This window comes from Meridianimarinicoccus roseus (genome assembly GCF_003172915.1).
Lineage (GTDB): Bacteria > Pseudomonadota > Alphaproteobacteria > Rhodobacterales > Rhodobacteraceae > Meridianimarinicoccus > Meridianimarinicoccus roseus.
Genome location: NZ_QGKU01000032.1, coordinates 112,023 through 168,284, shown reverse-complemented (window position 1 = coordinate 168,284; position 56,262 = coordinate 112,023). Strand labels below are relative to the sequence as shown.

The 56,262-nt window shown below is 66.6% G+C and carries 52 protein-coding genes (2 of these 52 running past the window's edge); 23 read left to right on the top strand and 29 right to left on the bottom strand.

Features of this window, described 5'->3' with window-relative positions; all coding sequences use genetic code 11:
* The 3 genes in view from hemW to rph are tightly spaced (each overlapping or abutting the next) and all read right to left on the bottom strand, a layout consistent with a single transcriptional unit that may run on beyond the window.
* Nucleotides 1-363, bottom strand: partial view of a radical SAM family heme chaperone HemW gene (gene hemW / locus DKT77_RS09925; protein ID WP_109811541.1) — the start only. Its footprint begins 801 nt before the window's first position; only the first 363 of its 1,164 coding nucleotides appear in the window; its start codon is at nt 361-363; the stop codon falls past the left edge of the window.
* A complete protein-coding gene (rdgB, locus tag DKT77_RS09920) occupies nt 350-961 on the bottom strand; it encodes an RdgB/HAM1 family non-canonical purine NTP pyrophosphatase (protein WP_109811540.1) in 612 nt (203 codons plus the stop codon). The genes hemW and rdgB overlap by 14 nt, the downstream gene beginning before the upstream one ends.
* The gene (gene rph, locus DKT77_RS09915) at nt 958-1,671 is read right to left on the bottom strand and encodes a ribonuclease PH (RefSeq protein WP_109811539.1); all 714 of its coding nucleotides are present in this window, start codon (nt 1,669-1,671) and stop codon (nt 958-960) included. Before rph ends, rdgB begins: the two co-directional genes overlap by 4 nt.
* A 90-nt stretch (nt 1,672-1,761) precedes the next feature.
* Between rph and hrcA the strand changes: the two genes are divergently transcribed.
* Both hrcA and DKT77_RS09905 read left to right on the top strand, forming a co-directional pair.
* Complete coding sequence (gene hrcA / locus DKT77_RS09910) at nt 1,762-2,832, top strand: heat-inducible transcriptional repressor HrcA (protein WP_109811538.1); 1,071 nt, start codon at nt 1,762-1,764, stop codon at nt 2,830-2,832.
* Nucleotides 2,833-2,843: 11 nt separating this feature from the next.
* Nucleotides 2,844-3,446: a nucleotide exchange factor GrpE gene (locus tag DKT77_RS09905; RefSeq protein ID WP_109811537.1), complete on the top strand. Its 603-nt coding sequence runs from the start codon at nt 2,844-2,846 to the stop codon at nt 3,444-3,446.
* 1 nt (nt 3,447) lies between these two features.
* Here the strand turns inward: DKT77_RS09905 and mutS are convergent, their stop codons facing one another.
* Nucleotides 3,448-6,063: a DNA mismatch repair protein MutS gene (gene mutS / locus DKT77_RS09900; protein WP_109811596.1), complete on the bottom strand. Its 2,616-nt coding sequence runs from the start codon at nt 6,061-6,063 to the stop codon at nt 3,448-3,450.
* 188 nt (nt 6,064-6,251) lie between these two features.
* On the opposite strand from mutS, the gene DKT77_RS09895 reads away from it, so the two are divergent.
* Nucleotides 6,252-8,507 (top strand): NADP-dependent malic enzyme, encoded by a 2,256-nt coding sequence (locus tag DKT77_RS09895; RefSeq protein ID WP_109811536.1) that lies wholly within the window; start codon nt 6,252-6,254, stop codon nt 8,505-8,507.
* 40 nt (nt 8,508-8,547) lie between these two features.
* Here DKT77_RS09895 and DKT77_RS09890 read toward each other — a convergent pair whose 3' ends face one another.
* Both DKT77_RS09890 and msrA read right to left on the bottom strand, forming a co-directional pair.
* Nucleotides 8,548-9,651: a serine/threonine-protein kinase gene (locus DKT77_RS09890; protein WP_109811535.1), complete on the bottom strand. Its 1,104-nt coding sequence runs from the start codon at nt 9,649-9,651 to the stop codon at nt 8,548-8,550.
* A 131-nt stretch (nt 9,652-9,782) separates the two neighbouring features.
* Entirely contained in the window at nt 9,783-10,451 is a 669-nt protein-coding gene (gene msrA, locus DKT77_RS09885) for a peptide-methionine (S)-S-oxide reductase MsrA (protein WP_238547781.1), read from the bottom strand.
* Between the two features lie 175 nt (nt 10,452-10,626).
* Between msrA and DKT77_RS09880 the strand changes: the two genes are divergently transcribed.
* The gene (locus DKT77_RS09880; RefSeq protein ID WP_109811534.1) at nt 10,627-10,968 is read left to right on the top strand and encodes a DUF2853 family protein; all 342 of its coding nucleotides are present in this window, start codon (nt 10,627-10,629) and stop codon (nt 10,966-10,968) included.
* Nucleotides 10,969-10,993: 25 nt separating this feature from the next.
* On the opposite strand, the gene DKT77_RS09875 is transcribed toward DKT77_RS09880, so the two are convergent.
* Nucleotides 10,994-11,821 (bottom strand): LOG family protein, encoded by an 828-nt coding sequence (locus tag DKT77_RS09875; protein ID WP_109811533.1) that lies wholly within the window; start codon nt 11,819-11,821, stop codon nt 10,994-10,996.
* Nucleotides 11,822-11,909: 88 nt separating this feature from the next.
* On the opposite strand from DKT77_RS09875, the gene dapD reads away from it, so the two are divergent.
* The 5 genes from dapD to DKT77_RS09850 all read left to right on the top strand — a co-directional run bounded on the left by dapD (nt 11,910) and on the right by DKT77_RS09850 (nt 18,260).
* Nucleotides 11,910-12,737: a 2,3,4,5-tetrahydropyridine-2,6-dicarboxylate N-succinyltransferase gene (gene dapD, locus DKT77_RS09870; protein ID WP_109811532.1), complete on the top strand. Its 828-nt coding sequence runs from the start codon at nt 11,910-11,912 to the stop codon at nt 12,735-12,737.
* 85 nt (nt 12,738-12,822) lie between these two features.
* Nucleotides 12,823-13,164 carry a hypothetical protein gene (locus tag DKT77_RS09865; protein WP_109811531.1) on the top strand — a complete coding sequence of 114 codons (342 nt, stop codon included), beginning with the start codon at nt 12,823-12,825 and terminating at the stop codon, nt 13,162-13,164.
* Nucleotides 13,165-13,241: 77 nt separating this feature from the next.
* On the top strand, nt 13,242-14,402 hold the full coding sequence (gene dapE, locus DKT77_RS09860) for a succinyl-diaminopimelate desuccinylase (RefSeq protein ID WP_109811530.1): 1,161 nt from the start codon (nt 13,242-13,244) through the stop codon (nt 14,400-14,402).
* A 187-nt stretch (nt 14,403-14,589) separates the two neighbouring features.
* Entirely contained in the window at nt 14,590-16,869 is a 2,280-nt protein-coding gene (gene rnr / locus DKT77_RS09855; protein WP_109811529.1) for a ribonuclease R, read from the top strand.
* Nucleotides 16,870-16,955: 86 nt separating this feature from the next.
* Nucleotides 16,956-18,260, top strand: a complete 1,305-nt coding sequence (locus tag DKT77_RS09850) for a lytic murein transglycosylase (protein WP_109811528.1) — start codon at nt 16,956-16,958, stop codon at nt 18,258-18,260.
* Between the two features lie 8 nt (nt 18,261-18,268).
* Here DKT77_RS09850 and radC read toward each other — a convergent pair whose 3' ends face one another.
* The 3 genes from radC to dnaK all read right to left on the bottom strand — a co-directional run bounded on the left by radC (nt 18,269) and on the right by dnaK (nt 22,233).
* Nucleotides 18,269-19,039 carry a RadC family protein gene (gene radC / locus DKT77_RS09845; protein ID WP_238547780.1) on the bottom strand — a complete coding sequence of 257 codons (771 nt, stop codon included), beginning with the start codon at nt 19,037-19,039 and terminating at the stop codon, nt 18,269-18,271.
* A 48-nt stretch (nt 19,040-19,087) separates the two neighbouring features.
* Nucleotides 19,088-20,239 carry a molecular chaperone DnaJ gene (gene dnaJ, locus DKT77_RS09840; RefSeq protein ID WP_109811526.1) on the bottom strand — a complete coding sequence of 384 codons (1,152 nt, stop codon included), beginning with the start codon at nt 20,237-20,239 and terminating at the stop codon, nt 19,088-19,090.
* A 74-nt stretch (nt 20,240-20,313) separates the two neighbouring features.
* Nucleotides 20,314-22,233 (bottom strand): molecular chaperone DnaK, encoded by a 1,920-nt coding sequence (gene dnaK / locus DKT77_RS09835; protein ID WP_109811525.1) that lies wholly within the window; start codon nt 22,231-22,233, stop codon nt 20,314-20,316.
* Between the two features lie 561 nt (nt 22,234-22,794).
* On the opposite strand from dnaK, the gene DKT77_RS09830 reads away from it, so the two are divergent.
* The 4 genes from DKT77_RS09830 to galU all read left to right on the top strand — a co-directional run bounded on the left by DKT77_RS09830 (nt 22,795) and on the right by galU (nt 26,130).
* Nucleotides 22,795-23,409 (top strand): alpha-ketoglutarate-dependent dioxygenase AlkB, encoded by a 615-nt coding sequence (locus tag DKT77_RS09830; RefSeq protein WP_109811594.1) that lies wholly within the window; start codon nt 22,795-22,797, stop codon nt 23,407-23,409.
* A 97-nt stretch (nt 23,410-23,506) separates the two neighbouring features.
* Complete coding sequence (gene cysQ / locus DKT77_RS09825) at nt 23,507-24,304, top strand: 3'(2'),5'-bisphosphate nucleotidase CysQ (protein ID WP_109811524.1); 798 nt, start codon at nt 23,507-23,509, stop codon at nt 24,302-24,304.
* A gap of 2 nt (nt 24,305-24,306) precedes the next feature.
* A complete protein-coding gene (locus tag DKT77_RS09820) occupies nt 24,307-25,113 on the top strand; it encodes a 3-deoxy-manno-octulosonate cytidylyltransferase (protein WP_109811523.1) in 807 nt (268 codons plus the stop codon).
* Between the two features lie 120 nt (nt 25,114-25,233).
* A complete protein-coding gene (gene galU / locus DKT77_RS09815) occupies nt 25,234-26,130 on the top strand; it encodes a UTP--glucose-1-phosphate uridylyltransferase GalU (protein ID WP_109811522.1) in 897 nt (298 codons plus the stop codon).
* 99 nt (nt 26,131-26,229) lie between these two features.
* Here the strand turns inward: galU and DKT77_RS09810 are convergent, their stop codons facing one another.
* From DKT77_RS09810 to DKT77_RS09780, 7 genes are all read right to left on the bottom strand, one after another.
* Nucleotides 26,230-26,694, bottom strand: a complete 465-nt coding sequence (locus tag DKT77_RS09810) for a PTS sugar transporter subunit IIA (protein ID WP_109811521.1) — start codon at nt 26,692-26,694, stop codon at nt 26,230-26,232.
* A 36-nt stretch (nt 26,695-26,730) separates the two neighbouring features.
* Complete coding sequence (hpf, locus tag DKT77_RS09805) at nt 26,731-27,306, bottom strand: ribosome hibernation-promoting factor, HPF/YfiA family (RefSeq protein ID WP_109811520.1); 576 nt, start codon at nt 27,304-27,306, stop codon at nt 26,731-26,733.
* A 240-nt stretch (nt 27,307-27,546) separates the two neighbouring features.
* Nucleotides 27,547-28,299: an LPS export ABC transporter ATP-binding protein gene (lptB, locus tag DKT77_RS09800; RefSeq protein ID WP_109811519.1), complete on the bottom strand. Its 753-nt coding sequence runs from the start codon at nt 28,297-28,299 to the stop codon at nt 27,547-27,549.
* Nucleotides 28,296-28,805: an LptA/OstA family protein gene (locus DKT77_RS09795; protein ID WP_109811518.1), complete on the bottom strand. Its 510-nt coding sequence runs from the start codon at nt 28,803-28,805 to the stop codon at nt 28,296-28,298. Before DKT77_RS09795 ends, lptB begins: the two co-directional genes overlap by 4 nt.
* Before the next feature lie 17 nt (nt 28,806-28,822).
* The gene (gene lptC, locus DKT77_RS09790; protein WP_109811517.1) at nt 28,823-29,422 is read right to left on the bottom strand and encodes an LPS export ABC transporter periplasmic protein LptC; all 600 of its coding nucleotides are present in this window, start codon (nt 29,420-29,422) and stop codon (nt 28,823-28,825) included.
* Between the two features lie 3 nt (nt 29,423-29,425).
* On the bottom strand, nt 29,426-30,391 hold the full coding sequence (locus tag DKT77_RS09785; RefSeq protein WP_109811516.1) for a KpsF/GutQ family sugar-phosphate isomerase: 966 nt from the start codon (nt 30,389-30,391) through the stop codon (nt 29,426-29,428).
* Between the two features lie 19 nt (nt 30,392-30,410).
* A complete protein-coding gene (locus DKT77_RS09780) occupies nt 30,411-31,022 on the bottom strand; it encodes a ribonuclease D (RefSeq protein ID WP_109811515.1) in 612 nt (203 codons plus the stop codon).
* Nucleotides 31,023-31,182: 160 nt separating this feature from the next.
* Here DKT77_RS09780 and DKT77_RS09775 point away from each other — a divergent pair, with 160 nt between their 5' ends.
* From DKT77_RS09775 to DKT77_RS09755, 4 genes are all read left to right on the top strand, one after another.
* Entirely contained in the window at nt 31,183-32,520 is a 1,338-nt protein-coding gene (locus DKT77_RS09775) for an esterase-like activity of phytase family protein (protein WP_109811514.1), read from the top strand.
* 1,026 nt (nt 32,521-33,546) lie between these two features.
* Entirely contained in the window at nt 33,547-34,482 is a 936-nt protein-coding gene (locus DKT77_RS09765; RefSeq protein ID WP_109811512.1) for a VOC family protein, read from the top strand.
* Nucleotides 34,475-35,077 carry an alpha/beta hydrolase gene (locus tag DKT77_RS09760; protein WP_109811511.1) on the top strand — a complete coding sequence of 201 codons (603 nt, stop codon included), beginning with the start codon at nt 34,475-34,477 and terminating at the stop codon, nt 35,075-35,077. The genes DKT77_RS09765 and DKT77_RS09760 overlap by 8 nt, the downstream gene beginning before the upstream one ends.
* Nucleotides 35,078-35,132: 55 nt before the next feature.
* Nucleotides 35,133-36,506 carry an ABC1 kinase family protein gene (locus DKT77_RS09755; RefSeq protein ID WP_109811510.1) on the top strand — a complete coding sequence of 458 codons (1,374 nt, stop codon included), beginning with the start codon at nt 35,133-35,135 and terminating at the stop codon, nt 36,504-36,506.
* Here DKT77_RS09755 and DKT77_RS09750 read toward each other — a convergent pair.
* The 3 genes from DKT77_RS09750 to rlmN all read right to left on the bottom strand — a co-directional run bounded on the left by DKT77_RS09750 (nt 36,452) and on the right by rlmN (nt 41,258).
* A complete protein-coding gene (locus DKT77_RS09750; RefSeq protein WP_109811509.1) occupies nt 36,452-36,982 on the bottom strand; it encodes a hypothetical protein in 531 nt (176 codons plus the stop codon). The genes DKT77_RS09755 and DKT77_RS09750 overlap by 55 nt on opposite strands.
* Nucleotides 36,972-39,944 (bottom strand): hypothetical protein, encoded by a 2,973-nt coding sequence (locus DKT77_RS09745; protein WP_109811508.1) that lies wholly within the window; start codon nt 39,942-39,944, stop codon nt 36,972-36,974. Before DKT77_RS09745 ends, DKT77_RS09750 begins: the two co-directional genes overlap by 11 nt.
* A 129-nt stretch (nt 39,945-40,073) precedes the next feature.
* A complete protein-coding gene (gene rlmN, locus DKT77_RS09740; RefSeq protein WP_109811507.1) occupies nt 40,074-41,258 on the bottom strand; it encodes a dual-specificity RNA methyltransferase RlmN in 1,185 nt (394 codons plus the stop codon).
* 193 nt (nt 41,259-41,451) lie between these two features.
* On the opposite strand from rlmN, the gene DKT77_RS09735 reads away from it, so the two are divergent.
* Nucleotides 41,452-42,123 (top strand): hypothetical protein, encoded by a 672-nt coding sequence (locus DKT77_RS09735; protein WP_109811506.1) that lies wholly within the window; start codon nt 41,452-41,454, stop codon nt 42,121-42,123.
* Nucleotides 42,124-42,184: 61 nt separating this feature from the next.
* On the opposite strand, the gene DKT77_RS09730 is transcribed toward DKT77_RS09735, so the two are convergent.
* Nucleotides 42,185-42,715: an invasion associated locus B family protein gene (locus DKT77_RS09730; RefSeq protein WP_109811505.1), complete on the bottom strand. Its 531-nt coding sequence runs from the start codon at nt 42,713-42,715 to the stop codon at nt 42,185-42,187.
* A 151-nt stretch (nt 42,716-42,866) separates the two neighbouring features.
* Nucleotides 42,867-43,742, bottom strand: coding sequence for a phosphoserine phosphatase SerB (gene serB, locus DKT77_RS09725; protein ID WP_109811504.1), 876 nt, complete (start codon nt 43,740-43,742; stop codon nt 42,867-42,869).
* 148 nt (nt 43,743-43,890) lie between these two features.
* Here serB and DKT77_RS09720 point away from each other — a divergent pair, with 148 nt between their 5' ends.
* The 3 genes from DKT77_RS09720 (at nt 43,891) to DKT77_RS09710 (ending at nt 46,697) form a co-directional block, all read left to right on the top strand.
* Nucleotides 43,891-45,327 (top strand): aldehyde dehydrogenase family protein, encoded by a 1,437-nt coding sequence (locus tag DKT77_RS09720; RefSeq protein WP_238547779.1) that lies wholly within the window; start codon nt 43,891-43,893, stop codon nt 45,325-45,327.
* Between the two features lie 95 nt (nt 45,328-45,422).
* The gene (locus tag DKT77_RS09715) at nt 45,423-45,725 is read left to right on the top strand and encodes a GNAT family N-acetyltransferase (protein WP_109811502.1); all 303 of its coding nucleotides are present in this window, start codon (nt 45,423-45,425) and stop codon (nt 45,723-45,725) included.
* Nucleotides 45,726-45,761: 36 nt separating this feature from the next.
* On the top strand, nt 45,762-46,697 hold the full coding sequence (locus DKT77_RS09710) for a pirin family protein (protein WP_109811501.1): 936 nt from the start codon (nt 45,762-45,764) through the stop codon (nt 46,695-46,697).
* Nucleotides 46,698-46,718: 21 nt separating this feature from the next.
* On the opposite strand, the gene mutY is transcribed toward DKT77_RS09710, so the two are convergent.
* A complete protein-coding gene (gene mutY, locus DKT77_RS09705; RefSeq protein WP_109811500.1) occupies nt 46,719-47,777 on the bottom strand; it encodes an A/G-specific adenine glycosylase in 1,059 nt (352 codons plus the stop codon).
* An 80-nt stretch (nt 47,778-47,857) separates the two neighbouring features.
* Here mutY and DKT77_RS09700 point away from each other — a divergent pair, with 80 nt between their 5' ends.
* Both DKT77_RS09700 and DKT77_RS09695 read left to right on the top strand, forming a co-directional pair.
* On the top strand, nt 47,858-48,382 hold the full coding sequence (locus DKT77_RS09700; RefSeq protein ID WP_109811499.1) for a DUF721 domain-containing protein: 525 nt from the start codon (nt 47,858-47,860) through the stop codon (nt 48,380-48,382).
* 13 nt (nt 48,383-48,395) lie between these two features.
* Complete coding sequence (locus DKT77_RS09695; protein WP_109811498.1) at nt 48,396-49,022, top strand: DsbA family protein; 627 nt, start codon at nt 48,396-48,398, stop codon at nt 49,020-49,022.
* A gap of 11 nt (nt 49,023-49,033) precedes the next feature.
* Here the strand turns inward: DKT77_RS09695 and lpxK are convergent, their stop codons facing one another.
* The 6 genes from lpxK to DKT77_RS09665 form a co-directional block, all read right to left on the bottom strand.
* Nucleotides 49,034-50,053, bottom strand: coding sequence for a tetraacyldisaccharide 4'-kinase (lpxK, locus tag DKT77_RS09690; protein ID WP_109811497.1), 1,020 nt, complete (start codon nt 50,051-50,053; stop codon nt 49,034-49,036).
* On the bottom strand, nt 50,053-51,351 hold the full coding sequence (locus DKT77_RS09685; protein WP_109811496.1) for a 3-deoxy-D-manno-octulosonic acid transferase: 1,299 nt from the start codon (nt 51,349-51,351) through the stop codon (nt 50,053-50,055). The genes lpxK and DKT77_RS09685 overlap by 1 nt, the downstream gene beginning before the upstream one ends.
* Nucleotides 51,352-51,359: 8 nt before the next feature.
* Nucleotides 51,360-51,596, bottom strand: coding sequence for a DUF4170 domain-containing protein (locus DKT77_RS09680; protein WP_109811495.1), 237 nt, complete (start codon nt 51,594-51,596; stop codon nt 51,360-51,362).
* Nucleotides 51,597-51,800: 204 nt separating this feature from the next.
* Nucleotides 51,801-54,143 carry a tetratricopeptide repeat protein gene (locus DKT77_RS09675; RefSeq protein ID WP_238547778.1) on the bottom strand — a complete coding sequence of 781 codons (2,343 nt, stop codon included), beginning with the start codon at nt 54,141-54,143 and terminating at the stop codon, nt 51,801-51,803.
* 147 nt (nt 54,144-54,290) lie between these two features.
* Entirely contained in the window at nt 54,291-55,085 is a 795-nt protein-coding gene (locus tag DKT77_RS09670; protein WP_109811494.1) for an inositol monophosphatase family protein, read from the bottom strand.
* A protein-coding gene (locus tag DKT77_RS09665; RefSeq protein WP_109811493.1) for a TldD/PmbA family protein crosses the window boundary here: on the bottom strand, nt 55,072-56,262 show its 3' portion. The gene runs 156 nt beyond the window's last position; the window shows 1,191 of its 1,347 coding nt (coding positions 157-1,347); its start codon lies off the right edge, out of view — the gene reads right to left on this strand; its stop codon occupies nt 55,072-55,074. The genes DKT77_RS09670 and DKT77_RS09665 overlap by 14 nt, the downstream gene beginning before the upstream one ends.

Below are 56,262 nucleotides of genomic sequence, written 5' to 3'. Positions count from 1 at the left end.
GATCCCGGCATCGCGGAAGGCGCGGAATTTCGCGGCTTCGACCGACGTTGGGTTGGCTTCGAGAGTGACCTCCAGATCGTTCGCGACGGGCCAGCGACTGCGCACACGGGCCATGATTTCGGCCACGACCGCAGGGTCCATCAGGCTGGGCGTGCCGCCACCGAAGAACACGGTGCGCAGGACGCGCCCGCCGGTCAGGTCGGCGCTACGGTCGATCTCCGACAGGTATGCATCGCGCCATCGGGCGTGGTCCACCCGCGCGGTGACGTGGCTGTTGAAGTCGCAATAGGGGCATTTCGCGGCGCAGAAAGGCCAGTGGATATAAAGGCCGAAGCCCCCCGCTTCCCAGTCAGCCGCGGTCAAGAAGCCCGGCCTTCAGCTTGGCGAAAGCGTCGGCGCGGTGGCTCATCTCGTGTTTGCGGGACGGGTCCATTTCGCCGAACGTTTCGGTCTCGCCGTCGGGGAGGAAGATCGGATCGAAGCCGAAGCCCTGCGCGCCGCGCATCGGCCAGACCAGCCGCCCGCCGACGATGCCTTCGAACAGCATGTCGCGCCCGTCGGGCCAAGCCACGCAAAGCGTGCAGCGGAACTGTGCAAGCCGCGGTTCGGGGGCACAACTGTCTTCCAGAAGGTCCCAGACCTTTTTCATCGCCATCGGGAAATCGCGGCCGTTCGGGGTTTCCGCCCAATCCGCCGTATAGACGCCGGGCGCGCCATCCAGCGCGTCAACGGTGATGCCGCTGTCGTCGCTCAGTGCGGGCAGGCCAGAAGCTTGGGCGGCGGCGTGCGCCTTGATCCGGGCATTGCCCGCAAATGTGTCTTCCGTCTCTTCGGGTTCCTCGAACCCAAGTTCCGCCGCAGACTGCACCTCGATCCCGTAGGGCTCCATCAGCGCCCGGATCTCGCGGATCTTTCCCGCGTTGTGGGACGCGATGACCATGCGTGGGCCAAGCGCAGTCATGCGCCCACGGCCTCATGCTGGGCGGCTACCAGCCCGGCAACGCCCCTTTCGGCAAGATCCAGAAGCTGGACCATCTGGTCCCGGCTGAAGGTCGCGCCTTCGGCCGACATCTGCACCTCGATCAGTTTGCCCGACCCGGTCATCACGAAATTGCCGTCGGTGCCGGCCTCGCTGTCCTCGGGATAGTCGAGGTCCAGAACCGGCTGCCCGGCATAGATCCCGCAGCTGACCGCAGCGACCGGGTCCACCAGCGGGTCAGTCAGCACCTCGCGCGCTTTCATCAGCTTGTTCACCGCCAACCGCAGCGCGACCCAGCCGCCGGTGATAGACGCGCAGCGCGTGCCGCCATCAGCCTGGATTACGTCACAGTCGATGGTGATCTGCCGCTCACCAAGGGCCACGCGATCAAGGCCGGCGCGCAGGCTGCGGCCGATCAGGCGCTGGATTTCCTGCGTGCGGCCCGATTGTCCGCGCTTCGCCTCGCGCTGCATCCGGCTGTGCGTGGCGCGGGGCAGCATCCCGTATTCCGCCGTCACCCAGCCAAGGCCCGTGTTTTTCAGGAAGGGCGGAACACGGTCCTCAAGCGATGCGGTGCACAGCACATGCGTGTCCCCCATGCGGATCAGGCAGGACCCTTCGGCGTGCCGTGTCACACCTGTCTCGATGGTCACGGGGCGAAGTTCATTGAGCTTTCGTCCGGAAGGGCGCATGACAAATCCTTGCGTTGGGGTCGCGGTCCCTTATCTTTCACTGGTGGTGTAGTTCAACCCTTGAGAAACGCGCCACCAAGGACGGTGACAATGAGTGAGGATGCTTCCCTGCTGCAGGACCTGAATGATCGGTCGCGCGAAGTGTTCCGGCGGGTCGTCGAAAGCTATCTGAACAACGGCGATCCGGTGGGTTCGCGCACGCTGACCCGCTCCATGAGCGAGAAGGTTAGCGCTGCGACGATTCGAAATGTGATGCAAGACCTTGAATACATGGGGCTGCTTGGTTCGCCCCACGTTTCTGCGGGCCGTATTCCGACCGAGAAGGGCCTGCGCATGTTCGTGGACGGGTTCCTGGAAATCGACGACCTGACGCTTCAGGACCGTGAGAGCATCGACGCGACAATGGGCAAGAACGGGTCCGATGTTGGCGCGATGCTGGACAATATCGGTGCCGCGCTGTCGGGTGTGACGCATGGCGCGAGCCTGGTTCTGACCCCAAAGCACGAAGCGCCGATCAAGCATATCGAGTTCGTCAGCCTCGCTGCGGACCGTGCGCTGGTGGTGCTGGTGTTCGCCGATGGTCATGTCGAGAATCGGGTGTTCACGCCACCACCAGGGCAGACGCCATCTTCCATGCGGGAGGCGGCGAACTTCCTCAACGCACTGGCCGAGGGCCGTACGCTGAGCGAGTTGCGCGGCGTGATCGAACTCGAAATCACCCGCCGCCGCCGCGAGATCGACGGGCTTGCCAAGGAACTGGTCGAATCAGGGCTCGCCGTATGGGAAAGCGGCAGCGAACTGGCCGAGGGCAGCGAACGGCTGATCGTGCGCGGCCGGTCCAACCTGCTTGATTCCCAATCGCAGGAAGACTTGGAGCGCATTCGCAGCCTGTTTGACGACCTGGAGCGCAAGCGCGACATCGCCGAGTTTCTCGAACTGACCGAGGCGGGCGAAGGTGTGCGCATTTTTATCGGCTCCGAGAACAAGCTTTTTTCACTTTCGGGTTCCTCTCTGGTGGTCAGCCCATATATGAACGCAGATCGAAAGATCATCGGCGCGGTGGGTGTCATCGGTCCGACCCGGCTGAACTATGGCCGGATCGTCCCGATCGTGGACTACACCGCCCAGCTTGTCGGAAAGCTTATTTCCGACCGCAGTTAGAAGGAGTGGACATGGCGGACCCGAAAAAGAAGGACATCACCGACCTCGAGGACATCCTGTCCGCGGCAGGTGACGAACCGCCCGTCGATATCGACGCCCTTGCCGAAGGCGCGGCCGACTTCGATGCCGCGCAGGATGACGCCATTCGCGGTGAAATCGACGCGCTTAAAGCCGAGCGCGACGAATTGCGCGACCGGTTCATGCGGGCGCTGGCCGATGCGGAGAACGCGCGCAAGCGCAGCGACAAGGACCGCCGCGAGGCCGAGAACTATGGCGGCTCCAAGCTGGCGCGCGATCTGCTGCCGGTGTTCGACAACCTGTCGCGTGCGCTGGCCGCGGCGACGCCCGAACAGCGCGAACAGGACAAGGCCTTGCTGGAAGGGGTGGAGCTGACCCTGCGGGAGCTGACCAACATCTTCGGCAAGCATGGCATCACGCAGGTCGCGCCGCAGAAGGGCGACAAGTTCGACCCGCAATTGCACCAGGCGATGTTCGAAGCGCCGCTGCCCGGCACAAAGCAGGGCGAGATCATCGAGGTGATGGCGTTTGGCTTCCTGCTCCATGACCGGCTGCTGCGACCCGCGCAGGTCGGCGTGTCATCGAACCCCGGCTGATCTAGCCGGGCTTCGCCAACCCCTTCAATTCGTACAGGATCGACAGCGCTTCAAGCGGTGTCATCTGGTCCGGCTGGATATCGTCCACCCGGCGACGCAGCGGGTCCTCCCTTGGAAGGGTCGTTGGCGCGGGGGGCGGTGCCGGGGCAGCGAACAGCGGCAGATCGTCGATGACAGGCCTTCGCCCGCCGGTTTCCTGGTCGTTGCGCTCCAACGTGTCGAGAACTGCGCGCGCCCGTTGGACCACAGCGGGCGGAAGGCCCGCAAGCCGCGCCACTTGCACGCCGTAACTGCGGTCCGCCGCGCCGGGTCGCACTTCGTGCAGGAAGATCACGTCGCCCTCCCATTCCTTGACCGACACCGTGGCATTGGCCGCGCCTGGCAGTTTGTCGGCCAGTGCGGTCAGTTCGTGGTAGTGGGTGGCGAAAAGCGCGCGGCAGCGGTTCGTGTCGTGCAGGTGTTCCAGCGTGGCCCAGGCGATCGAAAGCCCGTCATAGGTCGCGGTGCCGCGCCCGATTTCGTCAAGGATCACGAGTGCCCGCGCGTCTGCCTGGTTCAGGATCGCGGCGGTTTCAACCATCTCGACCATGAAGGTGGACCGACCGCGCGCAAGATCGTCGGCTGCACCGACCCGACTGAACAACTGCGAGACAAGACCCAGCCGCGCCGAGCGAGCCGGCACGAACGCGCCGGCCTGAGCCAGAAGGGCAATCAGTGCATTCTGCCGCAGCCACGTGGATTTGCCGGCCATGTTCGGTCCGGTCAGCAGGCAGATCGCCGCGTCCTCGTCGGCCGTCAAAGTGCAATCATTGGCCACGAAGCCTTGACCGCCTTCCCGTCGCAGCGCCGCCTCCACCACGGGGTGGCGGCCGGCGACGACCTCGAAGCTGCGGCTGTCGTCCATCTGGGGGCGGCACCAGTCGCCGCCTGCGGCCAGATCCGCCAGTCCAGCGGTCAGGTCGATCTCGGCCAGCGCGCGTGCCGCAATTCCGATGCTGGCGCCCGCGGCGACAGCTGCCTCACGCAGCGCCGCGAAGTGACGCTTTTCGATCTCCAGCGCCTGGCTGCCTGCGTTCAGGATGCGCCGCTCGAGATCCGACAGTTCCACGGTTGTGAAGCGCACTGCGCTGGCCGTGGTCTGCCGGTGAATGAACGTCTCGGATAGCGGCGGCGCCATCATCTTGCCCGCATGGGTGGCGGTGGTTTCGATGAAGTAGCCCAGCACGTTGTTGTGCTTGATCTTCAGCGTGCCGATCCCGGCGGTTTCAGCATACTCGGCCTGCAGGCCGGCGATCACGCCGCGGCCTTCGTCGCGCAGGGTGCGCGCCTCGTCCAGCGCCGCATCATGGCCTGGCGCGATGAAACCGCCGTCGCGGGCAAGATGCGGCGGCTCGGCGACGAGGGCGGCGTCGAGAAGGCCGCGCAGCCGGTCATGTCCTGTCAGCCCGCGGGTGGCTTCGGTCAGCCGGTCGGGCATCCCGTCCCGGTCCAGCAGGCGCGCCACCTGTTCCGCCTCGGCCAGCCCGTCGCGCAGCGCCGCCAGGTCGCGTGGACCGCCCCGATCCAGCGACAGCCGCCCCAGCGCGCGGTCCATGTCCGGTACCCGGCGCAGCGCGGCGCGCAGGTCATCGCGCAGCCGCCCGTCGCCCAGAAGCACCTCGATCGCATCGTGGCGGCTGCGGATTTCGGCCAGGTCGCAGGACGGTGCGGCAAGCCGCCTGTCCAGAAGCCGCGCGCCTGGCGCTGTCACGGTCCGGTCGATCACGGCTAGCAGCGACCCGTCGCGCCCGCCCGAAAGGCGCTGGCTGATTTCCAGATTTCGCCGTGTCGCGGCATCAATCTGCATCGCGCCGCCCACCGCTTCACGGGCAGGCGGGCGCAGCAGCGGCAGGTTTCCCTTCTGTGTCAGGTCGAGGTAGTCCACCAGCGCGCCAAGCGCCGACACCTCGGCGCGGGTGAAACCGCCGAACGCATCCAGCGTTTTCACGCCATAAAGTGCGCAAAGCCGTGCATCGGCGTTGGTGCTGTCGAAGCTCGCTGCGCCCAGAACCGACACCGCCGCATCGGTCATTTCACGCAGCATGCCTTCTTGCGCCGCGACGCACAGGAGTTCCGAAGGCGACAGGCGGGCAAGCAGCGGACCCAGCGCCACGGGAGCGCAGGGCGCGACCACGACCTCGCCGGTGGACATGTCGGCCCAGGCCAGGGCGCCTTCGTCCCGGATCAGCGACCACGCGGCAAGGTAATTGTGCCGTCGCGCGTCCAGCAGGCTGTCCTCGGTCAGGGTGCCTGGCGTGACCAGCCGCACAACGCCGCGCTTGACCACGGATTTCGAGCCGCGCTTCTTCGCTTCGGCCGGGTCTTCGAGCTGCTCGCAGATCGCGACGACGAAACCCTTGCGCGTCAATGTCTGCAAATAGCTTTCGGCCGAATGCACCGGCACGCCGCACATGGGGATGTCCGCGCCTTCGTGCTGGCCGCGCTTTGTCAGCGCAATGTCCAGCGCTGCCGCTGCCGCGACCGCGTCGTCGAAGAACATCTCGTAGAAGTCGCCCATCCGGTAGAACAGAAGCGCGTGCGGATGCGCGGCCTTGATTTCCAGATACTGCGCCATCATCGGCGTCATGGCGGCCCCTGACCCTGTTTGCGGACACTCCCGGCGGTGTAATCCACCGGGGGCGGGGGAAAAACCTGAAAATGTCGCCCGCGCGCGGACGGTTGCGGCACTGGTATCGCTAACCTGCCGTTGAGGCGGCGAAGCCGGTCGCGTAAGACGGCCAAACCGCGAGGGAGGAGCCAGCACCGATGTCCAGCACCAAGATCACCCCGGAAGAGGCCCTTGCCTTTCACCTGAACCCGATGCCGGGCAAGCTGGAGATCCAGGCCACCGTGCCGATGAGCACCCAGCGCGACCTGAGCCTTGCCTACAGCCCCGGTGTGGCGGTTCCCTGCGAGAGCATCGCCGCCGACCCGCAGGCCGCCTATGACTACACGGCAAAGGGCAACATGGTCGCGGTGATTTCGAATGGCACTGCTGTGCTGGGGCTTGGCAACCTTGGCGCGCTGGCTTCCAAGCCTGTGATGGAAGGCAAGGCGGTTCTGTTCAAACGCTTCGCCGACATCAACTCCATCGACATCGAACTCGATACAGAGGATCCGGACGAATTTTGCCGCGCAGTGAAGTTGATGGGTCCGACCTTCGGCGGCATCAACCTTGAAGACATCAAGGCGCCGGAATGCTTCATCATCGAACAGCGCCTGAAGGAAGAAATGAACATCCCCGTCTTCCATGACGACCAGCACGGCACCGCGGTGATCTGTGCCGCGGGATTGATCAACGCGTTGCACCTGTCGGGCAAGAAGATCGAGGATGTCAGGATCGTCCTGAATGGGGCAGGCGCGGCGGGCATCGCCTGTCTTGAACTGCTGAAATCGATGGGCGCGCGGCAGGACAACTGCATCATGTGCGACACCAAGGGCGTGATTTATCAGGGCCGCACCGAAGGCATGAACCAGTGGAAGTCGGCCCATGCGGCACGCACCGACCTGCGCACGCTCGAAGAGGCCATGAAAGGCGCGGACGTGTTCCTTGGCGTGTCGGTGAAGGGTGCCGTCACGCGCGACATGGTCGCCAGCATGGCCGACAACCCGGTGATCTTCGCAATGGCCAATCCCGACCCGGAAATCACTCCCGAAGAGGCGCACGAGGTCCGGCTGGATGCCATCGTTGCAACGGGGCGGTCGGATTACCCCAATCAGGTCAATAACGTGTTGGGCTTTCCCTATCTCTTCCGCGGGGCGCTGGACGTGAACGCGCGTGCCATCAACGACGAGATGAAGATCGCCTGTGCCGAGGCGCTGGCGGCACTGGCCCGCGAGGACGTGCCAGACGAGGTGGCGGTGGCCTATGGCCGGAAACTTAGCTTCGGGCGCGACTACATAATCCCGACGCCGTTCGATCCGCGGCTGATCTGGCGTATTCCGCCTGCCGTAGCGAAGGCCGGGATGAATACGGGCGCGGCCCGCCGCCCGATCATCGACATGGAAGGCTACGAGTTGAGCCTGAAGTCCCGGATGGACCCGACGGCGTCGATCCTTGAAGGACTGCACGCCCGGGCACGCCAGGCACAGGCGCAGATGATCTTCGCCGAAGGCGACGATATCCGTGTGTTGCGCGCCGCCGTGTCCTATCAGCGGTCGGGGCTTGGCAAGGCCATCGTCGTCGGACGCGAGGCCGATGTGAAGGCCAAGCTGGACGCGGCCGGCCTTGCCGACGCAGTGCGCGAATTGCGGGTGATCAACGCCGCCAACACCCAGCATCTCGAAAGCTACAAGTCATTCCTTTACAATCGTCTGCAACGGCGCGGTTTCGACGGGACCGATGTACATCGGCTAGCCGCGCGCGATCGGCACGTGTTCTCGGCGCTGATGCTGGCACATGGCCATGGCGATGCGATGGTGACGGGCGCCACGCGCAAGTCGGCGCATGTGATGGAGCAGATCAACCACGTGTTCGACGCCGACAGCGATCACGGCGCAGTTGGTGTGACCGCGCTGCTGCACAAGGGACGCGTTGTGATGATCGCGGACACTCTGGTGCATGAATGGCCGAACGAACACGACCTTGCCAACATCGCCGAGGGGTCGGCCAAGGTGGCGCGCTCGCTGGGGCTTGAGCCGCGTGTGGCCTTCGTCAGCTTCTCAACCTTCGGCTATCCGGTGTCCGAGCGCGCCGAAAAGATGCACCGTGCGCCGAAAATCCTGGAACAACGCGGGGTCGATTTCGAATTCGAGGGCGAGATGACCGTGGACGTGGCACTGAACCCGGATGCGGCGAAGGCCTATCCGTTCTCGCGGCTGACCGGTCCTGCCAACATCCTCGTGGTGCCCGCGCGGCACTCGGCCTCCATTTCGGTCAAGCTGATGCAGGAAATGGCCGGCGCGACGGTGATCGGGCCGATCCTGTCGGGCATCGACAAGCCGATCCAGCTGTGCAGCACGGGTGCGACCGAGAACGACATCCTGAATATGGCGGTTCTTGCGGCGGCCAACGTGGGCTGAGCCGCCTGCAAGCGATCCGGGCCGAGCGCGCGCCCCGCGCTCAGCGTTCATTGCCGCGCGGGAACGATTCCACCAGGTCCGAGAAGGCAGCGCCCATCGTGCGCAACTCACCGGACAGCGAAAAGCCCGGCTTGCTCCGCGTGACCTGTGCCCCTGTGGACCGCCCGGCCATCCAAAGTTCGACCGTTCCGGGGCGGGGTTTGGGCGCGTAGCTGGTGAAGTCGCGCAGTTCCACATCCGCCTGGCGGGCCACCAGTTCGGCGATCTGCGCGTCCTCGGCGTGGTAGAACCTAACTTGCCCCGTCCGGATCGTATAGGGCGTGTCCGCGCGCGGCAGATCGCTGAACCCGGCCTGACGCAGAGCGTCGATCTTGTCGGCTACAAGGTTCTGGCTGGCGAAGCGTGGCACGTTCACATGGATCTTCGCGCGGGCCAGTGTTGGCGGGTCAATCGGGGGTGCTTCGCCTGCGCCCGGATCGTTCGTATCTGCAGTTTGCATTTGCGGGCCAGGCGGCGGCGCATCGGGCGCGGGTGATGCCGCAAGCTTCGGCGTGCCGTCCGGCCCAGCCTGGCCGCGCGCGGGCGCAGTATCCGTCGCAGGTACGGCATCCGGCAGGGTGGCGGGTGCCGACTGTGCGGGACTGGCTGGTGCGTTCAGGGAAACCTCGCGAGGCATGGCAGGTGCCGCCAGCGTGACCGGCGCGGATACAGCGGCGCGGTCCGACTGGAAGGCCGGAGCCAGCACCAGCGCGAACGGCAACGCGAATCCAAGCCCGACGCAAAACGCACCCATCATGGCCAACCCGCCCGCTGCGCCTTTGCGTCGGGGCCCGTCAAACCAATGCGCCCCGGGCTGAGGCGATGTTCTGCGCGCGCCAAAGGTCTGGCGCACACCTGCGTGCGGCGCGGTGGCTTCTGCGGGCGTGGAATTCAGCGCAGCCTCGGGCCCGGGTTCGGCCGCGGGATCGGGAGTGGGCCCGCGCTGTTCGGCGATGCGCCGGGCCAGAACCTCTGCCCGGCGTGCGCGGGCATCGGCCAGACGCGCATCCCAGTCATCCTGGTCGATGACCGGATGTGTATCAGCGGCGCCGCCGCCGGTCCGTGTGGTGGTGTCGGGCCGTGCGTCCCGGCGGTCTTGCGGCATAAAGAACCTTTCAGATCGGTACGCGCCTGTTTCGAAATGCTTCTGCAAGCCTTCGGCCAAAACGCGACCGCAAGGGTTAACCACGAAGCAATGTGGCCCATTTCGGCGAAAGATTGCCGCTTTTTCTGCAGTCAGCCACCGATGAACGGCGCGGCCTGCGCTCCCCAGATCCGGCGGATCCGGTCGTCGCGGCCGCAGGCGGCGCGATACTTCTCGTAGGCGGCGGCCTTGGTCTGCGGGCCGAAGCGGGTCAGGATCAGGTCCTGCGACTTGTAGTAATCCTGGTGGTAGGCGTCGGCGGCATAGAACACGGCAGTGTCGCGCAGTGAAACGCGCGTGTTGCGGCCCAGATCCTCCGCCGCCTCCGCCAGCGCGGCCTCGGCCTGCACCTTTTGGCGGTCCGACAGCGCGAAGATTGCGGGTGTGTAGGTATGACCCCGATCGCAGAACTGCCCGCCGTCGTCGAACGGGTCGATGCTGCGCAGGAAGGTATGCAGGATGTCGTCATAGCCGATCCTGTCGGGGTCGAAGGTGATGCGCACTGTTTCGATATGCCCGGTGCCGCCGCGCACGACCTGCCTGTAGGTCGGGTTCTCGACGCTGCCGCCGGCGAAACCCGACACAGCCTCGATCACACCGGGCAGCTTCTCGAAGTCGGCCTCGACGCACCAGAAGCACCCCCCCGCCAGAAGCGCCTGTTCCGACTCGGCGGCGTGCAAAGGTCCGGCGCGCAGCGCAAAGCCCGCGACGATGGCGATCCCCAGCATCAGGGGTTTCAGGGCGGACAAACGTTCCATCATGGCAGTACCTCCAGTGCGAGCATGCGCCTGTGGCGTGGTTCCCGCAATCGCCGGGCCGCCGGTGTCACAAAGCATTGAGCGGGCGTGAGCGTCGCCTTTGCGGTTGCCTTGGGCGCGGCGCCGTGCTGACCTTGGGGAAGGCGCGCGGGGCGCCATGACGTGAGGGAGCCGAAACATGAGCAAGCGCGACGACCTGATCGCTCAATATGCCGCTGACCTTAAGGACAAGTGTGGGGTGGAACCGGACATGGACCTTTTGACCAAGGTCACGATCGGACTGGGGCCGACGATCTACAACGCAGACAGCAGCACCGTCGCGGGTACTGACCCGTCCGAACTTGAAACGGTGCGCAAGAACTTCCTGATCGGCAAACTGGGGCTGGCGGATGGCCCGCACCTGGACGAGGGGATCGCAGCGGCGCTGGACACCTACGGGCGCAGCGAACGGAACAAGTTTCGCGCCGTGTTATACTACCTGCTGGTCGTTCATTTCGGCCGCGCTGACGTCTACGCCTGATCCGGTCGGCGCCGCAGGCCCGGTGTCAGAACGGGAAGCCGTCCGCATCGAGCGCGGCCATCGCTTCGTCGGCTGTTTCGACGAAGCGGAAAAGGCCAAGATCCTCTGCGTGGATCGTGCCGCTGTCCGCCAGCGCTTCCCAATTGATGATGCCGCGCCAGAAGCTTTCGCCGAACAAAAGGATCGGTACGCGTGACATTCGGCCGGTCTGGATCAGGGTCAGCGCCTCGAACAACTCGTCCAGCGTGCCGAACCCGCCGGGAAATACGGTGATTGCGCTCGCGCGCATCAGGAAGTGCATCTTGCGGACGGCGAAGTAATGGAAGTTGAAGGATAATTCCGGCGTGACGAACGGGTTGGGGGCTTGTTCGTGCGGCAGAACGATGTTCAGCCCGATGGATCGTCCGCCGGCGTCCTCGGCGCCGCGGTTGCCCGCCTCCATTACGCCGGGCCCGCCGCCGGTGACGATGACATTCTCGCCGCCACCGCCAGCGATACTGCGCAGGGTGATTTGCCGCGCGAAGGCGCGCGCCTCGTCGTAGTAGCCGGTCAGCGCGGCCAGACCCGGATGCGCGCCCGCTGCCGCGCCCGGTGCCGGGATGCGCGCGCCGCCGAACATGACAACAGTGGACCGGATGCCGGCCTCGTCCAGCGTCAGATGCGCCTTCAGCAGTTCCAGTTGCAGCCGCACCGGGCGCATGTCCTGGCGCGACAGGAAGTCGGTGTCCGTGAACGCCAGGCGGTGGGTCGGCGACCGGGTCTGCGGCGTGTCGGGGATGTGTCGCGCGCGTTCCATGTCGGCGCGCGCCTCGGGCAGCGGGTGGGCGCCGGCGGGTCTGCGCGGGTCGGTCATGCGGGGGGCCTCCGGGTGTTGGCGGCATTGCGTGGCGTGTCCCTTGGGACTATAGCCTCCGGCAGCCGCAAACCAGAGGAAACCTCCCATGTCCAACGCCGCGCTTGAAACCGCCATCGAAACCGCCTGGGAGTCGCGCGACACGATCACGCCCGAAACTCGCGGCGAGACGCGCGACGCGATCGAAGCGACGCTCGAGGCGCTGGACGGTGGCGAGCTTCGTGTCGCCGAGCCCGGCGCGGATGGCGTGTGGACGGTGAACCAGTGGGCCAAGAAAGCGGTGCTGCTGGGCTTCCGGATCAAGGACATGGAAAAGCATGCCGGCGGGCCGCAGGGCGGCGGCTGGTGGGACAAGGTGGACAGCAAGTTCGCCGACTGGAAAAAGAAGGACTGGAAGGAAGCCGGCTTTCGCGCCGTGCCCAACTGCGTCGTGCGCAAGTCGGCCTATATCGCACCCGGCGTGGTGCTTATGCCGTCATTCGTGAACCTCGGCGCCTATGTCGACAGCGGCACGATGGTGGACACCTGGGCGACGGTCGGCTCCTGCGCGCAGATCGGCAAGAACGTCCACCTGTCGGGCGGCGTCGGGATCGGCGGCGTACTGGAGCCGATGCAGGCCGGCCCCACCATCATCGAGGATAACTGCTTCATCGGTGCGCGGTCCGAGGTGGTCGAAGGCTGTATCGTGCGCGAGGGGTCGGTGCTGGGCATGGGCGTGTTCATCGGCCAGTCCACAAAGATCGTCGACCGCGAAACCGGCGCGGTGATGTATGGTGAAGTGCCCAGCGGGTCGGTCGTGGTGGCAGGGTCGATGCCCAGCAAGAACGGCGTGAACCTTTATTGCGCGGTGATCGTGAAGCGCGTGGACGCGCAGACCCGGTCCAAGACCTCGATCAACGAGTTGCTGCGCGACTGACGCCCGCCGCCGCCGTGCCGGGAATGGCTGCCGGGGTGCTCGCCCCGCAAATCGGACGTGACCGCCTGCAAACAAGGGACAGACCATGACGGACCGCCCCGGAAAACCCGCCTCGCGTCAGCAGGTCTATACACTGCTGGTTCAGGTCGGCCGCAAGCAGGGCGACGGGCTGCCCGAGGGGGCGACCGGCGCAGCGCTGATGGTCTACGCCTCGGGCGTGGATGAGGCGGAGGCCGTGCGTGAGACTGTGGCCGTGCTGAAGCAGGCCGATCTCGCACCGCTGGACGTAACCGGTTACGGCACGCTGGAAGAGCGGATCGCGCAGGGCCATGACATCGACGAGGACGAGCGCGGCATGATGGCCCGCGCGCTGGACGAGAACGCAGTCGTTGTCGCGCAGCTGACGCCATTCTTTTCGGAGGCATGAGTCTGGCGCGCCAGACCCGCGTTGCGCCGCTCCGCGCCGCGGGCTAGGCCTTCGCAATGACAAAGGACCAGACCGCCATGCCCGCCCTTTCCCCAGCCATCGACCCCGCCGAGCTGACCGCGCGGCTGGTGCGCTGCCCCTCCGTCACGCCCGAGGAGGGCGGCGCACTGACGCTTCTGGAAGAGTTGTTGTCGGCGGCCGGGTTCGAGTGCACGCGCACTGATCGTGGGGGGGTCGCCAACCTGTACGCGCGCTGGGGTGCGAAAGACCACCCGCGCAGCTTCGGCTTCAACGGGCACACCGATGTGGTGCCGGTCGGCGACGTGTCTGCGTGGTCCTGCGACCCGTTCGGTGCCGAGATCCGCGATGGCTGGCTGATGGGGCGCGGAGCCTGCGACATGAAATCCGGGGTTGCGGCTTTTGTCGCCGCGGCGGTGGATTTCGTGCGCGACACGCCACCCGACGGAGCGGTGGTCATCACCGTGACCGGGGACGAGGAGGGCGACGGGATCGACGGCACCGCCGCGATCCTCGACTGGATGGTGCGCGCGGACGAACGCATGTCGGTCTGCCTTGTGGGAGAGCCGACCTGTCCGGAGCGGTTCGGCGAGATGATCAAGATAGGCCGCCGCGGATCGCTGACAGCCTATTTCGCCGCGACCGGGGTGCAGGGCCATTCGGCCTATCCCCACCGGGCGAAGAACCCGGTTCCGGCGCTGGCCCGCCTTGTGGACCGCCTGTCGGCCGCCGAACTGGACAGCGGCACCGACCATTTCGACCCCTCGACGCTGGCGGTGACCACTTTCGACGTGGGCAATCCGGCAAACAACGTGATCCCGGCGCGCGCGACCGCGACGGTGAATATCCGCTTCAACGACACGCACCGGTCGGACACTCTGATCGCTTGGCTGGAGGCACAGGCGGCGCAGGTCGCGCAGGACACCGGCATAGGGATCGAGGTCAGCGTCAAGGTTTCGGGCGAAAGCTTCATCACTCCACCGGGGGCACTGAGCGACCTTGTGGCCAAGGCAGTCCAGGCCGAGACCGGGGTGGTGCCAGTGCTGTCTACCTCGGGCGGCACGTCAGACGCGCGGTTCATGCGCACCCACTGCCCCGTGGTGGAATTCGGGCTTGTGGGGCAATCCATGCACCAGGTGGACGAAAGGGTCGAACTGGCGCAGATCCACGCGCTGAAGGCGGTCTATGCCCGTGTGCTTGCCGCCTATTTCGCAGCGTAGGACTCGTCGCTAAGGCGCTCCGGTCCGTCTTCGACATCTGCCGAGGTCTCTTTCCGCCCGGCGCGGCAGGCGGGCTGACCCGCCTGCACCCGGCGCGAAGAGGCTGGGGGGTGGCGTCAACCGTTCGCGCCGCGCCGCTGCCGCTTTCGCGCATGACGCTCCTCCTGCGCCGTGCTAGGTGAAGGGCATGGCACGTATCCCCACCAAGGAGGAAATCCTCGCCTGGATTTCCGACAACCCGACCCAAACCTCCAAGCGCGACATCGCCCGGGCCTTCGGCATCAAGGGCGCCGACAGGATCCCGCTGAAATCCGTGCTGCGCGGGCTGGAGGCGGACGGCGTGCTGGAGAAACGGCGCAAGACCTACCGCGACCCGGACCGCCTGCCGCCGGTATCGGTGCTGGAGGTGCTCGCGCCCGATGGCGACGGCGATCTTTACGCAAGGCCGCTCGAATGGCACGGCGATGCGGACGCCGTGCCACGCGTACTCTACATTCCCCGCCCGGCGGAGCCCGCGCTTGGGGCGGGCGATCGCATCCTTGCGCGGCTGACCCATGTCGGGCTGGACGACTACACCTACGAGGCGCGGCTGATCCGCCGTATCGGCACAAATCCGCGCCGTCTGCTGGGGATATTCCGCAAGAGCGCCGAGGGCGGACGCATCGTGCCGATCGACAAGAAGGCCGACCGGGAGTGGATCGTGCAGCCCGGTGCCACGCAGGGCGCGCAGGACGGCGAGCTGGTGGAGGCCGAGCAGGCCGGACCCCGCGCACGCATGGGTTTGCCGCAGGCGCGCATCCTGGCCCGGCTGGGCGATCCGTCCGCACCGCGTGCCGTATCGTTGATTGCGATCCACGAACATGGCATCCCCGACAGTTTTCCCGACGCCGTGCTGCAGGAAGCCGACAGCGCCAGACCCGCGGGCCTTGCCGGGCGCGAGGATCTGCGAGATCTGCCGCTTGTCACCATCGACCCCGCCGATGCGCGCGACCATGACGACGCCGTTTTGGCCCATGCCGACGAAGACCCCGCAAACCCCGGCGGCCACGTTATCTGGGTCGCCATCGCCGACGTGGCCCATTACGTCACGCCGGGATCGGCGCTGGACCGCGAGGCGCGCAAGCGGGGCAACTCCACTTATTTCCCCGACCGCGTCGTGCCCATGCTGCCGGACCGGCTGTCGGGCGACCTGTGTTCGTTGCACGAAGGTGTGCCGCGCCCCTGCATCGCCGTGCGCATCCGCATCGACGCCGAGGGCGAGAAGATCGACCATCGCTTCGTGCGTGGGATCATGCGGTCCGCCGCTTCGCTGACATATGAAGAAGCGCAAGGGGCAATGGACGGGTCGCCGTCGGACCGGGCGGGTCCGCTTCTGGATCCGGTGATCCGCCCGCTTTATGCCGCTTATGGCGCCCTCAAGGCTGCCCGCGCTCGTCGTCAGCCGCTGGAACTCGACCTGCCAGAACGGAGGATCGAACTTGGTGAGGACGGGCGCGTCGCCTCGGTCGCGTTCCGGTCGCGGTTCGACGCACACCGCCTGATCGAGGAATGCATGGTGCTGGCCAATGTCTGCGCCGCCGAAACGCTGGCCTCAAAGCGCAGCCCGCTGCTCTACCGCGTGCACGAGGAACCCAGCGTCGAAAAGCTGGATGCGCTGCGCGAGACGGCTCAGGCGGCGGGACTGACGCTGGCCAAGGGGCAGGTGCTGCAAACCCGGCACTTGAACCGGCTTCTGGAACAGGCGGCCGGTACCGCCGAGGCCGAGTTGATCAACCTCAGCACGCTGCGGTCGATGACGCAGGCCTATTACAGCCCCGAGAATTTCAGTCATTTCGGGCTGGCGTTGCGGCAGTACGCGCATTTCACCTCGCCGATCCGGCGCTATGCCGACCTCGTGGTGCACCGCGCATTGATCTCGGTGCACGGCTGGGGCGACGGCCGCGACGGGCTGAGCGCGGAAGAGGAAGAGCGGATCGAGGCGACGGCCAAGCACATCTCGGATACCGAACGCCGGTCGATGCTGGCCGAGCGCGATACAAATGACCGGTATCTCGCCGCCTACCTGTCCGAACGGATCGGGGACGAGATGGCCGGGCGGATCTCGGGCGTGACCCGCTTCGGTCTGTTCGTGAAGCTGGACGAAAATGGCGCCGACGGGTTGGTGCCGATCCGCAGCCTCGGGTCCGAGTTCTTTCACCACGACGCGCAGGCGCAGACCCTGATGGGGTCGGACACCGGGCTGACGCTTGGCCTTGGGCAGGTGGTGACCGTCAAGCTGGCCGAGGCCGCGCCGGTGACCGGCGGTGTCATCCTGGAACTGCTTGAGGTCGAGGGCGCGACCATGCCGCGCGGTCCGTCGCGGGGTGCGCGCGCGTCGCGAACCGGGAAACCGCCGCGGCGCAAGGCCGACAAGGCCAAGGCGAAGGCGGCCAAGATCAAGCGAAAGGTCGCACGCACCCGGCGCTGACCCCTTTGCCGAGGCGCGGGCATCGGGTAGTCTGTCGGAAACGAGGGCCGCAAAGGTCCCGGCCAACCCGAGCAGGAGTTCGCCCTATGCGCCCCATCGCCACTGCCCTGACCATCGCCCTTGCGGCGCAGGCCGCCCCGGCCCTTGCACAGGCCCCGACACCACGGCCGGACGCGCGGGTGACGGTCACACAGGCCGCCGCGACCTCGCCGCGCCCGCTGCTGCGGCCCGCCGTAGCCGCTCGGACCGAAACCGTCACCACGGCATCGCTTGGCCCGGCGGGGTTCAACGGCTGGGTCCAGGATTTCGCCCGCCGCGCGCAGCGGCAGGGCATTTCCTTCGAGGTGGTGAAGGCCGCGCTGACCGGCATCCGCTACGATGCCGATATCGTAGCGCTGGACCGCAACCAGGCGGAGTTCAGCAAACAGCTTTGGGAATATCTCGACAGCGCGGTGTCGTCGAACCGGATCGGCACCGGCCGCGCAATGCTGTCGCGCCATGCGGCCACGCTGGACCGGATCGAGCGGCGCTATGGCGTGGATCGGGAGATTGTCGTCGCGATCTGGGGACTGGAAAGCTCCTATGGTGGATTCCGCGGCAACACAGACACGGTCGCGGCGCTGGCTACGCTTGCCTACGACGGCCGCCGCGGAGCCTTTTTCGAGGAACAGCTGATCGCCGCGCTGAAGATCATCGAGGACGGCGATATCGGTCCGCGCGCCATGCGCGGAAGCTGGGCCGGCGCGATGGGCCACACCCAGTTCATGCCGACCTCGTATCTGGAACACGCGGTGGACTTCACCGGCGACGGGCGGCGCGATATCTGGTCGGACGATCCGTCTGATGCACTGGCCTCAACCGCCGCCTATCTGAAGGATTTCGGTTGGACCGCCGGCCAGCCTTGGGGCGTCGAAGTGCGCCTGCCGCAGGGGTTCGACTACGCGCTTGCGGGGGACGGCGAAAAGACCGTCGCGGCCTGGACGCGGCTTGGCGTGCGGGACATGGCCGGGCGGCAGGTGCCCGATCACGGCCGCGCGCAACTGCTGCTACCCGCCGGGGCGCGTGGGCCTGCCTTTCTGACCTTTCGCAACTTCGACGTGATCAAAAGCTACAATGCCTCCACCAGCTACGCGATGGCTGTCGGGCATCTTGGCGCGCGGATGGGCGGCGCGCCCGACTTCACTGCTCCCTGGCCACGCGGTGACCGGGCGCTGAGCATGGCGGAAAAGACGGAACTTCAGCAACGGCTGACGGCGAAGGGCTTTTCGACCAACGGGATCGACGGGCGCGTCGGGCCGGACACGATCGCGGCGATCCGGCGCTACCAGCAGGCCGTCGGCCTTGTGGCGGACGGCTATGCCTCGGCGGAGCTGCTGGCCCGTTTGCGCTGAACTGGCGCTCACAGATCGGCAAGGTAACCCATCGACCGGAAGCTGAGTTCCTGCGACTTGCCGATGATCAAATGATCATGCAGCGTCAGGCCAAGCACCTGCGCCGCGTTTTGAATACGCTCTGTCATGGTGATGTCGGCCTCTGACGGGGTCGGGTCGCCCGACGGGTGGTTGTGTACGAGGATCAGCGCCGAAGCATTCAGTTCCAGCGCGCGCTTGACCACCTCGCGCGGATAGACCGGCACGTGATCCACCGTGCCCTTGGCCTGCTCCTCGTCCGCGATCAGCACGTTCTTGCGGTCGAGGAACAGCACACGGAACTGTTCGTGTTCGAGATGCGCCATCGTGGTGTGGCAATAGTCCAGCACCGCGTCCCAGCTTGAGATCACGGGCTTCTGCATCACCTTGGACCGCGCAAGGCGGTGGCTCGCGGCTTCGATGATCTTCAATTCCAGCACAACGGCATCGCCGACGCCGCGCACCTTCATCAACCGGTCGCGCGGCGCGGCGCAGACGCGGGCGAAGTCGCCGAAGGTTTCCAGCAGGCGACGCGCCACCGGCTTGACGTCGCAGCGGGGCAGGGCGCGGAACAGCACCAGCTCCAGCAATTCGTAGTCGGGCATGGCCGCCGCGCCGCCAGTCAGAAACCGGTCGCGCAGGCGTTTGCGATGATCCCGGATATAGGAAGGAAGCTTTCGCCCCTTCGGGTCCGTCGCAATGAACTCCTGCCCCTCGAACAGGGGCAGGAGGGGTTCGCGAAAGGAACTGGGACCGGACATGCCCAGACCTTCCTACAGGTCTCTAAATTTAGAGTTAAATCCGGCGGATCAGCTTTTCATACTGTCCCAGAAACCCTTCACCTTGGAGAAGAAGTTGGCGCCCTCCGGGTGGTTGTCTTCCGAGTCGGCCTCGAACTCGCGCAGAAGCTGCTTCTGCTTGCTGGTCAGATTGACCGGCGTCTCTACGGCCATCTCGATGAACATGTCGCCATGTGCACCGCCGCGCAGTGCGGGCATGCCCTTGCCGCGCAGGCGCATCTGCCGTCCCGACTGGCTGCCCGCGGGCACCTTGACCCGGGACCGTCCCCCATCGATGGTCGGCACCTCGATATCCCCGCCAAGCGCCGCCGTCGTCATCGACACCGGAACGCGGCAGAAAAGGTTTGTGGCCTCGCGCTGGAACAGGGCGTGGTCGGCAACCTCGAGGAAGATGTAGAGATCGCCGGTCGGCCCGCCCCGCATCCCGGCCTCGCCCTCGCCGGCAAGACGGATCCGCGTGCCTGTCTCCACCCCCGCGGGGATGTTGACTGAAAGCGTGCGTTCCTTTTCGACCCGGCCCGCGCCACGGCAGGTGGTGCAGGGGTTCTTGATGATCTGGCCTAGCCCCGAACACGTCGGGCAGGTCCGTTCCACCGTGAAGAAGCCCTGCTGCGCGCGCACCTTTCCCATGCCCGAGCAGGTCGGGCAGGTCACGGGTTCGGACCCGCCTTCGGCGCCGGTGCCGTTGCAGGCTCCGCAGGACACTGCGGAGGGCACCTTGATGGTCTTCTGCAAGCCGCGATAGGCGTCTTCCAGCGAAATGCGCAGGTTGTAGCGCAGGTCAGACCCACGCGCGGCCCGTTGCCGTCCGCCGCCACCGCGCTGGCCGCCCATGAAATCGCCGAACAGGTCGTCGAAAACATCAGAGAAGGCCGACGCGAAATCCGCCTGCCCTGCGCCGCCTGCGCCGGGTCTTCCCCCGCCGCCCATGCCGCCTTCGAACGCGGCATGGCCGAACCGGTCATAGGCCGCCTTCTTGTCGGCGTTGCTCAGAATTTCGTAGGCCTCGCCGGCTTCCTTGAATTTCGATTCCGCATCCGGGTTGTCCGCGTTGCGGTCCGGGTGAAATTCCTTGGCTTTCTGGCGATAGGCCTTCTTTATCTCGTCGGGGGAGGCGCCGCGCGCCAACCCTAGAACATCGTAATAGTCACGTTTCGCCATTCGCGCGTCACCTCCTGGAAACGCAGAACCGGCCCCGAAGCTGCGTCAGGGCCGGTTCGTGCATGTCACCGCGCTCAGGACGCGCGCTTGTTGTCGCCCAGATCTTCGAAATCGGCATCCACGATGTCGTCGTCGCCGGATGCGCGGTCCTCGTCATCATCGGCGGCCCCGTCATCCTCGCCGGCATCGGCCTGCGCCTTGTAGATGGCCTCACCCAGCTTCATGGACGCTTCCATGACGTTCTGGATGCCCGACTTGATCTTCGCGGCATCGTCTTTCTCAAGCGCTTCTTCCAGTGCCGTGATGGCGAACTCGATCGCTTCAACAGTGGTCGGGTCCACTTTGTCGCCATGCTCTTCCAGCGACTTCTTGGTCGAATGGATCAGGCTTTCGGCCTGGTTCTTCGCTTCGACCAGTTCCTTGCGACCCTTGTCCGCTTCAGCGTTCGCCTCGGCGTCCTTGACCATCTGCTCGATCTCGTCCTCGGTCAGACCGCCAGACGCCTGGATGGTGATCTTCTGCTCCTTGCCGGTGCCCTTGTCCTTCGCGCTCACGGCGACGATGCCGTCGGCGTTGATGTCGAAGGTCACCTCGATCTGCGGCATGCCGCGGGGGGCAGGCGGGATCTGTTCAAGGTTGAACTGCGCCAGCATCTTGTTGTCGGACGCCATTTCACGCTCGCCCTGGAACACGCGGATCGTCACGGCCGACTGGTTGTCCTCGGCGGTGGAGAAGATCTGAGACTTCTTTGTCGGGATCGTCGTGTTGCGGTCGATAAGACGGGTGAACACGCCGCCCAGCGTTTCGATGCCAAGGCTCAGAGGGGTCACATCAAGCAGCACGACGTCCTTGACGTCGCCCTGAAGCACGCCGGCCTGAATGGCTGCACCCAGCGCGACCACCTCGTCGGGGTTGACGCCCTTGTGCGGTTCCTTGCCGAAGAACTTGGTGACTTCCTCGTGCACCTTCGGCATTCGGGTCATGCCGCCGACCAGAACCACCTCGTCGATGTCGCCCACCGACAGGCCTGCATCCTTCAGCGCGGCTTGGCACGGCTTGATCGACGCCTTGATCAGGTCGCTGACAAGACTTTCCAGCTTGGCGCGGGTCAGCTTCATCACCATGTGCAGCGGCTGACCGTTGCTCCCCATCGAGATGAACGGCTGGTTGATCTCGGTCTGGCTTGCCGATGACAGTTCGATCTTGGCCTTTTCAGCCGCTTCCTTCAGACGCTGCAGGGCCATCTTGTCCTGCGTCAGGTCCACGCCGTGCTCTTTCTTGAACTCGTCGGCAAGGTAGTTGACGATCCGCATGTCGAAATCCTCGCCGCCGAGGAAGGTGTCCCCGTTGGTCGATTTCACTTCGAACAGGCCATCATCGATCTCGAGGATCGTGACGTCGAACGTGCCGCCGCCAAGGTCATAGACGGCGATCGTCTTGGCCTCTTTCTTGTCGAGACCATAAGCCAGCGCAGCTGCCGTCGGTTCGTTGATGATGCGCAGTACCTCAAGGCCCGCGATCTTGCCCGCGTCCTTGGTGGCCTGACGCTGGGCGTCGTTGAAATAGGCGGGCACGGTGATGACGGCCTGCGTCACTTCCTCGCCAAGATAGCTTTCGGCGGTTTCCTTCATCTTGCCCAGGATGAACGCGCTGATCTGGCTGGGCGAATACTTCTCGCCGCGTGCCTCGACCCACGCATCGCCATTTCCGCCGTCCACGACGGTGAAGGGCAGGTTCTTCTTGTCCTTCGCGATGTCCGTGTCGTCGAACCGGCGGCCGATGAGACGCTTGACGGCGAAGATGGTGTTGTCCGGGTTGGTCACGGCCTGCCGCTTGGCGGGCTGACCTACAAGCCGTTCGCTTTCCGTGAACGCGACGATCGACGGGGTGGTGCGGGCACCTTCGGCGTTTTCGATGACGCGGCCCTGCGCCCCATCCATGATGGCGATGCAGGAGTTGGTCGTGCCGAGGTCGATACCGATTACTTTGGCCATTGTCGTACCTTCTTTCTGGCGATCTGCGGGGAGGGCCCGATTGCGGCGCCGTCCCCTATCCCTTGGTTTGGCTGTGCCGGGATATCCCCGGCGAACTGCGGAGTATATAAGGGCCGCACCAAGGGGCTGCAAGCGCGCCTTTGAGATCGTTTCAGGCGTTTTTTCGGCGATACCCGCGGTGTTCGCGCTGCCCGGTCCGGCTTTGCGGCTGCCCCGGATGCGCCCGTTTTCCGGGCGTGGATACGCTGCATTGGACATCGAGGGCACAGCGTGCGACGCCTGCAGGATGGGATGCCCGTGTCAACGTGCCGTGCGTGGGGCAAGACAGAACCGGACGCCGGACCCTTGCCCTGTCGGAGGACTGTTCATGACAAAGAAGTTCCTGGCGGCCCACGGCGATGCCGAGCCGCCCGCAACCCGTGTCGGCGCAACCTGGCCGACAAGCCGATCTTCGCCGGGACCGGAGACGTCATCGGACCTTTCGCGGTTGATCATGCAGCGTTGGTGGCGCTGGCGGCAACGCTCGGGCTTGCGGCCCGGCCCGGCCGGGCCCTGCGCCTCATGACGGAGGGGCCCGCCGCCCTTGACCTGAAAGGTGTCCGTATCGTGCCTGGCCTGCTTGACCCCACAGCTCAGGCGGCGCTGCTGAAAGAATTGCGCGCACTGGTCGCGGCCGCCCCGCTGGTGACGCACAGCACGCCGCGAGGCAAGCCACTCAGCGTTCGGATGACGGCGGCCGGGCGGTTCGGCTGGGTGTCGGACCGGAAGGGATACCGCTACGCAGACCGCCACCCGTCCGGCCGCGAATGGCCGCCGATCCCGCAGCCACTGCTGGACCTCTGGGCGCTGCTGGTGCCCGGCGCGCGCGCCCCGGAATGCTGCCTGGTGAATTTCTACGGCGAAGGCGCGCGCATGGGCCTGCACCAGGACCGGGACGAGGCTGACCTGACGCAACCGGTTGTATCACTGTCGCTGGGCGATGACGGGCTGTTCCGGGTCGGCGGCACCGTGCGCGGTGGCCCGACGCGGTCGTGCTGGCTGCGATCGGGCGATGCCGCCGTGCTGGAAGGGCCCGCGCGTCTTGCCTTTCACGGGGTGGACCGGATCCGTTTCGGTTCGTCCACGCTCCTGCGCGACGGTGGCAGAATCAACCTTACGCTGCGGGTCGTGACGTGACAGGGTGGTTCCGGGCTGCACTGCAATGGGCGGTTGCCCATAGGGCATGGGTTTGCGAAAACTCGACTCGTAACGATGGACGAAGGGGGTCGGCACGATGGACTACTCCGTGCTGGAATCCGAATTTCGGCGCCTCGCGCTGGAAGCGGGCGACATAATCATGGCGATCTACGCCCGCGACGATTTCAACGTCCGCTCCAAAAGCGACGACAGCCCGGTCACAGAAGCCGACGAAGCCGCTGATGCGCATATCTCCGCCGGCCTGCGCGCGGCCTTTCCCGACACACTGCTCGTGACCGAGGAACAGGCCGCATCACACAGCCAAAGCGCGCGGGACTTCCTGATCGTCGATCCGCTGGACGGCACCAAGGAATTCGTGCAGCGCCGCGGCGATTTCACGGTCAACATCGCCTATGTCGAGAATGGTGTCCCGGTGCGCGGTGTCGTCTACGCGCCGGCCCGTGACCGTCTGTTCTACACGCGCGCGGACGGGCGCACGGTGGAAGAAGTCGGGCCTTTTGAAAAGGCGGCGCCCGGCGCACTCACCCCGGTGCAGGTCGGCACGCCCGACAACGATGCGCTGATGGTCGTCGCCTCCAGGAACCACCGCGATGCGGCCACCGACGCCTATATCGGCAAGTATGCCATCAAGGACATGACCAGCGCTGGTTCCTCTTTGAAGTTGTGCCTCGTCGCCAGCGGCGAGGCCGACATTTATCCACGCCTGGGGCGCACGATGGAGTGGGATACCGCTGCGGGACAGGCTGTCCTTACAGGCGCGGGCGGGGCGATGGTGCGTTTCGACGATCACAGCCCGCTGACCTACGGCAAGCCGGGGTATGAAAACCCGTTCTTCATCGCCCATGCGCCGGGCGTCCAGTTGAAGTCTGCCTGATCGTGTCGGTGCTCATCGTCATACCGGCGCGCTATGCCTCCACACGCTACCCGGGAAAGCCGCTGGTGGTGCTGCGCGATGCGGACGGAGTGTCCAAGACGCTGATCCAGCGGTCGTGGGAGGCCGCGATGGCGGTGCGCGGCGTGGACCGCGTGGTCGTGGCCACAGATGACGCCCGGATCTCGGATGCAGCGGAAAGCTTTGGCGCCGAGGTGGTGATGACCGCCGAAAGCTGTGCCAACGGCACGGAACGCTGCGCCGATGCGATCGGCCGTCTTGACGGCCCCGCGCCGACGATCGTGGTCAATCTTCAGGGCGACGCGCCGCTGACCCCGGCCTGGTTCGTGGAGGACCTCGTGGCCGGTCTGCGCGCCGATGATGGGGCCGATGTCGCCACGCCGGTACTGCGCTGCGATGGCCGCGCGCTCGCCGGTTTCCGGCAGGACCGCAGCGCCGGGCGGGTTGGCGGCACGACGGCGGTTTTTGACAAATCCGGCCGTGCGCTCTATTTCTCAAAAGAAGTCTTGCCGTTCACCGGTCACGACTACGACCCCGATATGCCGACGCCGGTGTTTCACCATGTGGGCGTATATGCCTACCGGCCCGCCGCGCTTGCGCGTTACACTGGACTGACGCAAGGGCCGCTGGAAGCCCTTGAGGGGCTTGAGCAACTAAGGTTCCTTGAAAACGGGCTGACGATAAAATGCGTCGAAGTCGAAGGACGAGGCCGGGTTTTCTGGGAACTGAACAACCCAGAGGATGTTGAAAGGATAGAACGCGTGCTCGCAGGTCGGGTGCCGGACGCGTGAGGGTACGGAGCGTACGCCATGAGTGCGTTGTGCGGTTCCCGCGTTACGTGGATGTGATATGGTGTGACGGCCATTTTCGCGTTTGGTTCGCTGATGTTATGTAATGAAATGGACGGAACAATGAATCGTAAGGTTACCAAGGCAGTCTTTCCGGTGGCGGGATTGGGAACTCGTTTCCTTCCGGCAACGAAGTCCATCCCCAAGGAAATCATGACGCTCGTAGACAGGCCGCTCATCCAGTACGCCATCGACGAGGCGCGCGATGCGGGTATCGAGGAATTCATCTTCGTCACGTCACGCGGCAAGTCCGCGCTTGAAGACTACTTCGACGCGGCGCCGCAGCTTGAAGAAACGCTCAAGGCCAAGAACAAGACCGCGCTTCTTGAGGCCCTCAAGAAAACCGACATGCCCAGCGGCGCAATCGCCTATGTGCGCCAGCGCGAGGCGCTGGGCTTGGGCCATGCGGTGTGGTGCGCGCGCCGCCTGATCGGTGACGAACCCTTTGCCGTCGTGCTCCCCGACGACGTGATCGCAGCCGACGACAAGTCCTGCCTGCATCAGATGGTCGAGGCTTATCAGGAAACCGGCGGCTGCATGGTCGCCGCGATGCAGGTGCCCAACGACAAGGTGTCGGCCTACGGAGTGCTGGACGTTGCCGAGGAGAACGGGCCGATCGTGACTGCCAAGGGCATGGTGGAGAAACCCAAGGCCGAAGACGCGCCATCCAACCTTGCCGTCATCGGCCGCTATATCCTGTCTCCTAAGGTGCTCGACAACCTGAACAGCCTGCGCGCCGGAGCCGGGGGCGAGATCCAGTTGACCGACGCCATCGCACAGGAAATCGGCGGTGCTGAAGGAGTTCACGGCTATCGCTTCCGCGGCCAGCGCTTCGATTGCGGGTCCAAGGCGGGCTTTCTGCAGGCCACCGTGGCCTTCGGATTGGGACGTGACGACCTGCGGGATGAATTCGGCAGCTTCCTGCGCGACATCATGGGCGTTCAGACCGCCGCAGAATAATCCACTACCCACCCGTCGTCGCGGCGGCACGGAAAAAGGGCACGGCCGATCCCGGCCGTGCCCTTTCGAATTTCTGCCCGGCAAAAGGTCCCGCAGCCGTCAGGCGGCTTGCGATTCCTCCGCACCGACAAGGATCGTGTGCAAGATCACTGGATCTTCGTTCGCGCGCAACTTGGCCTGCACTTTCGCGCCGCGTAGCGCCCGAGACACAAGAGCCAGCGCCTTGAGGTGATGCACGCCGCTGTCCTCGGGTGCGAACAGCGCGAACACAAGGTCCACTGGCTGGCGGTCCACCGCTTCGAACGGAACGGGCCGTTCAAGCCGAACGAACACGCCCACCACTTTCTCCAGGCTGGGGATGCGTGCATGGGGCAGCGCGACACCGCCGCCAACCCCGGTCGGGCCGATGCTTTCGCGATCCTGAAGCGCGCTCAGGGCCTCCTCCGTGTCGATGCCGTAACAGCCTGCAGCAATGTCGCACAGGTCGCGCATGAGGCGCTTCTTGCTCGTCACGTTGCCCAGAACCTTCACGGCTTCCGGCTTCAGAAGGGAACCCAATGTCATGCTGTCTTACTTTCTGCCAAGGAACGGCGTTGTCCGTCAGGTGGTGCGTTCGGGCTCGATCCACCCGATGTTTCCGTCATCCCGCCGATATACGACGTTCACGCCGTCCGTTCCCTCGTTCCTGAACACCAGCACCGGCGCTTCGGCCAATTCCATCTGCATCACCGCCTCGCCGACCGAGATCGACGGGATTCGGGTCTGCATCTCCGCGATGATGACCGGGGTCAGGCTGTCGGGTTCGTCTTCACTGTCCGTTTCGTTCGTGGCGATCACATAGGACGAAGCGCCGAAAGCTTCAACCGGCTGCGCGCGATCCTTGTGGTGATCCTTCAACCGGCGCTTGTAGCGGCGCAGCTGCTTTTCCATCTTCTCGCAGGCCGAATCGAAGCTGGGGTAGATCTCGAAAGCCTGGCCCTTCGCGCTGACGGTCAGACCGGTAGACAGGTGCACCGTGGCTTCGCAGACATGCTCGGCCCCGGACTTGGAAAAGGTCACCACCGCCTCTGTCGGACGTTCGGCGTATTTCTGCACCACGACGGTCAACTCGTCCTGCACATAGGTCTGCAGGGCCTCGCCGACGTCGATTTGTTTTCCGGTGATCTGGTAACGCATGTGTCCTCCTGTGCGCGTTGAAGTGCCGACGCCGGTGTTCTCCGGGTGTGAGCCCCGGAACGTTAAGGCGCCGTTAATTGTGGTGGCGAAAGCGCACGACCTTCTTTTGTTCCGGCAATGCCATTCCCGTCGCCCGCAGGGGCAGGGACAAGGGTGGGCATGCTGGCATACGGTCCTGACTGCATACCCTTCATTTGGCTCCCAAACCTTGCGTCATGTCAATCCGGGTCGCGCGGCGCATCAGTCTATCTTGAAGCCCTGCCCGAGATAGACCCGCCGGACGTTCTCGTTGCGCACGACATCCTGCGTTGTGCCGCTCATCAGCACCTTGCCGTCATGCAGGATGTAGGCGCGGTCCACGATCTCAAGCGTCTCGCGCACGTTGTGGTCGGTGATCAGCACGCCGATTCCGCGCGTCTTGAGGTCCGACACAAGCGCGCGGATATCGCCCACGGCGATCGGGTCCACCCCGGCGAAGGGTTCGTCCATCAGCACGTAGCGGGGGTTGGCGGCAAGGCAGCGGGCGATCTCCACCCGGCGTCGTTCGCCGCCTGACAGCGACAGCGCGCGCGCGCGCCGCAGATGCTCGATCGAGAATTCCGACAAGAGCTCTTCCAGCCGTTCGCTGCGCGTGGTGCGGTCGGGTGTGGCGATCTCGAGGATGGCGAGGATGTTGTCCTCAACGCTCAGCCCGCGGAAGATGCTCACCTCCTGTGGCAGGTATCCGATCCCCATGCGGGCGCGCCGGTACATCGGCAGCAGCGTGACGTCCCGCCCGTCAAGGATCACCTGCCCGCCCTCGGGGGTGACCAGACCGGCGATGGAGTAGAAGCAGGTCGTCTTGCCCGACCCGTTCGGACCCAGCAGCGCGACGACCTCGCCGCGATGTAGGTCCAGCGACACGTCGCGGATCACCGGTCGCTTGCGATAGCTCTTGCGCAGGCCGACGATCCGCAGACCGGCATCGCCGGGCGTGACGTTCAGCGCGCTCATTGGTCTTCCGTCGCCGGTTGCAGAACGGTGCGCACGCGTCCCTGCACCTCGCCCAGCCCGGTTTCCATGTCCACCACCAGCCGGTCGCCGGCGACGGTGTTGCCGCCTTGGGTCAGCAACACGTTGCCGGTCATGACGACCGTGTTGGTCTGTGGGGTGTAGATCGCCTCGTCGCCCTCCGCGGCTTCCTCGGGGGTGACCAGAAGCACGTCCTCACGGGCCGTGATTGTGTCTATATCGTCACCCAGCGTGCCGTCGGGGTTCAGAACGTATTCCACCAGAACCCATTGTGCGGTCAGCCGCATGTCGCCCTGGATCGCCAGCACGTTTCCGGTAAACAGCGCGGTGCCCTCGGCGCGGGCAAGGTCCAGCCGGTCGGACGTGACCTCCACAGGCGCGTCGGGGTCGGAATTGCGGAACCCGCCGGTCGCCGTGTCCTGCGCGGCGGCGCCCCATGACAGGACCGCCGCGGCCACCAGACCTGTCACCACTGCGCGCATCGCCATCGTCCCTTGTTTCCGTCTCACGGTGTGTATAGCAGCCGGACACCGCCGGTGAACACCATTCGCGTCCGCATCTCGTCTTCGGGGTCGGTGAAAACCTCCATTCGGTCCGCTTCGACCCACCATTGCGGCCCGTCTATCCGGACCGGTGCCAGCGTTTCCATGTAGCTGCGGTCGTTGCGCATCCGCAGCGCGTCGGTTCTCAGCACAGCGCCGTCCGAACTGACAACGACCACGTTGTCGGTCAGCGTGGACCTCAGCGCAGGCTCGTCAAGCTCGCCGTTGTCGGCGGTCGCGTCGTAGACCACTCCGTCGGGCATCCGCATCGTGGCGGTCAGGTTCTCGCCGAGGGTGACATGGGCGCGCTCCGGGTCGGGCACGAACACGTCCGCGGTGATCGACAACTCGCCCCCATCATCGGTCACGGCGGCATAGCGAGGCGTGCCGAGGCGCTGGGTGCGGGCCAGTTCCTCAACGTCTCTGTCCACGAAGCGCAGCGGTTCGCCTTCGGGTGCGTTGCGCGCCAGCAAGACAAGGGCCGACAGCAGTCCGAGGGCAATGAGTGGCAGCGCGAACTTGGCAGCCGTCACGGCCCGCGTATAGCGACGCCCGGCCGCCACCGGTCAGACCACGCCCGCGCGCAGGCAGTCGTGGATGTTGATGATCCCGGCCAGTCCGCCGCCGCTGTCGACAGCGAACAGGCAGGTGATCTTGCGCGCTTCCATCACGGCCACTGCCTCCTGCGCCAGCGCCTCGGGTGCGATGGTCTTGGGCCCGGCGGTCATCACGTCGCCCGCGCTGCGTTCCAGCAGGCCGGACATCTTCCGCCGCAGGTCGCCATCGGTGATGATCCCCGACAGCCGCCCGTCTTCGTCAAGCACACCGACCACGCCAAAGCCCTTCTGGCTCATGGTGACAAGTACATCGGTCATCGGGTCGCCAAGGCGCGCCAGCGGCAGCTCGTCGCCCACATGCATCAGGTCCGCCACCTTCGACAATTGCGCACCCAGCTTGCCGCCGGGATGGAACTGCCTGAAATCCTGCGGGCTGAAATCGCGATGCTCCATCAGCGCCACGGCCAGCGCGTCGCCCAGCGCAAGGGTCATCGTGGTCGAGGTCGTGGGCACCACGCCCGTGCCGCAGGCTTCCTCGGCGGGCGGCAGCACCAGCGCGACGTCCGCCTGCCGCAACAGCGTGCTGCCCGGCTTGCTTGCCACGCCGATCAGCGGGATCCCGAAGCGCCGGGTATGCGCGATCATGTCGGCCAGTTCGGGCGTCTCGCCGGAATTGGACAGCATCATCACCACGTCGCCCCGCGCGAGCATCCCGAGATCGCCGTGGCTCGCCTCGGCCGGGTGCACGAAATGGGCCGGTGTGCCTGTGGAGGCCAGCGTCGCCGCGATCTTGCGCGCGATATGCCCGGACTTGCCCATCCCCGACACGATCACGCGCCCCCCGGCATCCAGCAGCAGCGCCACCGCCTCGGCGAAACTGTCGTCCAGCGCATGGGCCAGCCCCGTCAGCGCCGCCGCCTCGATGGCGATCACGCGGCGCCCGGCCTCGAGGAACTTGTCGCGCTCATGGCTCATGGTGCGGACCCTTTCCCGGTCAGTGGCTGAAGATATCGGTGTCCGGCCAGCCTTCAAGATCCAGCCGCGCGCGGGCGGGCAGGAAGTCGAAACAGGCCTGCGCCAGCTTCATCCGGCCCTCGCGCTCAAGCCGGCGGTTCAGTTCCAGGCGAAGCTTGTGCAGGTGCAGCACGTCGGAGGCCGCGTAGTCGACCTGCGCCGCGGTCAGCGTCTCGGCGCCCCAGTCGCTGGACTGCTGCTGCTTGGACAGGTCCACCCCCAGCAATTCCTGCGTCAGGTTCTTCAGCCCGTGCCGGTCGGTATAGGTCCGCACCAGCTTGCTTGCGATCTTCGTGCAATACACCGGCGCTGCCAGCGCCCCGAAGGCGGCCAGCATAGCGGTGATGTCGAACCGCCCGAAATGGAACAGCTTCAGCGCGGAGGGATCGCGCAGCAGGCGGCACAGGTTCGGCGCCTCGGTCTGGCCGATCGCGATCTGCACCACATGGGCATGTCCGTCGCCACCGGACAGTTGCACGACGCAGAGCCGGTCGCGGTGCGGGTTCAGGCCCATTGCCTCGCAATCGATGGCCACCACAGGGCCAAGGTCAAGCCCGTCGGGCAGGTCACGCTGATGAAGGTGGTTGGTCACGCAGGAGGCCCTTTCCTTTTGACGCTTCGGTAGTGCAGTCCCGCAGCGGTGTCAAAAGGGCAGCGCTGTGGGCCGCCGTAACAATTCCGAAACGCCGCTGTGGCGAAACCGACGCATGGCGCGGTTAGGCTGACACCACACACGAACCTCGGAGACCCCGATGACCGCACGATCCCTCCTGACCGCCCTTGCCTTGCTGGCCGCTGCACCGGCCTGCGCCGACACCGCCTTTCCCGCGCGGCTTGCCGCCCATGCCGTGCTGCCCGCGCTCAGCCTGATCGTTCCGCCCGCCGACGCGCCGCGCGACTCATGGGTGTCGGGCAAGTTCACCGGCCCCGACGGTCCCGCCCGGCGCGTCACCGCCCCGATGAGCCTGCCGGGCGCTTACGGTATCGCGCGCCCGTTCATCGGCCAGCCGCTGCAGGGGCTGTCGGGCTTCGCCATGCAGCACGCTGCTGACGGGTCGATCTACGCACTGACCGACAACGGCTTCGGCTCCAAGGCGAACAGCCCCGATGCACTGCTCTTCTTCCACCGCATAGTGCCCGATTTTGAAACCGGCACCGTTGAGGTGCGCGAAACCGTCTTCCTGCGCGACCCGGATTTCCGGGTGCCGTTCCGCATAGCCCTTGAGGGCACCGACGCGCGGTACCTGACCGGGGCGGATTTCGATCCCGAAAGCATCCAGATCGTCGGCGAAAATGTCTGGATCGGCGAGGAATTCGGCCCCTACCTGATCCGCGCCACGCTGGACGGACGCGTTCTGTCGGTCCATCCGACGATTTCTGGCGGAACGGAACTGCGCGGCCCCGACCACCCGGCAGTGTCCGCGCTTTCGGCGGCGGGCACGGACTGGCAGGTGCCGCGCTCGGGCGGGTACGAAGGCATGGCGCTGCAGCCGGGAAGCGGGCTGCTGTGGGCGATGCTGGAAAAACCGATCCTCGCGCCGGATGGCACGCCCGAAGGCCAGTTCCTTCGCGTGATGGCCTTCGATCCGGCCACCGGTGTTTGGACCGGCGACGCGTTTCGGTTTCCGCTGGCCGACGGCGCCACGGCGATCGGCGATTTCAACTTCATCGATGACACCCGCGCCCTGGTGATCGAACGCGACAACGGCGAAGGCGACCCGTCGCTGGCCTGTTCGGGCGACCGTGCCCCGGATTGTTTTCCCAACCCCGCCCGTGTCAAGAATGTTGTTCTGATCGACACCGAAAGCGTGGATGCCAACGGGCTCGTGCGCCGGATCGGTCATATCGACCTGATGAACATCGCCGACCCGGACGGCCTGGCGCGGCTTGAAACCGATGCTGCCCGCGACCTGACAGGCATATTCACCTTTCCGTTCTTCACGATCGAGGATGTGATCTTGTGGGACGACAGCCATATCCTCGTGGCGAACGACAACAACCTGCCCTTCTCCTCGGGCCGTAAGCTCGGCGCTGCCGCTAACAACGAACTGATTCTGTTGTCGGTGCCCGGTCTGCTGACAGCCGACTGAATGTCAGGCCGAACACCCCTGCCGAAGCTCGTTGCCCTGAGGAATTGCGAAACTCAGCGCGAACACCGCCGCGATGCATTTCCCGGAGGGTCCTTTCGATACAGACCTTCTTCTTTCCCTTGCCCTTCCGGGGGCTGGCACCAGCGCCGCCATGGCCGGGAAATTCGTGAACCGTTCTCGTGCGGTGCCGTCGTGGAACGAGTCATTTCTCCGACCGGCTGGGCCGCCGCCTGACACACACCGGACACTTCCGGACTTGCCGGAAATGTCGGCGGGTCAGGTGCGTCGTGCCCTCTTCGGCGGCCTCGCTCAATAGCGGAACCTGGGTCCGCCCCAGGGAAGATCCGGGCATCACCGCAACCTTTCCGCCGTTCAGTGAGGCCATCTCGCAGACCGTCACCGGCCTCGTGGTCGGGAACAGCGAAAGTCTGGGCTGGTAAGCCGCCAACTTCGGGGCGACCCGGGTTTCCAGCGCCTTCGCCATCGCCGCAGGTCCAATTAGCGCCTTTCTGAGGGGCAACGTCATCGGCACCGGAAGATCCATGCAACGGGCCCCGACTGTCTTGAGGAAACGGCAAACTTCGTTGCCACAGCCGCCGCGCGCATCGTCCGGATTCAGACGATCCGCGACGCGGCAGACAGTGGCCCAGCCTGCATCGCGATTGACGGTGTGCGCTTCGTTGCCTCAACGCAGCCGCCTACAATGCCGTCCCCGGGCCTGGCGGCGCTGCCGCTGCTGGCCGGTGGTTTGGCGCTGCTCGGGTTCTTGCGCAAGTGCGCATTCTGCGCCTGACCTGACCTAAATGGCTGCCGAGAAAAGGGTGGTCCACCGTTGGCCGCCCCCTTCTTACTGCCAGTCGCTCTGCGCGATTTCACACAGAACTTGCGCGCGGGCGGGCCTGTTCACGGGGGCGTGCGCGGACCATCTGCCATCCCAGAAGCGCAAACGACTCCTACAGAAAACCACACCTGCCCGGCGCCGCCCGGACACATATTTCCCGGCCCCGCGCCGGAACGGAGGATACAATGATCACCCAGATCGAAGGGTTGCACCACGTCACGTCGATGGCGGCCAACGCTCAGGAAAACAACGACTTTTTCACCAAGGTGCTGGGACTGCGCAGGGTCAAGAAGACGGTGAATTTCGATGCACCGGACGTCTATCACCTTTACTACGGTGACGAGGTGGGAACCCCCGGCTCCGTCATGACCTACTTCCCGTTTCCTGATATGAATCAAGGAGTTGCAGGCGCAGGTGAGGTCGGTGTGACCGAATTCTCGGTGCCTGTCGACGCTCTGCCCTATTGGCAGGACCGGCTTGCGTCGCAGGGCGTCAAGAGTCTGGAAAAGAACGATAATTTCGGCGAGTCGCGGCTCGAGTTCCGCGGCCCCGACGGTGACGGCTTCGCGCTGGTCGAACGATCCGGCGATGATGTCCGCACTCCGTGGACCGGCGGAGGCGTACCTGAAGACGTGGGCATCAAAGGGTTTTCCGGCGCCCGGTTGCGGCTGCGTGACACCGGCCCCGAAGCCGAACTATTGCGCTTCATGGGCTATGAAACCGTCGAAACCGCCGATGGTCTGACCCGCATGGTGCGCGAAAACGCAAATGGCGCCAACGTGTTGGACCTTGAATCCATGCCGTCCGCAGGGCGCGCGCGGCAAGGCGCGGGGTCGGTGCACCACATCGCTTTCGCCGTGCCGGACCGCGCTGCGCAACTGGCTGTGCGCAAGGCGTTGACCGACACCGGCTACCAGGTGACTCCGGTGATCGACCGGGACTACTTCTGGGCGATCTATTTCCGCACGCCCGGTGGCATACTGTTCGAGGTCGCCACCAACGAGCCCGGCTTCGACCGCGACGAGGACACCGCCCACCTTGGCGCAGAGCTGAAATTGCCTAGCCAGCACGAACACCTTCGCGCACGACTGGAGCAACTGCTGGAGCCGATCCGTGACTGACGCCTTCTACGACGCGCTGGTACAGGACGGTGACGGCCCGCTGGTTTTCGCGTTCCACGGCACGGGCGGGCGGGCGCGGCAGGTGTTCGATCTCGCGCGTGAAATCCTTCCTGGGGCGGCGGTGGTCGCGCCGGAGGGGGACGTGTCGGAACACGGTGCGCAACGTTTCTTCCGGCGTACCGGCGAAGGGGTGTACGACATGGCCGACCTTACCGCCCGGACGGCGGCGATGGCGCGGTTCGTGGCGGACCGCAAGGCGGCAATGCCGGGACGTTCGGTGATGGGGTTCGGTTATTCCAACGGGGCGAACATCCTTGCCTCGGTGATGCTGTCGCATCCCGGTCTGTTCGACCGGGCAGGGTTGCTGCATCCGCTTATCCCGTGGCAGCCCGATGCCCAGCCGGGCCTTGCCGGACGGCGCATTCTGGTGACCGGCGGTGCCCACGATCCGATCTGCCCGCTGCCGCGGACCAACGCGCTGATCACGTATCTGAAGGCGCAGGGCGCAGCGGTGCAGGACCTTGTCCATCCCGGCGGGCACGAGTTGCGGCAAGAGGAACTGGTCGCGCTTCAGTCCTTGCTGACGGGGCCCTGACCTTGCCGCGACGCGGACGGGGCTTACTTCAATTGCCCGTGTCCGGAGCAGCGCCATGACCGATCGTCCCACCCAGTCCCGCAGCCTTGCCGTGCCCAGCGGTCGGCTGTCGCGTTTTGCGCGCTTCGGCGGTCTGGCGGGTGGGGTCGCGGGCAACGTGGCGATGGCGGGCGCGCGGCAGGCCCTGCAGGGCCGCCGCCCGACCCTGCAGGAGCTTCTGCTGACCCCAGCCAATGCGCGCCGGGTCACGGACGAACTTGCGCGGATGCGCGGCGCGGCGATGAAGGTCGGGCAGCTTGTGTCGATGGAAGCCGGCGACGTTCTTCCACCCGAACTGGCCGAGATCCTGTCGCGGTTGCGCGCGCAGGCGGATTTCATGCCGCCGCGCCAGCTTCGCGGCGTTTTGACGGCGGCTTGGGGAGCTGATTTTACCGGTCGTTTCGAGCGGTTCGACGTGCGGCCCATTGCTGCGGCCTCCATCGGGCAGGTCCACCGCGCCCGCACGAAGGACGGCGTGGAGCTTGCCATCAAAGTGCAGTATCCGGGCGTGCGACGCAGCATCGACAGCGACGTGGACAACGTGGCGGGGCTGATCCGGATGACCGGCCTGCTGCCCCGCGACCTCGACATCTCGCCACTGCTGGCCGAAGCGAAGCGGCAGTTGCACGAAGAGGCGGATTATCGGCGCGAGGCGGACTACCTTTCGCGCTTCGGGAGGCTCCTGGCCGATGCGCCCGAATTCGCTGTGCCGGAGCTGCGGCCGGAGCTTGTGACCGCCGACATCCTGGCCATGACCTATCTGCCCGGTCGCCCGGTGGAGGACATGGCGCAAGCCCCGCAGGCCGACCGGGACCGCGTGATGACGCGGCTCGTTGCGCTGGTCCTGCGCGAGTTGTTCGAATTCCGCCTGATGCAAACCGATCCGAATTTCGCCAACTACCGTGTGTGCGGCGACACCGGCCGGGTGATCCTGCTGGATTTCGGGGCGGCGCGGGAATTTCCAACAGACGTGGTTGCGGCGTTCGGGCGGCTGCTGTGCGCCGGGGTCGCTGGGGACCGGGTGGCCACCGCCGCCGCTGCCCGCGAGGTCGGCGTCATCGACGCTCGCACCACGTCCGCGCAGGAAGCGATCCTGATGGAGATGATCGAGATGGTCATGGTGCCGCTGCGCGCGCCCGGCCGGTTCGATTTCGGAGCGTCCGATCTTGCCGCGCGACTTCGCGCCAAGGGAATGGCTCTGGGCGAGGGGCGCGATTTCTGGACGATCCCGCCGATGGACACGCTCTATCTGCAGCGAAAGGTGGCGGGGATGTTTCTGCTTGCGACGCGGCTGGGCGCGCGGGTGCCGGTGTCGGACCTGATCCGCCCCTATCTTCAGACCCGGCAGGGTGCGGAGAACAGCAGCCCGAAGTCCGCTCCCGCGCGCTGAGCGCGGGCTGCCACGTCGGCGGCTGTGCGTCCGGCGGTGTCGGGCTTGCGTGCGCCGAAAAGGTCGCGCAGATCGGCGGCGACCCTGAGCAGCAAGTCCGTGGCGACTGGTCCGCGCGGTCCGGTGGCGGCATGGGCCAACCCCTTGTCGACCCAGGCTGCCCCCACCCCGTCCGGTGCCGTTCCGTGGCAGGTCAGTGCGATCACACAGGCTAGCGGCGCGGTCAGCGGCGGCAGATGATCGGCGCGGATGCCGCGAAACCCCAGCCAAGCGCGCGGCGTGGCGTGGCCCAGATAGACCAGCGTATCGCCCGGCCGCAGCGCCGCGAACAGGCCCGCGCGGTCCGTGTCGGCCCCGTCGAAGCAGGTGGCGCGGCAGGGCGCGGCGCGCCATCGCGCGGCTTCCGCCATGAAGACCGGATCCCACTGCGCGGCGACGACAACGCGGCCGCGCGCAGGGCGGCGGTCATGCTGCATTGCGCACCGCGTCGATATACGGGTCCCAGTCGGCGGTCGGCATCGGCGGCACCGAGAGGTGTGCGCGGGCGAACCAGTGCATCACGATCTGCCCTTGTTGTTCCACGTTGAACGCCGTGATGTCGCCGCCGCCGTTCTGCAGCGCCGTTTCAGCGCCGGCGCCCAGAAGGGTGCCGTCAGCATTCGCGAACACCAGCTGCGTCGCTGGGGTCTTGTGATCCGATATCAGCGTAACGTTGGCCCCGTCCGCGTAGCCGTAGTTGTAGGCGGCATTGCCCTGCGGCATCAGCCCGATGGCGTGCGCAATATAGACCGGGCCTTCGGTCACGCCCTGCCAGACATGGGTCATTTCGTGGATGAAGGTCCATCGTTCCAGCCCGATTGTGCCCGCGTCATCGATCTCGATCCCGTCGTCGATGTCGAAGTTGATCAGGTTGAGGCCGACGAAGGCCCGGCTGTCCGGATTTCCGTTCAGCGTGTCCTGGACCCAGAACAGCACGTCGTTGCCTGGCCCCTCGGCCGAAATGAACACCCGGTCCAGGTCGATCGTGTCGCCGAACACCAGCGCCGCGTCGGCGCGTTCCACCGCCACAAGCGGTCGGAAGCTGGGCAGCGTGGACAGCAGCACCGCGATCACCGCGCCGAGAAGCCCGCCACCGATCTCCGCCGCGCCTTGCAAGATCAGTTGCGCGGAGCGGCCGAGCCGCCGCAGCGAAAGCGTCAGAGCGTCGATCATCGCCGCACCGCGCGCCTGCACAGCGCGGAACATGTCGCCGATCGTGTTACCAAGCGCCTCGATCGCCGCCGCGACGTGGTCGAGAAACGCATCGGGCTGGCGCAGGGTTTCTATCAGCAGATCGCCGATCACCGCACCCGCACGCAGCGCGCCGCGCACCACTTCCAGCACCAGTTGCGCGCTCTCGTCGGCGATGCTGACCATCAGGTCGGCCAGCGCATGCCCCGCGCGCAGCAGCCCTTCGGCGACCTTGGCGATCCCTTCGATGAAATCGTTCTCGAGGAAATTCAGCAGGTAGTCCACGCTGTTTTCCAGCACGAAGGTAGCCCAGCCGAGGAAATCCCACACCCTGTCGCCAACCCGGCGCGCCAGCGCGGCAAGATGGCGGTAGGCGTCGCTCAGCCGTTCGCCGATACTTTCCCATGCGAAGAGAAGCGCCCCCAGCGCCTCGCGCCCCTTTTCGACGGCCCAGTCCAGCGCGCCGGTGATCTTCTCCTGCGCGTAGCGGATGGCCAGAAGTGTATCGTGCCAGACCTCGCTGACCATGTCCTCGGCCGCATCGAGCGCCCATTGCAGCACGTCGCCCAGCGGGCCGGCGGCATCGAGGATGCCGTTCACGATCTTGCGGAGCGCGAAATACCCTTCGGTCACGACATTCCCCAGAAGCTCGGCCACCGCTATCCCGGCATCCATCGCCGCGCGCATCAGCTTGACCGCCCCGGCATAGGTGAATTCCAGCACCGCGCCGATGAATTCCACCACCGTTCGGCCAAGCGCGATCGCGGCGCGGATCACGTCTGCCAGCACGTCGGTGGCAAGATCGTACAGTTCCGCGACCAGCCCGGCGAAAGTGCGGCCAAGGTCGAACGCGGCCTGCACCGCCTTGCGCATCACCGACACCGTGGCCTGCGCAAGCGATGCGAAAACATCGATCAGCCGCAGCCCTGCGCGCAGCATAGTGTCCAGCACGCGGCGTGCGGCTTCGGCGACCTGGGTGGCGGCCCATGCCATGAGGTCCAGAACGGTTTCGCCGATGGCGAGCGCGGCATCGACCGCGGCTTCAAGAACACTGGCCGCCGCGTCGCGGGCCGCGTCCAGCAGCGACACGAGGCTGCGGCCGATCTGGCGCAGCGCCTGCATCAGCGACCGCATTGCCCCGGCCGGCTGGGTGATCACCGCGATCAGCAATTCTCCCGCCGTGCTGCCGATCTCGATCAGAGCTTGCACCGCCGCGGCCAGAACGTCGGCAGCGGCCGACAGCATGGCGGTCAGCACCCGCGACACCGACTGCCCGATATCGATCAGCGCCTCGATCACGTTGCGCACGGCGGCGGCGGTCTGCGTCGCGGCCCAGACCACGAGATCGCGGATGTCGGCAAGGGTGGACACGACGGCGTCGAACACGTCGGCCAGCACGCCCGCGGCTTGGCTCAAGGCCCATGCGGCAAGTTCGGCCAGCGTGCGGCCCGCCTCGATCATCGCGCGGGCGAACTTGCGCAGCGCGTCGAGTCCGGCCTCCAGCGCGCCGGCAAGGATGGAGGCGACGGTTTCCCCCGCCTCGATCAGCGACTCCACCAGGTCGGCAACCTTCTCCACAGTCCAGGACAGCACGGCTCCGGCCATTTCGGCGATGGTTCGGCCCGCCTCGACAATGGCATCCACGACCCCCTTGACGCCCTCTGCGACGGCTTCTCCGACACTCACGATGGCGTCGCCGACCGTGCTGAACGCGTCGCCAACGAAATCGACCACGTCACCAAGAAACCCGGCCGTGTCGTGCCTCTTGGGGTGGCGGCGCAGTTCTGCGCCGGCCATCTGAAGCCAGTCCAGAACGATCCCAAGATCGCCGCCGCTGTCGAGATGTTCGCGCATGAAAGCACGGGCGTCGGCGCGGGGCAGGCTTGCGATCTTGTGCACGAAGATCAATTCTCCGCCGCGCCCGGCCTGCTGGCGAAAGGCCTGGGCCGCGCTGCGCTTGGCCACCGCATCGCCGCCGCGCGCCCAGTCGATGATGCGATCGCCATCCTCCAGAAGCTGTTCGCGTGTGTTTGCCGTGGCCAGCAAACCCTTCGCCAGCCGCAGCCCGCGCGTTGGCGACAGCGCGTGCGCGGCGCCAAGCGCGGGTGCGATATCCGCCTGCCCGAGACCCGCATCGCGGAACTGCGCGCCCACGGCGGCAATTGATGTGAACGAGAAACCTTCGACGGTCTGGGTCAGCGACGGCATGATCCCACCCCCTTGCAATTGCAGGAAAACCGCGCACCCGGCGCGAGCTGGATCGAAGCCTAGTCGCCCAATAGCTGAGCAGGTAGTGGGGTTTCCATGACCGGAGCGACGCGGTGGAGCTCCGCGCGATCACTCCGCCGGAGGGGCCCGGCGTGCGTTGCGGGAGCGTTCGCTTTCCGATTTCAGCTGCCCGCAAGCCGCCATGATATCCTCTCCGCGGGGGGTGCGGATCGGGCTGGCGTAACCGGCCTTGTAGATGATGTCGGCAAAGGCGCGGATGCGGTTGTTGCTGGACCGGCGGTAGGGCGCACCGGGCCATTCGTTGAACGGGATCAGGTTGATCTTGGCCGGAATCCCCTCGATCAGTCTGACCAGTCGCCGGGCATCGTCGTCGCTGTCGTTCACACCGTGCAGCATCACGTATTCAAAGGTGATGCGTTCCGAATTGCTCAGCTTCGGGTAACTGCGCAGCGCGTCCAGAAGGGTTGCGATGTTCCACTTCTTGTTGATCGGAACAAGTTGGTCGCGCACCTCGTCCGTGGTGGCATGAAACGACACCGCCAGCAGGCAACCGATCTCTTCGGCAGTGCGCGCGATCTCGGGCACCACGCCGCTGGTGGACAAGGTGATGCGCCGCCGCGACAGGCTGATGCCTTCGGGGTCCATCGCGATCTTCATCGCGTCGCGCACGGCGTCGAAATTGTAAAGTGGTTCGCCCATGCCCATAAGGACGATGTTCGACAGCAGCCGGGTTTCGTCCTTCGGGTTGCGACCCGGTGCGGGCCATTCGCCAAGATCGTCGCGCGCCAGCATGATCTGGCCCACAATCTCGCCGGGGGTCAGGTTCCGCACCAGCCGCTGTGTCCCGGTGTGGCAGAACGAACAGGTCAGCGTGCAGCCCACCTGGCTGGAGATGCACAGCGTGCCGCGATCTTCCTCGGGAATGTAGACCGTTTCGACCTCGTGCCCGCCCGCGATGCGCACAAGGTACTTGCGTGTGCCATCGCTGCTGACCTCGCGGCGTACGACCTGTGGAAGCTCAATGGTGAAATGATCCGCCAGCAGCGCACGGAACGGCTTGGCAAGGTTGGTCATCGCGTCGAACTCGCGCACGCCCTTCTGGTAGATCCATTGCCACAACTGGTCGGTGCGCATCTTCGACTGCCGCTCGGGCGTGCCTGCCGCGACCAGTGCGTCGCGCAGTGCGGCGCGGGTCAGGCCGACAAGGTTCAGCCGGTCCGTTTCGGGCAGCTTGCGCGGGAACGTCAGAACGTCCTGCGTGATCGGTGTCGTGGTGGGCGTCGGCGCGGACATCGGGCACTCGCATCTGTCTGTCGGCATCAAGCCTCGCTGCATACAGCAACACGGCCCGCGTGAAAACACCCTGTGTTCGGCGGTCTCGCGCGGCCACGACGTTAACTTCGTCTTCGGGAATGTGTCGAAATGCGCGCTTGGATCGGGCACCTATCAACAAGGCTGATGTACCAAACTTAAGGATACCGAGTTCATGATCAGATACATTTCCACAGCGGCGATGCTCGCATTCAGCGTTGGCAGCGCGCAGGCGGCCCTTCTCGATTTCGAGACCGGGTTCACCGGCAGCAATACCGCGATTACCGGCACCGAGTTCGAGTCGGCCTTTGGCGTCACCTTCAGCAGTGCCAACGGCCTTTTCATCGTCGATGTGGGCGGACCGGTCGACGGCTTCGTTCCGAACGACACGCCTGCAGTGAACGGAATCTTCGGCGACTATTTCCTGACCTCCGACTTCGGCACGGTCACATCGCTTGTCATCGACTACACTGTCGGCGCTTCCGCCGCGTCGTTCGACGTGGCCGATATCGACGGGTCGGGTTCCAATCTGGAAGAATTCACCTTCATCGCGCGGGATTCCAGCGGCAACGTGCTTGAAACCCAGATGGTTGACGGCAACAGCCCGCTCGCGGGCGATGCGGTCGCCACGCGGATCGGCTTCAGCGGGCTGTCGGCGCTGATTTCGCAAATCGAGATCACCGGAACCACCACGGGCGGGACGCGCCAAATCGGGATCGCCTTCGACAACTTCAACACGACAGTCAATTCGCTCGACCCATCCCCGGTTCCGGTTCCGGCAGCCCTTCCGCTTGCTGCGGCTGGCCTGGGTCTGCTCGGCCTCGTCCGGGCGCGCCGCAAGGCTTGATCCGCGCCGTGATCGGCAATGCAGGGGGCGGCTTGGCCGCCCCCTTTTCTATGGCGTCAGGTCACTCACCGCAGCGCTTTTGCGCATCCTCGTAGGCCGCTGTGAAGCCCATCAGCGAAAACGTGTCGGTCGTCGTCGTCCCGCGCGACGACCGGCCAACGACCACCGCCTCCACGCCGCGCTTCATGGCGGTGGCGATGCGGCGGTCATCCTCGGGGGAGGCGGCCCAGGCCAGTTCGCCATCGGTGAACAGCTCGAAATCGCTGTCGCCCACCGTAAGCGACACAGTGGACCCGTCGGCGAAGGGATAGCCGCCCATGAAGGACACCTCGCCCAGCTGTTCGCTCTCAGGCCAGAACGACACGAACATGTAAATGTCGCCCCGGCGTACGGCCACGACGCGCCCATCTTGGGTGTTGACGGTTTTTTTCGGCGCGGACACGACCCAGCACTGCTTCGGAGAATCCTCGACGAAGATGCTCCAGTCCGTGTTGGCCGCGACCCTGTTCGCGGTGTCCTGCGCCTGCGTGGACAGGCCCGCGAAGGCGAATGCCAAACCTGCAAGAATACCTGTGGTGAGCGTGCGTTTCATGTCGCGCCGAGCCTCCGGATAACTGCCTTGGGGTCATGCTGCGCCGGTTGTCCCGGCCGTTGCACATGACGAAAACCTCGCTTCCATTGTATCGCAAACCGGCAGGGCGGCGAAAGGGCAAACCCGGGCGCAATCGGGATCGTGAACGCGCTCAATCCACGAAATCAGCCCGCGCGTAGCCCTGAAGATACAACAGCGCTGTCAGATCGCCGTGGTTGATGCGCAGATCGACCTGCGCCGCGACCGAGGGTTTTGCGTGCAGCGCGACACCCGAACCCGCCAGCGCGAGCATCCCAAGGTCGTTGGCCCCGTCGCCCACCGCGATCACGTCAGCGGGTGCAATGCCAAGCCGGGCCGTGATCTCGCGCAGTGCGGCGACCTTTGCTTCGCGGCCGAGGATCGGGTCGGCGACCTCCCCGGTCAGGCGCTCGTTTTCATGCAGCAGCGTGTTGGCCCTGTGCTCGTCGAACCCCAGCGCGGCGGCGACGGCGGCGGTAAAGGCGGTGAACCCGCCCGACACCAGCGCGGCGTGCCCGCCATGCGCCTTCATCGTGGCGATCAGAATGCGCCCGCCGGGCATGTGGGTGATCCGTTCCTCCAGGACGTGGTCGATCACTGACACGTCCAGCCCCTTCAGAAGCGCCACGCGTTCGCGCAGTGCCGCCTCGAAATCTAGCTCGCCGTTCATGGCGCGGGCGGTGATCGCCTTCACATGTGCACCGACGCCTGCCACGTCGGCCAGCTCGTCGATGCATTCCTGCCGGATCATCGTGCTGTCCATGTCGGCCAGCAGCATCCGCTTGGCGCGCCCTTCGGCGGGCTGCAGCGCCAGATCGATGCCACGCTCCTGCAGCGACTGCCAGACATCCTCGAAATTGCCGGGACGCGTGGGCAACGCGAATTCCGCCGCTTCGCCAACTGCCAGCCATTGCGCTTCTCCGCCGCCCCAGGCGTTGCGCAGGCTTTCGACCGTCTCGCGGTCTAGGGCAGGCGCGGCGGGGCTGGTCAGAAGGGTCGCGGCATACATCTCGGGTCTGGTCCTTGGGCCTGTTCGCTATCGCGCGCGGTAAACCATGCCCCGCCGCGCTATGCCAGTGGGTCGATTGACCCGGCCCCGCAAAGCCCTCACAAGTGGGTTTCCGTGAGAAAGGTCCCCGATGCCGAACGATCCCGCCGTGCCACATCGACTGCTCATCGGCGGGGCGTGGCAGACCGCGCAAGGCGCGCCGCTGGCGCGCTGCGATCCGGCGACGGAAGAGTCCCGGCCGCCGGTGATCGCGGCATCGCCAGAACAGGTTGCCCGTGCGGTCGCGGCGGCCCAGCAATCGGGCTGGCAGGCGTCCACACCCGACCGCCGCCTCGCCGCGCTGGACCGGCTGGTAGAGGCGATCGGCGCGCGGGCGGAATCCTTCGCGCAGGCCATCAGCCACGAGATCGGCGCGCCCATCGACTTCGCCCGGCGCGGGCAGGTGGGGGCCGCGCTGGATCACCTTGCCGCGATGCGTGCGTCCTTCATCGCCGCGCCCGATGATGCGCCGGTCGCGCCGGACCGGCCCGGAGACCGAGTGCGCTATGAACCTGCCGGAATCGCCGCGCTTATCACGCCGTGGAACTGGCCGCTGAACCAGGTGGTGCTGAAAGCGGGCGCTGCGCTGCTGGCAGGCTGCCCGATGGTGCTCAAGCCGTCGGAACTGGGTACCGACACGGCGATGCTTTTCGCGCTCTGCATGGAAGATGCGGGCCTGCCGGACGGCGCGTTCAACCTGCTGACCGGCGGAGCCGCCACGGGTGCCGCGCTGGTGGCCGATCAGAGGGTGGAGGTGATCTCCTTCACCGGATCGACGCGCGCGGGGCAGGCCATCGCGGCGGCTGCCGCCGTCGGGTTCCGCCGCACGATCCTTGAAATGGGGGGCAAGTCGCCGAACCTGCTATTCGCCGACTGCGACCTGCCCACCGCGATCCGGCAGGGGCTGGCACATTGCTTCCGCAACAACGGGCAGTCTTGCAACGCCGCCGCGCGGATGCTGGTCGCGCGCGAGGTATACGATGACGCCGTGGCGCTTGCGGCGGCGCTTGCGGCGGACACGCCGGTCGGCCCGCCGGATCTGTCAGGCGATCATGTCGGCCCGCAGGTCAGCGCGGCGCAGTTCGCCCATGTGCAGGGGCTTCTGGGTAGTGGACTCGCCGAAGGCGCGCGCCTTGTCGCGGGCGGTCCCGGCCGGGCGCCGGGTTTTGCGCGCGGGTTTTTCACCCGGCCCAGCGTGCTGGCCGACGTGACGCCGCAGATGCGCGTGTTCCGGGAAGAGATCTTCGGCCCGGTGCTGACCATGACCCCTTTCGACACCGAGGACGAGGCGGTTGCGCTGGCCAACGATACGCCCTACGGGCTGGCCGGCTATATCCAGACAACAGACCCTGTGCGCGCCGACCGGGTTGCACGGTCGCTGCGGGTCGGCATGGTGCAGGTGAACGGCCAAAGCCGTGTGCCGGGTGCACCCTTCGGCGGCGTAAAGGCATCCGGCACCGGGCGCGAGGCGGGGCTGTGGGGCATCCGCGCCTTCCAGGAGATCAAGTCGATCTCTGGCGCGCAGATCCCCTCGCTTACTTCCTGATTCTCGCATTTTCGCACACGTCGCGCGGAAAAAGCGCCGATAGGCGGTGCGCGCCCGCGCGCTTATCTTCGGTCCCATCAGCGAAAGGGACCGCCATGACCGATTTCGACAGCCGCATCCGGCGCGAGGATACCGACAGTAAGGGGCGCTATGCCTATGACGACGGCGCAGGCGGACCCGAGGCGGAGTTGACCTTCTCCAAGCTCGGCACATCGCAGATCATCATCGACCATACCGAGGTGCCGGATGCCTATCGCGGGCTGGGCGTCGGTATAGCGCTGGTCGCGCGTGCCGTGGCCGACGCGCGTGCCGCCGGACTGAAGATCACACCGCTTTGTCCGTATGCGGCGGCGCAGTTCCGCCGCCATCCGGACTGGCATGATGTGCTTGCTCGTTGACCCAACCTTCACACCGCCATCCCGAAAGGACAGATCATGAGCTGGAATCCCGCCATAGACCCGCACTGCCCCACAGGCGCCGAAGCGGATGCCATAGAAACACTGATCATCCCGCGCGCCCGCGACCTTGGCGGCTTCGAGGTTCGCCGCGCTTTGCCTGCGCCCAAGCGACAGATGGTCGGTCCGTTCATCTTCTTCGACCAGATGGGTCCGGTCGAGTTTCTGACCGCACAGGGCATCGACGTGCGCCCGCATCCGCATATCGGGCTCGGGACGGTGACCTACCTGTTCAAGGGAGAGTTCCAGCACCGTGACAGTCTTGGGACGAACCAGATGATCTATCCCGGCGCGGTGAACTGGATGGTCGCGGGGCACGGCGTCACGCATTCCGAACGCACCAGCGCGGCCACGCGCGCCAAACCGTCCAGCCTGTTCGGCATCCAGACCTGGGTCGCCCTGCCCGAGTCGGCCGAAGATGCCCCGGCCAGTTTCGAACATCAGCCGAAGGACGCGCTGCCGGTGCTGGAGGGCGAGGGCAAGACGGTGCGCCTGATCCTCGGGGATGCCTGGGGCGAACGTGCCCCGGTGCAGACCTTCACCGAGATGTTCTATGCCGACGCGGCGCTCGAGCCGGGTGCGGCCATTCCGCTGCCCGACAATCACGAGGACCGCGGCGTCTATGTGGTGGAAGGCAGCATCACCGTTGCGGGGCAGACCTTCGAGCCGGGCCAGATGATGGTGTTCCGTCCCGGTGACGCGCTTGGGCTGACTGCCGGGGCGCGTGGGGCCCGGCTGATGCTGCTGGGCGGAGCCACGCTTGGCGGGCCGCGGCACATCTGGTGGAACTTCGTGGCCTCGTCCCGCGACCGGATCGACGCCGCGAAGGAGGCGTGGAAGGCTGGGGACTGGGCGCATGGCCGCTTCCGGTTGCCGCCGGGCGACGATGCCGAGTTCATTCCGGCCCCGGACTGATCGGCCCCGGCGTGGCGCGCCCTAGAACGCGCCGCGTGCCATGTCGAACGCCTTGCGCATCACCGTTGGCAGATCAGCGGGGCGGAACTGCGCTGCCGGTACGAAGTGGCCGCGGACGGGCTGCGCGTCCATGCCGACGTCGGCCACACGCAGTGCGAGCCGCAGGTGGAAATGGGTGAAGGTGTGCCGCACCTCGCCGGGCAGGTCGCGCCAGTCTGCCTCTACGGGCGGGGGGGCGGCCTGCGGCGTTTCGGCCCAGTCGCCTCCGGGCCAGCCGAGCATCCCGCCCAGCAACCCCTTGTCGGGACGCGTCTCCAGAAGCCATGCGCCGTCGCTGCGCCGTGCGAGATAGGCAAGGCCGACGCGAACCGGTTTGGGTTGCTTCTGCGTCTTGCGCGGGAGATCTGGTGCGGTGCCTGCGGCCCGTCCGGCACAATGCGCCATCAGCGGGCAGATCCCGCAGGCCGGGCTGCGCGGCGTACACACCGTCGCGCCAAGGTCCATAACAGCCTGTGCGTGGCATCCCGGCCGCTCCGCCGGGGTCAGCGCGGCGGCCTTCGCGGTCAGTTCGGGCTTGGCGGCCGGAAGCGGCGTGTGGACGTCGAACAGCCGCGCCATCACCCGTTCCACATTGCCATCCACCACTACGGCGGGCCGGTCGAACGCGATCGCGGCGATCGCGGCGGCGGTGTAGGAACCGATGCCGGGCAGGGTGCGCAGCCCGTCCGCCGTATCGGGAAAGACCCCGCCGTGGTCATCGCTCACCACCCGCGCACATTTCAGCAGGTTCCGCGCGCGGGCGTAGTAGCCAAGCCCGGCCCATTCGCCCATCACCTCGGCATCCGGCGCGGCGGCCAGCGCCTGCACCGTTGGCCAGCGCGTCGTGAAGGCTGCGAAATAGGCGCGCACGGCCGCAACGGTGGTTTGCTGTAACATGACCTCCGACAGCCAGACGCGATATGGGTCTGGCCGCACACCGCGCAGGGCCTGCGCGGGGGGCACACGCCAGGGCAGATCGCGCGCATGGCGGTCGTACCAGTCCAGCAGCAGCGCCGGGGCCGCCTCGGCAAGATCACGCAAGTTTTAATCCCCCGTTCAACATTTCACTGGTTCCCGCAGACCTGTCAGATAGGGTGCGGCAAAGCCGAAGGCACGAGGTCATGGCAAAACCTGCATCCAGCACGTCCCCCCGGCCCCAGCGCCGCGCCAAGGGCTTTGCCCGCGCCGGCGGGCTGGTGCAACCACAGATCCGCAAGGCGGGCGAGGCGCGCGGCTTCGCCGTCAGCCGCCTGCTGACCCACTGGGCCGAGGTCGCCGGGCCCGAGATCGCACGCCTGTGCCGTCCGGTGAGGATCGGCTATGGCAAGGGCGGGCTCGGCGCCACGCTGACCCTGCTGGCGCGGGGGGCCGCCGGGCCGATGGTGCAGGCGCAGCTTCCCGCGATCCGCGACCGGGTCAACGCCTGCTATGGCTACAACGCGGTGGCGCGGATCCGCGTCACCCAGACGGCCGAGTCGGGCTTTGCCGAAGGCCAGACCCCATTCGATGCCGCTCCGCCCCGTCCTGCCGCCCCGTCGCCGCAGGCCACACAGACCGCAGCCGACCTTGCGCAGGATGTCACCGACCCGGCCCTGCGCGCCGCGCTGGCCGGTCTGGGCGCGCGCGTGATGTCCAGAAACACCTGAAGGAGACTTTCCGATGCGCAACCTTTTCGCCCCCGTCCTGCCGGCGCTTGTCGCCGCCGCGCTGTCGCTGGCCCCACTGGCCGCCCCCGCGCAGGAGGTGGACACAAGCACCATTGCCGACATGGCGCTCGGCCAGGCCGACGCGCCGGTGACCGTGATCGAATACGCGTCGTTCACCTGCCCGCACTGCGCCACTTTCCATGACGAGGTCTTTCCGGACCTGAAGCGCAATTACATCGACACCGGAAAGATCCGCTTCGTGCATCGCGAGGTGTATTTCGACCGCTACGGCCTGTGGGCCGGCATGGTCGCGCGCTGTGGCGGCGAGATGCGGTATTTCGGCGTGGCCGACCAGATCTACGAACGCCAGCGCGAATGGACCAAGGGCGGAGATCCGGCCGAAGTGGCCGCGAACCTGCGCCGGATCGGGCTCAGCGCCGGACTGACCGACACGCAGCTCGATGCCTGCCTGTCCGACGGCGAGAAGGCCCAGACCCTTGTGGCGTGGTACCAGCAGAACGCCGAACGCGACGGGATCGAGGGCACGCCCTCCTTCATCATCGACGGCGAGAAGCATTCCAACATGTCCTATGCAGACTTCTCGGCGCTTCTGGACGAGAAGCTCGCCGACGGCAGCTGATCCGCGTCGCGCTACCGGCCGGGGGGATCGGCCGGATCGGCGCCAAGCGCCCGGTCCACCGCCGCGTCCAGCGGCCCCCAGTCGGTGCTGGTCAACCGCACCGGCAGAGTCAGCACCTGCGAACGCAGATCGGCCGGCAGACGAACAGCGTCCTTTTCCGTCGTGACAAGTTGCAGCCCCTGCGCGCGCGCATCCTTTCCAAGGCGCGCCAGCAGCGCGGGGCTCAGCGCCTGATGGTCCGAGAGGGGCACCGCCTGCACCACCTCGGCGCCCAGCCCGCGCAGGGTGGCGAAGAACTTCTCGGGCATGCCGATCCCGGCGAAGGCCAGCGCGCGCAGGCCCGTCCAGTCCATACCTGTCTGCAGCGGCGCAAGCGCGGCACAGGCGCGCGGGCAGGGCAGCACGGCACCCCAGCGGTCCGTGAACTTCGCCTGCGCCTCGGCCTCGCCGATGCTCAGCACAAGGTCCGCGCGGGCAAGGCCCACGGAGACGGGTTCGCGGAGCGGCCCCGCCGGAATCACCCGTCCGTTACCGAAACCGCTGGCAGCGTCGACCACGACGATCGACAGATCCTGCGCCAGCGCGGGGTTCTGAAAGCCGTCATCCATCACGATGGCCTGCGCGCCCCCGTCGCGGGCCAGTCGCGCCCCCGCCGCACGGTCGCGCGCGACGACGACCGGGCCGAACGCGGCCAGCAGAAGCGGCTCGTCGCCGACATCGGCAGAGTTGTGGCGCGCCGGGTCCACGCGGACGGGTCCCTGCAACCGCCCGCCGTGCCCGCGCGATAGGACCCAAGGCGCAATCCCCCGGTCCCGCAGGCGTTCGAGCAGCGCGATCACGGTGGGGGTTTTGCCGGTACCGCCCGCGTTCAGGTTGCCCGCGCATATCACCGGAATACCCGGCTGCCAGCCCGGCCCGTGTGCCAGCCGCCGCGCCGTGCCAGCCGCATAGAGCGCCCCGAGCGGCGACAGCATGTGTGCGGCAAGGCCGGGCTGCTCCGGTGGATTGAGCCAGAAACGCGGCGGCTGCATCAGCGCGAGCCGGTCTGCGCGGTGGCCAGCGTATCGCGGATCAGCGCGATGGCCTTGTCCGTGACCTCGGCACCGGCGGACCCGAACTCCCACGCGGCGAAGGCCATCGGCGCGCGGCGGTCGGGCTGCGACAGGTCCGACACGGCGGCGGCAAGGGTCGCGGCACTGGTCACCAGCCGCGCGCCCCCCGCCGCGCCCAGCCGATCGTAGACATCCGCGAAGTTGGTCACGTGCGGGCCGTGCAGGATCGCCGAACCAAGCGCCGCCGGTTCGAACGGGTTGTGCCCCCCGATCGGCACGAGTGAGCCACCCACGAAACTGAGCGGCGCCAGCCGGTACCACAAGCCCAGTTCTCCCATCGTGTCGGCAAGGAAGATCGCGGTGTTCGGTCCGGGTTCCTCCCCCCTGGATCGCTGCGCGACGGTCAGGCCGCGGGCGCGCAGCATGGCGGCGATGGCGTCGCCGCGGTCAGGATGGCGCGGCACGAGGATGCATAGCAGGCGAAGCACGCCTCGGGCTGCGGCGGCATGGGCCTCGGCAACGATCTCGTCCTCGCCCGGATGCGTGGAGGCGGCGGCCCAGACCGGCCTACCGCACAGCATCTTGGTGAACCGCGCGCGGTCGGACTCGTCGCAGTCAAGCGGCGGCATCCCCTCCTTCAGGGTGCCGGTCACCTCCAGCCGGTCGCGCGGCAGGCCCAGCCGCATCAGAGCCTGCCCGGTGGCGCGGTCCTGTGCCTGCACGGCGTGGAAACGGCGCAGCAGGGAACGGGCGGCGCCGGGCAGAAAGCGGCGCCAGCGCTGCGCGCTGCGGTCGGACATGCGGGCGTTGAGCAGCAGCAGCGGGATATCGCGGGCATGGGTCTGCACGATCAGAGTCGGCCACAATTCGCTTTCGGTCCACACAGCGAGGTCGGGGCGCCAGTGATCGAGGAAGCGGCGCACAAAGGGCGCGATGTCGAGCGGGATGAACTGGTGCACCGCGCGAGGCGGAAGCCGCTGCACCAGCAACTCGGACGAGGTCACGGTGCCGGTCGTCACCAGCACGTTCAGGGCCGGGTCCGCATCGGTCAGGCGGCGGATAACCTCCAGCAATGAAAGGCTTTCCCCGACAGAAGCCGCGTGGAACCAGACCAGCGGACCGTCCGGGCGGGACAGGCCGGCAAGGCCCTGCCGTTCGTCAAGCCGGGCCGGGTCTTCCTTGCCCTCGGCCAGCCTGCGGGCCAGCCGCCTGCGGCCCGCCGCGGCGGCGCGGGCGGTCAGGGACAGGTAGGCCCAGAGCGCGAGGCTGCGGCCCATCCCCTTGATTACGCTTCGTTTTCCGCGTCCGTCTGCTCGTCTTCGTGCAGCCGGTGGACATGGGCGATGAAGTAGCGCATATGCGCATCGTCCACGGTGCGGTGCGCGGCGTCTTTCCAGGCCTCGTGCGCGGAGGCATAATCGGGAAACATCCCAATGATATCAATGTCATCCACGTTCTTGAACGTGGTCTTGGAGGGGTCCACGAGTTCCCCCCCGAAGACAAGGTGAAGGCGCTGGGGCATGGGCGTGACCTTTCGTTTGGCGGCGATGCGGCGACCATTGTGCATTTGCGGCAAAGGGTCAAGGAAGCGGCGCCGGGGGCCTGAACGGGGCGTATGAGTCGCATATGACTTTCATGTGAGTCCGATATGACTCGCGCAGCGCCGCCCGGGCCGTACCCGTGCCTCTGCGCGCTGTGCAGGGCTGCACAGATCGCGGAGGCCGGGTCAGCCGCGGCGGGCGTCGATGGCGGCCTGTTGCCGGTCGGCCACGGCGAGATACTGGCTTGCCCCCGCCTGCGCGAAGACCTCCCGCGCGCCGTCGAGCGCCGTCTGCGCCGCGTCGAGCCGGGCGGGATCGCCAGTCTTGTCGAAGAAGGCGAAATGGACGTTGCAGAGATTGCCCTGCGTCATGGCCCAGTCGAGCGGCACGCGCTCGCGGGTGTATTCCTCCAGCGCCTCGCGATGGGCGCTGACTGCCTCCTCCAGCCGGTCAATCCCGGCCTCCCGTTCCCCGAGGGCCCGGAGCGCGTTGCCGAGGTTCATCTGCGTCATGGCCCAGTCGAGCGGCACGCGGTCGCGGGTGCGTTCCTCCAGCGCGGCGCGGTAGGCGGCGACGGCCTCTTCCAGCCGGTCGGTGCCGGCCTCCCGTTCCCCGAGGGCCTTGAGCGCAGTGCCGAGGTTCATCTGCGTCATGGCCCAGTCGAGCGGCACGCGATCGCGGGTGCATTCCTCCAGCGCCGCGCGATAGGCGGTGACGGCCTCCTCCAGCCGGTCGGTCCCGGCCTCCCGTCGCCCGAGGGTCGTGAGCGCGTTGCCGAGGTTCATCTGCGTCATGGCCCATTGGAGCGGTACGCGGTCGCGGGTGCGTTCCTCCAACGCGGCGCGATAGGCGGCGACGGCCTCCTCCAGCCGGTCGGTCCCGGCCTCCCGTTCCCCGAGGGTCGTGAGCGCGTTTCCGAGGTTCATCTGCTTCGTGGCCCAGTCGAGCGGATTGCTGTCGCGGGTGCGCACCTCCAACGCGGCGCGATAGGCGGTGACGGCCGCTTCCAGCCTGTCCGTTCCCGCCGCCCGCTTCCCGAGGTTCAGGAGCGCATTGCCGAGGTTATTTTGCGTCATGGCCCAGTCGAGCGGCACGCGGTCGCGGGTCCATTCCTCCAGTGCCGCGCGATAGGCGGTGACGGCCTGTTCCAGCCGGTCGGTCCCGGCCTCCCGCTTACCGAGGGTCTGGAGCGCGTTGCCGAGATTCATCTGCGTCATGGCCCAGTCGAGCGGGACGCTGTCACGGGGGAATTCCTCCAGCGCCGCGTGATAGGCGGTGACGGCCTGTTCCAGCCGGTCGGTTCCGGCCTCCCGTTCCCCGAGGGTCTGGAGCGCGAGTCCGAGGTCGTTGAGGGCCGCGCCGCGCTGGTCGGCGCCTTGCGCGGCGTGACGGGTGATCCGGGCGAGGGCGATGGATACGTCCAGGTCAAGGCGCAGGCCCTTGTCGCGGCCGCGTTCGTACCAGACGTCTTGCTCGCCGCGCAGGACGCCGAAGCGCGCGGCGGGATCGGTGGTTTCGAGCGTGACGCGGCGGGCGAGTTTGGTGGCGGCGCCGTCTGCGTCGAAGGCCAGCAGGTGCTGGTCGATGGCGGCGTTCAGCAGGCGCAGAGTGCGGGCCTGGCTTTCCGCCTCTTCCCGCTGCAACGCTTCGTCGAGTTCGGAGATGGCGGCGGTATAGGCGCCCTCTGCCGACAGGGCGGTGACGCGGGACAGCACGTCATCAATGAGACCGCCAAGGTTGGAGCCGTGGCGGCCTTCGGCCTGCACGCGCGCGGCGATGTCCACCGCTTCCTTGAGCGCGAGCAGGGCTTCGTCCCGATCCTCGACATGTTCGGCGATGGGGCGGACGAGCCGAAAGAGGGCGCGGTCCGATACCCCTTCGGCCCGTGCCGTGGTGGTGTTGTCCACCTTGTCGATCTTCTGGGCGAGTTCGCCCATCAGGGACAGAATTTGGCCGGTGTCCTCTCGGATCGCGCCGGTGTCATCCTTGATCGCGTCGAGAAGTGCAAAGGCCACGCGCCACCGGTCGTATTCCAGAAGCGGCTGGAACTTGGGGTTCTTCAGCAGGGCGTCGATAACCGATTGCGTGAGATCCACGAAGAAGCGGGCCGGAAGCGTATTTGGATCGGCGAAATAGGCGCGGATGCCTTTTGGCGCTGTTTGCGCGATGTGTTCGCGCATCGCTTCGACGATTGCGGTGGCATCGGTGCGCAGCCCAACGAAGGATTGCGAAGAGAAATCGCAATGGCCGATGACTTGTTCGAAGTAGATGACGCAGTCCTTGGCGTGGCCCGAAAACTCGGGCGCAGCTTCAAGATCGGCGGCACGCTGTTGGGCCTGTCTGGCGAGTTGGTTGGGTAGTTCGCCAAGGCCCAATGTGCTGACTGCGCGCGCGAGGGTCTTTGCATCTTGGATGCAGCCAAGGAAGCGTTGCACTTCGATGAGGCTCAGGCCCGTGGCGTTGGCGAGTGCGGACAGGCCGACACAGAGATTGACGCAGGCAGCGGCAGCAGGGAGTGAAACGGGCATCGAAGGCGTCCTGCCGGGCTTTGCAATCGGTTAATCAATCTGCGCCACGGTGGCGGCAAGACGGGACGCGGTCAAGCGAGCGGGACGGGTCCGGTGCGGTGGGTCGGGCATGATGGGAAGATCCCCAGCCTGCGCCTGTGGCGGCGCTCAGCCCCGGCGGGCGAGCAGCGCGGCGTGCAGGGCCGGGTTGGCGGCGAGCAGGCCCGGCGCGCGCGGGTGGGCCGCGTTGAAGCGCAGGGGCGCTCCGCTGGGGTCGGTGGCGGTGTGGCCGGATTCGGTCAGCAGCAGCATCCCGCCGGCAAGGTCCCATTCCCAGATCGGCTTGGGGATGAAGGTCGCATCGAACCGCCCCTCGGCCAGGCAGGCGAGCCGGTAGGCCATCGGCGAGCGGTTCGAGAGGTCCATCGCGGGCGGCCCGCCGGGCCAGTGTTCGGCATCCATCACGCCGCGCCGCGCCAGCATCGCGCCGCTGTCGGGGTCGCTGCCCGCGCGGGCGGCGAGGGGTTCGTCGTTCAGCCACGCGCCCGCGCCGCGCGCCGCGGCATAGAGCTTTCCCAGCATCGGCATCAGCACGACGGCGGCGGTGACTTCGCCTTCGTGGGCGATGGCGAGGGAGTGGCCCCAGGTCTTCTCGCCCGCCACGAAGGCGCGGGTGCCGTCGATCGGGTCCACGATGAAGGCGGCGGGACGCGACAGGCGGTCGGGGGTGTCGGGGGTTTCCTCGGACAGCCAGCCGTAGTCCGGGCGCGCGGCGGTGAGGGTGTCGCGCAGCAGGGCGTCGACGGCGAGGTCGGCTTCGGTCACCGGGCCCGCCTCGTCCGGTTTGTGCCAGACCTGCGGGTTCCGGCCATGGAACGAGAGCGCGAGATCGGCGGCGGCGCGGGCCACCTCGGTCAGCAGCGCAAGGTCGTCGCGGGCCTGCGCCGGGTCAGGCGCCTGCAAGGGTCATCCCCTCGACCAGCAGCGACGGGACGACCCGCGACAGGTGGGGGCGGGCGTCGTTCGCGGGCACGATGGCGCGGAGCATGTCGCGCAGGTTGCCCGCGATGGTGCATTCGTTGACGGCAAAGGCGGGCTGGCCGTTCTCGACCCAGAGGCCGGAGGCGCCGCGCGAGTAGTCGCCTGTGGTGGAGTTGATGGTGGCGCCGATCAGGGAGGTCACGAGCAGGCCGGTGCCCATCTCGGCCATCAGCGCCTCGCGGCTTCTGGGACCCTGAGTGAGCGTGACGTTGCCGGTGGCGGGGCTGGGCGGGCTGGCCGCGCTGCGGGTGGCGTTGGCGGTGCTGGGCAGGTCCAGCTTGCGCCCGGTGGCGAGGTCCAGCACCCAGCCGGTGAGTGTTCCGCCTTCGACCAGCGCGCGGCGGGCGGTGGGCAGGCCTTCGGCGTCGAACGGGCGGGAGCCGGAGATGCGGGGTCGATGCGGGTCCTCGACCAGGTCGATGCCGACGGGCAGGACTGGTGTGTCCAACCCGTCGCGCAACCAGCTTGCGCCGCGCGCGATCGCGGTGCCGTTGATCGCGGACAGCAGGTGGCCGATCAGCGATGCGGCGACGCGTTCGTCGTAGAGCACCGGGAAGCGGCCGGTCCGTGGCTGGCGGGCCCCGGCGCGGGCGAGCGCACGTTCGGCGGCGGTGCGGCCGATCTCTTCGGGCGGGAGCAGGTCGGCACGGTGCAGGCGCATGTCGCCGAAATAGTCCCGTTCCATGCCGGTGCCGGTGCCTGTGATCGCCACACAGGACAGGCTATGCCCGGTGCGCGTGTAGCCGCCCGAGAAACCGTTGGTGGCGGCCATGACCATCTCGCGGCGGCTGTAGCCCGCGCTGCACTGGTCGATCTGGCTGATGCCGGGAATGTCGCGCGCAGCCGCCTCGCAGGCGAGCGCGGCCTGTTGCAGCGCGGCGGGGTCTGGTTCTTCCCCGTCATCAGCCAGATCGAGCCCGCGCGCATCACGCCGGTCCGAGAGCTGTCCGGGATCGGCAAGGCCGATTGTCGGGTCCTCGGGCGCCTCGCGGGCCATCGCCACGGCGCGCTCGGCCATCGCCGCCATCGTGTCCGGCGCGCTGTCAGAGGCGGAGACGCAGGCCTGCCGCTGCCCCATCAGCACGCGCAGGCCAAGATC

Coding starts and splice junctions, on each gene's coding strand:
- rph (WP_109811539.1), bottom strand. CDS start 1,671: ATGCGCCCTTCCGGACGAAAGCTCAATGAACTTCGCCCCGTGACCATC.
- DKT77_RS09695 (WP_109811498.1), top strand. CDS start 48,396: ATGCGCAACCTTTTCGCCCCCGTCCTGCCGGCGCTTGTCGCCGCCGCG.
- DKT77_RS09750 (WP_109811509.1), bottom strand. CDS start 36,982: ATGCAGCATGACCGCCGCCCTGCGCGCGGCCGCGTTGTCGTCGCCGCG.
- DKT77_RS09865 (WP_109811531.1), top strand. CDS start 12,823: ATGACGGACCGCCCCGGAAAACCCGCCTCGCGTCAGCAGGTCTATACA.
- rlmN (WP_109811507.1), bottom strand. CDS start 41,258: ATGTCCGCGCCGACGCCCACCACGACACCGATCACGCAGGACGTTCTG.
- DKT77_RS09745 (WP_109811508.1), bottom strand. CDS start 39,944: ATGCCGTCGCTGACCCAGACCGTCGAAGGTTTCTCGTTCACATCAATT.
- DKT77_RS09810 (WP_109811521.1), bottom strand. CDS start 26,694: ATGACATTGGGTTCCCTTCTGAAGCCGGAAGCCGTGAAGGTTCTGGGC.
- DKT77_RS09890 (WP_109811535.1), bottom strand. CDS start 9,651: ATGCCGCAAGACCGCCGGGACGCACGGCCCGACACCACCACACGGACC.
- DKT77_RS09765 (WP_109811512.1), top strand. CDS start 33,547: ATGATCACCCAGATCGAAGGGTTGCACCACGTCACGTCGATGGCGGCC.
- DKT77_RS09775 (WP_109811514.1), top strand. CDS start 31,183: ATGACCGCACGATCCCTCCTGACCGCCCTTGCCTTGCTGGCCGCTGCA.
- DKT77_RS09700 (WP_109811499.1), top strand. CDS start 47,858: ATGGCAAAACCTGCATCCAGCACGTCCCCCCGGCCCCAGCGCCGCGCC.
- DKT77_RS09850 (WP_109811528.1), top strand. CDS start 16,956: ATGCGCCCCATCGCCACTGCCCTGACCATCGCCCTTGCGGCGCAGGCC.
- DKT77_RS09710 (WP_109811501.1), top strand. CDS start 45,762: ATGAGCTGGAATCCCGCCATAGACCCGCACTGCCCCACAGGCGCCGAA.
- dnaJ (WP_109811526.1), bottom strand. CDS start 20,239: ATGGCGAAACGTGACTATTACGATGTTCTAGGGTTGGCGCGCGGCGCC.
- DKT77_RS09715 (WP_109811502.1), top strand. CDS start 45,423: ATGACCGATTTCGACAGCCGCATCCGGCGCGAGGATACCGACAGTAAG.
- DKT77_RS09875 (WP_109811533.1), bottom strand. CDS start 11,821: ATGACCGACCCGCGCAGACCCGCCGGCGCCCACCCGCTGCCCGAGGCG.
- DKT77_RS09685 (WP_109811496.1), bottom strand. CDS start 51,351: ATGGGCCGCAGCCTCGCGCTCTGGGCCTACCTGTCCCTGACCGCCCGC.
- DKT77_RS09735 (WP_109811506.1), top strand. CDS start 41,452: ATGATCAGATACATTTCCACAGCGGCGATGCTCGCATTCAGCGTTGGC.
- DKT77_RS09755 (WP_109811510.1), top strand. CDS start 35,133: ATGACCGATCGTCCCACCCAGTCCCGCAGCCTTGCCGTGCCCAGCGGT.
- hrcA (WP_109811538.1), top strand. CDS start 1,762: ATGAGTGAGGATGCTTCCCTGCTGCAGGACCTGAATGATCGGTCGCGC.
- serB (WP_109811504.1), bottom strand. CDS start 43,742: ATGTATGCCGCGACCCTTCTGACCAGCCCCGCCGCGCCTGCCCTAGAC.
- radC (WP_238547780.1), bottom strand. CDS start 19,039: ATGTCCGGTCCCAGTTCCTTTCGCGAACCCCTCCTGCCCCTGTTCGAG.
- DKT77_RS09795 (WP_109811518.1), bottom strand. CDS start 28,805: ATGGCGATGCGCGCAGTGGTGACAGGTCTGGTGGCCGCGGCGGTCCTG.
- dapE (WP_109811530.1), top strand. CDS start 13,242: ATGCCCGCCCTTTCCCCAGCCATCGACCCCGCCGAGCTGACCGCGCGG.
- dapD (WP_109811532.1), top strand. CDS start 11,910: ATGTCCAACGCCGCGCTTGAAACCGCCATCGAAACCGCCTGGGAGTCG.
- DKT77_RS09830 (WP_109811594.1), top strand. CDS start 22,795: ATGACGGAGGGGCCCGCCGCCCTTGACCTGAAAGGTGTCCGTATCGTG.
- DKT77_RS09675 (WP_238547778.1), bottom strand. CDS start 54,143: ATGCCCGTTTCACTCCCTGCTGCCGCTGCCTGCGTCAATCTCTGTGTC.
- lpxK (WP_109811497.1), bottom strand. CDS start 50,053: ATGCAGCCGCCGCGTTTCTGGCTCAATCCACCGGAGCAGCCCGGCCTT.
- cysQ (WP_109811524.1), top strand. CDS start 23,507: ATGGACTACTCCGTGCTGGAATCCGAATTTCGGCGCCTCGCGCTGGAA.
- galU (WP_109811522.1), top strand. CDS start 25,234: ATGAATCGTAAGGTTACCAAGGCAGTCTTTCCGGTGGCGGGATTGGGA.
- DKT77_RS09785 (WP_109811516.1), bottom strand. CDS start 30,391: ATGAGCCATGAGCGCGACAAGTTCCTCGAGGCCGGGCGCCGCGTGATC.
- lptB (WP_109811519.1), bottom strand. CDS start 28,299: ATGAGCGCGCTGAACGTCACGCCCGGCGATGCCGGTCTGCGGATCGTC.
- hpf (WP_109811520.1), bottom strand. CDS start 27,306: ATGCGTTACCAGATCACCGGAAAACAAATCGACGTCGGCGAGGCCCTG.
- DKT77_RS09905 (WP_109811537.1), top strand. CDS start 2,844: ATGGCGGACCCGAAAAAGAAGGACATCACCGACCTCGAGGACATCCTG.
- DKT77_RS09730 (WP_109811505.1), bottom strand. CDS start 42,715: ATGAAACGCACGCTCACCACAGGTATTCTTGCAGGTTTGGCATTCGCC.
- DKT77_RS09680 (WP_109811495.1), bottom strand. CDS start 51,596: ATGCCCCAGCGCCTTCACCTTGTCTTCGGGGGGGAACTCGTGGACCCC.
- DKT77_RS09895 (WP_109811536.1), top strand. CDS start 6,252: ATGTCCAGCACCAAGATCACCCCGGAAGAGGCCCTTGCCTTTCACCTG.
- rnr (WP_109811529.1), top strand. CDS start 14,590: ATGGCACGTATCCCCACCAAGGAGGAAATCCTCGCCTGGATTTCCGAC.
- DKT77_RS09880 (WP_109811534.1), top strand. CDS start 10,627: ATGAGCAAGCGCGACGACCTGATCGCTCAATATGCCGCTGACCTTAAG.
- rdgB (WP_109811540.1), bottom strand. CDS start 961: ATGACTGCGCTTGGCCCACGCATGGTCATCGCGTCCCACAACGCGGGA.
- dnaK (WP_109811525.1), bottom strand. CDS start 22,233: ATGGCCAAAGTAATCGGTATCGACCTCGGCACGACCAACTCCTGCATC.
- mutS (WP_109811596.1), bottom strand. CDS start 6,063: ATGATGGCGCAGTATCTGGAAATCAAGGCCGCGCATCCGCACGCGCTT.
- msrA (WP_238547781.1), bottom strand. CDS start 10,451: ATGATGGAACGTTTGTCCGCCCTGAAACCCCTGATGCTGGGGATCGCC.